Annotated in this window: 51 protein-coding genes, 1 tRNA gene and 1 pseudogene (1 of these 53 running past the window's edge); 26 read left to right on the top strand and 27 right to left on the bottom strand. The window is 50.6% G+C overall.

The window, feature by feature from the left end; all coding sequences use genetic code 11:
* Together CDH47_RS17815 and CDH47_RS14800 are read left to right on the top strand one after the other, a co-directional pair.
* Window positions 1–104, top strand: a 104-nt coding sequence (locus CDH47_RS17815) for a transposase domain-containing protein (protein ID WP_239985745.1), incomplete at its 5' end; no start/stop codon positions are given.
* Window positions 105–125: 21 nt separating this feature from the next.
* A pseudogene (locus CDH47_RS14800) lies at window positions 126–452 on the top strand (integrase core domain-containing protein); the annotation flags it as partial.
* A 169-nt stretch (window positions 453–621) separates the two neighbouring features.
* On the opposite strand, the gene CDH47_RS14795 reads toward CDH47_RS14800, so the two are convergent.
* From CDH47_RS14795 to CDH47_RS14775, 5 genes are all read right to left on the bottom strand, one after another.
* Window positions 622–1,719, bottom strand: coding sequence for a hypothetical protein (locus CDH47_RS14795; protein ID WP_153045485.1), 1,098 nt, complete (start codon window positions 1,717–1,719; stop codon window positions 622–624).
* 222 nt (window positions 1,720–1,941) lie between these two features.
* Window positions 1,942–2,505: a hypothetical protein gene (locus CDH47_RS14790; RefSeq protein WP_153045484.1), complete on the bottom strand. Its 564-nt coding sequence runs from the start codon at window positions 2,503–2,505 to the stop codon at window positions 1,942–1,944.
* Window positions 2,466–2,990, bottom strand: a complete 525-nt coding sequence (locus CDH47_RS14785) for a hypothetical protein (RefSeq protein WP_100640719.1) — start codon at window positions 2,988–2,990, stop codon at window positions 2,466–2,468. Before CDH47_RS14785 ends, CDH47_RS14790 begins: the two co-directional genes overlap by 40 nt.
* Before the next feature lie 262 nt (window positions 2,991–3,252).
* Window positions 3,253–3,660, bottom strand: coding sequence for a hypothetical protein (locus tag CDH47_RS14780; RefSeq protein WP_100640718.1), 408 nt, complete (start codon window positions 3,658–3,660; stop codon window positions 3,253–3,255).
* An 8-nt stretch (window positions 3,661–3,668) separates the two neighbouring features.
* Entirely contained in the window at window positions 3,669–4,556 is an 888-nt protein-coding gene (locus tag CDH47_RS14775) for a hypothetical protein (protein WP_100640717.1), read from the bottom strand.
* 308 nt (window positions 4,557–4,864) lie between these two features.
* On the opposite strand from CDH47_RS14775, the gene CDH47_RS17720 reads away from it, so the two are divergent.
* The 5 genes from CDH47_RS17720 to CDH47_RS14755 all read left to right on the top strand — a co-directional run bounded on the left by CDH47_RS17720 (window position 4,865) and on the right by CDH47_RS14755 (window position 10,633).
* On the top strand, window positions 4,865–5,212 hold the full coding sequence (locus CDH47_RS17720) for a hypothetical protein (protein WP_239985814.1): 348 nt from the start codon (window positions 4,865–4,867) through the stop codon (window positions 5,210–5,212).
* Window positions 5,182–5,322: a hypothetical protein gene (locus CDH47_RS17855; RefSeq protein WP_420843687.1), complete on the top strand. Its 141-nt coding sequence runs from the start codon at window positions 5,182–5,184 to the stop codon at window positions 5,320–5,322. The genes CDH47_RS17720 and CDH47_RS17855 overlap by 31 nt, the downstream gene beginning before the upstream one ends.
* A 101-nt stretch (window positions 5,323–5,423) precedes the next feature.
* Entirely contained in the window at window positions 5,424–8,948 is a 3,525-nt protein-coding gene (locus CDH47_RS14765; RefSeq protein ID WP_100640716.1) for a tetratricopeptide repeat protein, read from the top strand.
* A complete protein-coding gene (locus CDH47_RS14760; RefSeq protein WP_100640715.1) occupies window positions 8,926–9,396 on the top strand; it encodes a response regulator in 471 nt (156 codons plus the stop codon). The genes CDH47_RS14765 and CDH47_RS14760 overlap by 23 nt, the downstream gene beginning before the upstream one ends.
* 16 nt (window positions 9,397–9,412) lie before the next feature.
* Window positions 9,413–10,633, top strand: coding sequence for a phosphorylase family protein (locus CDH47_RS14755; protein WP_100640714.1), 1,221 nt, complete (start codon window positions 9,413–9,415; stop codon window positions 10,631–10,633).
* A gap of 601 nt (window positions 10,634–11,234) precedes the next feature.
* Here CDH47_RS14755 and CDH47_RS14750 read toward each other — a convergent pair.
* The 4 genes from CDH47_RS14750 to CDH47_RS14735 form a co-directional block, all read right to left on the bottom strand.
* Window positions 11,235–11,771 (bottom strand): porin family protein, encoded by a 537-nt coding sequence (locus tag CDH47_RS14750; protein ID WP_100640713.1) that lies wholly within the window; start codon window positions 11,769–11,771, stop codon window positions 11,235–11,237.
* Between the two features lie 163 nt (window positions 11,772–11,934).
* Window positions 11,935–12,861, bottom strand: a complete 927-nt coding sequence (locus tag CDH47_RS14745) for a pirin family protein (protein ID WP_100640711.1) — start codon at window positions 12,859–12,861, stop codon at window positions 11,935–11,937.
* A 49-nt stretch (window positions 12,862–12,910) separates the two neighbouring features.
* A complete protein-coding gene (locus CDH47_RS14740; RefSeq protein ID WP_100640709.1) occupies window positions 12,911–14,647 on the bottom strand; it encodes an isocitrate/isopropylmalate family dehydrogenase in 1,737 nt (578 codons plus the stop codon).
* 38 nt (window positions 14,648–14,685) lie between these two features.
* On the bottom strand, window positions 14,686–16,140 hold the full coding sequence (locus tag CDH47_RS14735; protein ID WP_100640707.1) for a malate:quinone oxidoreductase: 1,455 nt from the start codon (window positions 16,138–16,140) through the stop codon (window positions 14,686–14,688).
* A 376-nt stretch (window positions 16,141–16,516) separates the two neighbouring features.
* Here CDH47_RS14735 and CDH47_RS14730 point away from each other — a divergent pair, with 376 nt between their 5' ends.
* Both CDH47_RS14730 and CDH47_RS14725 read left to right on the top strand, forming a co-directional pair.
* A complete protein-coding gene (locus tag CDH47_RS14730) occupies window positions 16,517–17,824 on the top strand; it encodes an ATP-grasp domain-containing protein (RefSeq protein ID WP_100640705.1) in 1,308 nt (435 codons plus the stop codon).
* Window positions 17,825–17,939: 115 nt separating this feature from the next.
* Window positions 17,940–18,743: an alpha/beta fold hydrolase gene (locus tag CDH47_RS14725; protein WP_100640703.1), complete on the top strand. Its 804-nt coding sequence runs from the start codon at window positions 17,940–17,942 to the stop codon at window positions 18,741–18,743.
* A 68-nt stretch (window positions 18,744–18,811) separates the two neighbouring features.
* Here the strand turns inward: CDH47_RS14725 and CDH47_RS14720 are convergent, their stop codons facing one another.
* The 3 genes from CDH47_RS14720 to CDH47_RS14710 are packed head-to-tail and all read right to left on the bottom strand — an operon-like array spanning window position 18,812 to window position 20,993.
* Entirely contained in the window at window positions 18,812–19,261 is a 450-nt protein-coding gene (locus CDH47_RS14720; protein ID WP_205077595.1) for a helical membrane plugin domain-containing protein, read from the bottom strand.
* 14 nt (window positions 19,262–19,275) lie between these two features.
* Window positions 19,276–20,466 carry an NAD(P)/FAD-dependent oxidoreductase gene (locus tag CDH47_RS14715; protein ID WP_100640701.1) on the bottom strand — a complete coding sequence of 397 codons (1,191 nt, stop codon included), beginning with the start codon at window positions 20,464–20,466 and terminating at the stop codon, window positions 19,276–19,278.
* 44 nt (window positions 20,467–20,510) lie between these two features.
* Window positions 20,511–20,993, bottom strand: a complete 483-nt coding sequence (locus tag CDH47_RS14710; protein WP_100640699.1) for an iron-sulfur cluster assembly scaffold protein — start codon at window positions 20,991–20,993, stop codon at window positions 20,511–20,513.
* Window positions 20,994–21,203: 210 nt separating this feature from the next.
* Here CDH47_RS14710 and CDH47_RS14705 point away from each other — a divergent pair, with 210 nt between their 5' ends.
* Window positions 21,204–21,518, top strand: coding sequence for a high-potential iron-sulfur protein (locus CDH47_RS14705; RefSeq protein ID WP_100640697.1), 315 nt, complete (start codon window positions 21,204–21,206; stop codon window positions 21,516–21,518).
* Window positions 21,519–21,661: 143 nt separating this feature from the next.
* On the opposite strand, the gene CDH47_RS14700 is transcribed toward CDH47_RS14705, so the two are convergent.
* Window positions 21,662–22,288, bottom strand: coding sequence for an ATP-dependent zinc protease family protein (locus CDH47_RS14700; protein ID WP_100640695.1), 627 nt, complete (start codon window positions 22,286–22,288; stop codon window positions 21,662–21,664).
* Window positions 22,285–22,860, bottom strand: a complete 576-nt coding sequence (locus CDH47_RS14695) for an acyl carrier protein phosphodiesterase (RefSeq protein WP_100640694.1) — start codon at window positions 22,858–22,860, stop codon at window positions 22,285–22,287. The genes CDH47_RS14700 and CDH47_RS14695 overlap by 4 nt, the downstream gene beginning before the upstream one ends.
* Window positions 22,861–23,098: 238 nt before the next feature.
* Here CDH47_RS14695 and CDH47_RS14690 point away from each other — a divergent pair, with 238 nt between their 5' ends.
* A complete protein-coding gene (locus CDH47_RS14690; RefSeq protein WP_100640692.1) occupies window positions 23,099–24,511 on the top strand; it encodes a TrkH family potassium uptake protein in 1,413 nt (470 codons plus the stop codon).
* A gap of 11 nt (window positions 24,512–24,522) precedes the next feature.
* On the opposite strand, the gene CDH47_RS14685 is transcribed toward CDH47_RS14690, so the two are convergent.
* Both CDH47_RS14685 and CDH47_RS14680 read right to left on the bottom strand, forming a co-directional pair.
* Complete coding sequence (locus tag CDH47_RS14685; RefSeq protein ID WP_100640690.1) at window positions 24,523–25,182, bottom strand: alpha/beta hydrolase; 660 nt, start codon at window positions 25,180–25,182, stop codon at window positions 24,523–24,525.
* Window positions 25,183–25,222: 40 nt separating this feature from the next.
* On the bottom strand, window positions 25,223–26,416 hold the full coding sequence (locus CDH47_RS14680) for a 1-acyl-sn-glycerol-3-phosphate acyltransferase (RefSeq protein ID WP_100640688.1): 1,194 nt from the start codon (window positions 26,414–26,416) through the stop codon (window positions 25,223–25,225).
* A 189-nt stretch (window positions 26,417–26,605) separates the two neighbouring features.
* Here CDH47_RS14680 and recQ point away from each other — a divergent pair, with 189 nt between their 5' ends.
* Window positions 26,606–28,474: a DNA helicase RecQ gene (gene recQ / locus CDH47_RS14675; RefSeq protein WP_100640686.1), complete on the top strand. Its 1,869-nt coding sequence runs from the start codon at window positions 26,606–26,608 to the stop codon at window positions 28,472–28,474.
* 21 nt (window positions 28,475–28,495) lie between these two features.
* Here the strand turns inward: recQ and CDH47_RS14670 are convergent, their stop codons facing one another.
* Together CDH47_RS14670 and CDH47_RS14665 are read right to left on the bottom strand one after the other, a co-directional pair.
* Window positions 28,496–29,050 carry a DUF4442 domain-containing protein gene (locus CDH47_RS14670; protein WP_100640685.1) on the bottom strand — a complete coding sequence of 185 codons (555 nt, stop codon included), beginning with the start codon at window positions 29,048–29,050 and terminating at the stop codon, window positions 28,496–28,498.
* Window positions 29,051–29,130: 80 nt separating this feature from the next.
* Window positions 29,131–31,017 (bottom strand): methyl-accepting chemotaxis protein, encoded by a 1,887-nt coding sequence (locus tag CDH47_RS14665; protein WP_100640683.1) that lies wholly within the window; start codon window positions 31,015–31,017, stop codon window positions 29,131–29,133.
* A gap of 113 nt (window positions 31,018–31,130) precedes the next feature.
* Here CDH47_RS14665 and CDH47_RS14660 point away from each other — a divergent pair, with 113 nt between their 5' ends.
* The 4 genes from CDH47_RS14660 (at window position 31,131) to selD (ending at window position 36,116) form a co-directional block, all read left to right on the top strand.
* On the top strand, window positions 31,131–32,651 hold the full coding sequence (locus tag CDH47_RS14660; protein WP_100640681.1) for a GNAT family N-acetyltransferase: 1,521 nt from the start codon (window positions 31,131–31,133) through the stop codon (window positions 32,649–32,651).
* Window positions 32,652–32,767: 116 nt separating this feature from the next.
* Window positions 32,768–33,166, top strand: a complete 399-nt coding sequence (locus CDH47_RS14655; RefSeq protein WP_100640679.1) for a hypothetical protein — start codon at window positions 32,768–32,770, stop codon at window positions 33,164–33,166.
* 38 nt (window positions 33,167–33,204) lie between these two features.
* Window positions 33,205–33,840 (top strand): helix-hairpin-helix domain-containing protein, encoded by a 636-nt coding sequence (locus CDH47_RS14650; protein ID WP_100640678.1) that lies wholly within the window; start codon window positions 33,205–33,207, stop codon window positions 33,838–33,840.
* Entirely contained in the window at window positions 33,840–36,116 is a 2,277-nt protein-coding gene (gene selD / locus CDH47_RS14645) for a selenide, water dikinase SelD (protein WP_100640676.1), read from the top strand. Before CDH47_RS14650 ends, selD begins: the two co-directional genes overlap by 1 nt.
* A 2-nt stretch (window positions 36,117–36,118) precedes the next feature.
* Here selD and senB read toward each other — a convergent pair whose 3' ends face one another.
* Window positions 36,119–37,105 carry a selenoneine biosynthesis selenosugar synthase SenB gene (gene senB / locus CDH47_RS14640; protein ID WP_100640674.1) on the bottom strand — a complete coding sequence of 329 codons (987 nt, stop codon included), beginning with the start codon at window positions 37,103–37,105 and terminating at the stop codon, window positions 36,119–36,121.
* A gap of 201 nt (window positions 37,106–37,306) precedes the next feature.
* Between senB and CDH47_RS14635 the strand changes: the two genes are divergently transcribed.
* The 3 genes from CDH47_RS14635 to CDH47_RS14625 are packed head-to-tail and all read left to right on the top strand — an operon-like array spanning window position 37,307 to window position 40,315.
* A complete protein-coding gene (locus CDH47_RS14635; protein ID WP_193601664.1) occupies window positions 37,307–38,182 on the top strand; it encodes a putative selenate ABC transporter substrate-binding protein in 876 nt (291 codons plus the stop codon).
* The gene (locus CDH47_RS14630) at window positions 38,182–38,832 is read left to right on the top strand and encodes an ATP-binding cassette domain-containing protein (protein ID WP_100640672.1); all 651 of its coding nucleotides are present in this window, start codon (window positions 38,182–38,184) and stop codon (window positions 38,830–38,832) included. Before CDH47_RS14635 ends, CDH47_RS14630 begins: the two co-directional genes overlap by 1 nt.
* A gap of 16 nt (window positions 38,833–38,848) precedes the next feature.
* Entirely contained in the window at window positions 38,849–40,315 is a 1,467-nt protein-coding gene (locus CDH47_RS14625) for a PhnE/PtxC family ABC transporter permease (protein ID WP_100640670.1), read from the top strand.
* A gap of 27 nt (window positions 40,316–40,342) precedes the next feature.
* Here CDH47_RS14625 and CDH47_RS14620 read toward each other — a convergent pair whose 3' ends face one another.
* Both CDH47_RS14620 and cls read right to left on the bottom strand, forming a co-directional pair.
* A complete protein-coding gene (locus CDH47_RS14620) occupies window positions 40,343–41,752 on the bottom strand; it encodes a MipA/OmpV family protein (RefSeq protein ID WP_161494494.1) in 1,410 nt (469 codons plus the stop codon).
* Window positions 41,753–41,785: 33 nt separating this feature from the next.
* Window positions 41,786–43,216, bottom strand: coding sequence for a cardiolipin synthase (gene cls, locus CDH47_RS14615; RefSeq protein WP_100640666.1), 1,431 nt, complete (start codon window positions 43,214–43,216; stop codon window positions 41,786–41,788).
* Between the two features lie 184 nt (window positions 43,217–43,400).
* Here cls and CDH47_RS14610 point away from each other — a divergent pair, with 184 nt between their 5' ends.
* A complete protein-coding gene (locus CDH47_RS14610) occupies window positions 43,401–43,883 on the top strand; it encodes a hypothetical protein (protein ID WP_239985812.1) in 483 nt (160 codons plus the stop codon).
* 4 nt (window positions 43,884–43,887) lie between these two features.
* On the opposite strand, the gene CDH47_RS14605 is transcribed toward CDH47_RS14610, so the two are convergent.
* Together CDH47_RS14605 and CDH47_RS14600 are read right to left on the bottom strand one after the other, a co-directional pair.
* Window positions 43,888–44,190 (bottom strand): hypothetical protein, encoded by a 303-nt coding sequence (locus CDH47_RS14605; RefSeq protein ID WP_100640664.1) that lies wholly within the window; start codon window positions 44,188–44,190, stop codon window positions 43,888–43,890.
* A 99-nt stretch (window positions 44,191–44,289) separates the two neighbouring features.
* Window positions 44,290–44,754 (bottom strand): hypothetical protein, encoded by a 465-nt coding sequence (locus CDH47_RS14600; RefSeq protein ID WP_100640745.1) that lies wholly within the window; start codon window positions 44,752–44,754, stop codon window positions 44,290–44,292.
* Window positions 44,755–44,901: 147 nt separating this feature from the next.
* Between CDH47_RS14600 and CDH47_RS14595 the strand changes: the two genes are divergently transcribed.
* The 3 genes from CDH47_RS14595 to CDH47_RS14585 are packed head-to-tail and all read left to right on the top strand — an operon-like array spanning window position 44,902 to window position 47,101.
* A complete protein-coding gene (locus tag CDH47_RS14595) occupies window positions 44,902–45,834 on the top strand; it encodes an ABC transporter ATP-binding protein (RefSeq protein ID WP_100640662.1) in 933 nt (310 codons plus the stop codon).
* A gap of 11 nt (window positions 45,835–45,845) precedes the next feature.
* On the top strand, window positions 45,846–46,607 hold the full coding sequence (locus CDH47_RS14590) for an ABC transporter permease (protein ID WP_100640661.1): 762 nt from the start codon (window positions 45,846–45,848) through the stop codon (window positions 46,605–46,607).
* On the top strand, window positions 46,607–47,101 hold the full coding sequence (locus CDH47_RS14585; protein WP_239985811.1) for a DUF192 domain-containing protein: 495 nt from the start codon (window positions 46,607–46,609) through the stop codon (window positions 47,099–47,101). Before CDH47_RS14590 ends, CDH47_RS14585 begins: the two co-directional genes overlap by 1 nt.
* Here the strand turns inward: CDH47_RS14585 and CDH47_RS14580 are convergent.
* Window positions 47,098–47,880 carry an enoyl-CoA hydratase gene (locus CDH47_RS14580; protein WP_100640659.1) on the bottom strand — a complete coding sequence of 261 codons (783 nt, stop codon included), beginning with the start codon at window positions 47,878–47,880 and terminating at the stop codon, window positions 47,098–47,100. The genes CDH47_RS14585 and CDH47_RS14580 overlap by 4 nt on opposite strands.
* Before the next feature lie 175 nt (window positions 47,881–48,055).
* Between CDH47_RS14580 and CDH47_RS17795 the strand changes: the two genes are divergently transcribed.
* Window positions 48,056–48,190, top strand: a complete 135-nt coding sequence (locus CDH47_RS17795) for a hypothetical protein (RefSeq protein WP_275667857.1) — start codon at window positions 48,056–48,058, stop codon at window positions 48,188–48,190.
* A gap of 77 nt (window positions 48,191–48,267) precedes the next feature.
* On the opposite strand, the gene CDH47_RS14575 is transcribed toward CDH47_RS17795, so the two are convergent.
* From CDH47_RS14575 to CDH47_RS14565, 3 genes are all read right to left on the bottom strand, one after another.
* Window positions 48,268–49,647 (bottom strand): diguanylate cyclase, encoded by a 1,380-nt coding sequence (locus CDH47_RS14575; protein ID WP_161494493.1) that lies wholly within the window; start codon window positions 49,645–49,647, stop codon window positions 48,268–48,270.
* Between the two features lie 122 nt (window positions 49,648–49,769).
* A tRNA-Leu gene (locus tag CDH47_RS14570) sits at window positions 49,770–49,857 on the bottom strand.
* A gap of 72 nt (window positions 49,858–49,929) precedes the next feature.
* Complete coding sequence (locus CDH47_RS14565; protein WP_100640655.1) at window positions 49,930–50,568, bottom strand: class I SAM-dependent methyltransferase; 639 nt, start codon at window positions 50,566–50,568, stop codon at window positions 49,930–49,932.
* 184 nt (window positions 50,569–50,752) lie between these two features.
* Here CDH47_RS14565 and CDH47_RS14560 point away from each other — a divergent pair, with 184 nt between their 5' ends.
* A complete protein-coding gene (locus CDH47_RS14560; protein ID WP_100640654.1) occupies window positions 50,753–52,180 on the top strand; it encodes a cytochrome ubiquinol oxidase subunit I in 1,428 nt (475 codons plus the stop codon).
* Window positions 52,181–52,182: 2 nt separating this feature from the next.
* On the top strand, window positions 52,183–52,222 hold the beginning of the coding sequence (gene cydB, locus CDH47_RS14555) for a cytochrome d ubiquinol oxidase subunit II (protein WP_100640652.1). The gene runs 962 nt beyond the window's last position; the window shows 40 of its 1,002 coding nt (coding positions 1–40); the start codon lies at window positions 52,183–52,185; its stop codon lies beyond the right edge, outside the window.

Raw genomic sequence — 52,222 nt, 5'->3', positions numbered from 1 at the left:
CCTATCTGAAAGATATTCTGACGAAACTGCCAACGCAGAAAAACAACGCCATTGATGAACTGCTACCGCACAACTGGAAGCCTATGAGCATTAGCAAGGTGTGATGGGCGGACGCTTACCTCAGGCAGGCCATGGTTGATCGTTCACCGTCACCGGGGCTTTTGCTGCATACGGATCGCGGCACCGAGTTCAGAGCCCTGAAAATGCGTGACATGCTCACCCGTCATCAGGTTCGACACAGCATGAGTCGTCCGGGATATTGCACGGACAACGCCGGGGTGGAATGGTTCTTCAAAAGCCTGAAGGGAGAATTGCTGCACGCCACGAGCTACATCACGCTTCGCCAACTGAGACGTCATATAAAAGACTATATTGAGCGCTTCTATAATACCCAACGGCTCCACAGTAGCCTTGGTTACCGGACTCCGCTAGAGTTCGAGGGAGCTAACTAATGGGGCGTGTCCATTTTTTTGGGGAACACCATGCCGACTACCGTCAAAATGAATGTTACGGACAGTCCGGACCAATGAAAATGCTCTAGCGGTTGTGCAGTCTGACTCTGGCTAAGCAAAAATCGGTTTGGTTTGGTGGGAGCAGGTCAATCTTCGGATTCATCGTTTATTACTTTGATTCCACCCTTAAGGCTATTCTTAGAAAATAAATTACGGATTCTATTGCTAGCGTTATTCCCAAACCCATCAACAGTCCTGCAAATGACATGTATTGGTTGAGCCGATATCCAGCATTTGTATCGCTCCATTCATGTCCTTGAAAACCATCATCGAATTGCATTTCACGATACTCGTAATAGTCTTTTCCCGCCGTCAAAGCTCGGTGTTCGTAGCTTCCAATATTTAGCGAGCGCAATGGCACCAACCGGTATCCGCTATACTGGAGTTCCCGACCAAAGATGACCATCGTTTCATCAGAGTCCGTATGGGGGCTTTGAGTAAAATGACTTCTGAGGATGATGGCGAGATCGCCATCTGGTCTCGGATCACAGCTTTTGCATTCTATCGTATACCTAATGCCTATGGCTGGGAGAACACCTTTCTCAGGTATGTAATCGATTTGACCATGGGACCAATTGGCAGTAGGGATTCCGTGCTCGTCCTTCTGGCCTTTATAAACGAATTTGTCGAAGAAGTCCTTTGGCACAAAAGACTCTAGTGTTAAGTGCTCGCCCTCGTACATGTCCGCAATATCAGCACTCAATACAGAGCTTAGTTGAATGTTAACGCTGGCAGCATCTTTATCAGGGGCATCTGCATCCACCTTAAAGTAAGCTGAATGCCAAATACAGTTTGAATTTAGATTTTCAGATTTAAAACGGTACATTTTTTTTATAGTTTCCGGAGACATACGTATGTAATTTGCATCGTCTGTGATCCCGGATGCGTACTTTACGAATGAACCTGTGGGGCGACTTGAATCGTCACCAAAAAAACTGAACGTGTCGACAAATAGTGTAAGCCCTTTGTAACCGGATCGAGCAATGAAAATTTGAGGGTTTACTTTTGGACGGGAGGCGCAGGAGGTACTGCTCACGGGATTATAATTAAGCGTAAGTTCTATCACCGGCGGTAATTTCTGATTGCCCGAACCAAATAAACCTGCATGAGTGACGTAGCCAACCAAGAAAAAAAGAATACCGGAAAAACCAATCATTGACTGGAAAACAGTACTGGAACACATTGAATGTCCCTTGTTTTTTCTCATCGGCATTCCCCAAATTGTTGGCTTAAACGCTCGTTCACCAACGGCCTTGGTAGTTAGGTGAGCTAACCGTTCATCTAAAATTATCGGCCAACCAAACGGTCGGTCTGAGAGTTTGTAACCGACCGCCTAGTATGAAGATCATCTCAGAACCACAAACTTTATTGAAATCTGGCTCAAGAGGACTGGTAATCCCCTCATTTTTAGTGGGGTTCAAACTAGACCTCACGACATCGGGGCAATAAAGCTGATTTCGAACACGTTATCGAGGTAGGCCATGAGAAAAAAGAAAGTAATTATGAGGATGACCAGACCGATAAATGGCGTTCGAATCTCGACTCCTTCTTTAGAAATTTTCAGTGCACTTTGAAACAATTCTTTGGTGTCGACTGAGTGATCTTTCGATGAACTGCTTGCTTCAAACTGACGATGGATTATCCAAAGCGCAAAGATAGTTAAACAGATAACGAGAGAAAAAATAGCCCATGACACCCAATACTGAGATTCAAATGTGTCTCTGATGAATTCCAAACGCCATTGCTCATGCTCGAATAAAAGCCTTGCTGCCTCCGGCGATAGCGAGGAGAAGTCCTCAAGTGAGCCCGAAACAGAAGATTCTGAATTCGTTTCCGCCGAATTGATTAGCTTTTCAGTACTGGCCGCATACTGTTCGTCACTCATCACTTGTGCGCTTACTGAGTAAGAAAAAAATGGAAGTGTTAAATAAAAAAATATGATAAACAGTTTAATCACTGGATTTGATCCTTTATGGAGTGAAGTGTCATCCATACAGCAGTTTCTTTAACGCAATCAGGGAAGGCGCTATCTAGCGTTTCGTTGAGCTTAAAATGAGAGCGCAACCATTCCAGTCTTCCTTGTTCTTGTACTCTGGTGGTCTCAGGCAACATTTCAAGAAAGCCTTCTCCCCATTTTTTATACTGATCTCTAATTCGACATCCTTCTAAGATAGTTATCTGGTTTACCAAAAAACCTGAAGCGGCCCCTCCTGGAATTTGAGCTTTTGGAAAAGCACCTTGTGTTGGGCCGGGCAACTGATAACTTACGTTTTCCCCGATTACCATTATGGTTTGGCCGTCAATCTGCGAAGCTTCACTCGGATTAAATGGTTCTAGCTTGTAAAGTCCGGGTTGGATTTGATTGCCCATCGTTTTGGCTACCGTTGCAGTTTCTTGACTCAAAGCGAGACTGCTAATTGGTCCAAGTAGCATGATGATAAGTAACGCCCGATACCTTTTTGTAGTTGCGAGTGCCATAAAGACCTCCTACTGTAACCATCCCCTAAAATCGCTGCATGCGTAATTAGAGTTCTCCGGCCTACAATGAGGCAAACGGAGGACTGGATGAAAGAGTCACGATACAGCGAGTCACAGATCGTCAAGATGCTGAAAGAAGTTGAAGGCGGTCCCCCTCTGTCAGGGTAGTTGGGTCATGCCTTCGGATTATTTGCCATCGCCAGTTGTCGGCCAGCCTGGCATAGGCCGAAGAGTGTCGCCAAAAATGTCAGTCCTTATTGATTTATGACACTTCGTCAGCGGATTCGGCCAGCATCGACACAATGGCCGCTGTAATGGCAGGCCCTCCTCCGGCTGCCGCTGAGGCAATCATGGCGGCGGCCTGTAAAATTCGTCCGGAATAATAGACCAGATCGTCTACCTTCTTAATCTTGGCCAGCCGTTTGCTGGCTTTCGACATCTCAGACACCAGAGCTGCGGCATCCTTTTTCGCCAGCGTCAATGAAAGACTGGCCGATTGTGTGTTGTACTCCAGGGCCTTGTTGAATTGATTGATCGCCTGAATCATCAAGATGTCGTGCTCTGATTCTGTCTCGGCTTTCTTGGCCTTTGCCCTAAGGGAATCACCAGTGTCCTCGAGCGCCTTAGCCAACTTTTTTAGCTGTTCCCGAGTCAATGCGGTATCAGTCATAGTATCTCCTAGAAAGCCTCATGGACTTTTATGCCGGTTTTCAAGACGCCTTGTGCAAAATCAAGCAATCGCTTTTTTCGATTTTCTCGGGTGTCGTTCGACATCACTTCATCCTTGAATGTCCTGTGCGCGACTTTATGCTTCTCCAACTGGTTAATAAGTTCCATTAGAGCTTCCTTCTGTTCTTCGTTTTCATACGCTTTGAGGGTTTCATCAAGGATGTTGCATGCATCAGGTCCGGGAGAAGCCTTGCAGTGAAGCTCCTTATTACTCGTAACTACTTTAACAACGTCTTCATTTGCATCCTGAATGTCGGTGAGGTAATTGATTATGTTGTCCACCATTTGCAGGTAGATATCCGTCGTATTGGTTATGTATTGCGACAGAGCATCGTGGGTTTGGCCCTGCACATACGACGAAAAAATCTGTTCTGACGTTGATTGAAGAACCGTGAGCCTCGTCCCGCTAATCCACTCAAAAGCGCATTTCGAACCTTCTTTCACACACTCCGTTGCCACCGTCTTTCCGGCATTGGATATCCCTTTCTTTCCTCGAAAACCCTCACTTTCCGGCGAGTGCTTTTCAATCAGTTCGTGATACATCAGGCCAGCGTCAATAATCTGGGTGTAGTCGACTGTTTCCGTTGCAAACGTATCCAGGTCGCAACCCGCCGTGTTAGCCGTTGTTCCTAATTTTTTAATTGCTTTAACAGTCGGGCGATACGACTTGCAAAGTTCTGATCGGTAATCCGCAACACTTCTCGCCTGAACCAAAAGAGTCTCAGAGCTGTCAACATAGGTGTTCATGGATTCCTGATAAGGTAGCTTCGTGTTCCAGAAGCACCCGGATAGGCCGGTCAGAGCCAAAAGAAGAGGGAGTAACAACAGTTGTCGCATGCTGTGTCCTTACAGTGTGCCGACAACATTCTGGCGTTAAAAAAAAGAAATCATATTTACGCTAGTAGAGCGTCATTTTTATGTCAAGCTGGGCGCGGCCCGTCGTCTTCAATTAGGGAACCATCCAACGGGTCGAGATCGACTGGGATCGGCTCATCGCCAAACGTCCGATGCTCCTGGAGCGCCTGGACGTCATGCCCAAGTACCTGCTCAAACCCGAGATTCTGGGCCTGCTGGAAAGCGAGTCGCACCCCATGCACCGGCTGATCCTGGATCTGATGTGATGCACCGGGGCCCGGGTCTTCGAGGTGCTGGCGATCACCCCGGTCAGTTTCCACGACGACGGCAACGACATCGAGGTAGTTCTCAAGACGCTCAAGCAAGGGGCAGGGCGGCCGAGCAAACGCAGCCTGCAAGGCTCGCCCAAACGCTTCATCCCGACCCTCGACCGGGACTTTCAGACCCGGAGCCAGAGCTACCTATGGATGGGGAGGTTTCGGAAGGACGAGCGGATCTTTCCGATCACGCGCCAGGCGGTCAGCGCCAATATTGATCGGCTGATCGACCAGGTTGGGGGAGAGCCGCCTTTCAAAATTGGCTGTCACACGTTCGGCACAGCTTTGCGATGCACCTGCTCTTGCACGGGCGGCCGTTGAAGTTTCTGAGTCAGTTCGTCGGTCATCGAAGCGTGGAATCGATAGAGGTGTATACGAATGTGCTCATAGTCGATGAGACACATTTGTTGGAAGGCGTTGATTTTCATTGAAATAAAACTGATAGCCACTAGTATGGCAGTAGTATCAAACTAATCTTGGTGCGCTTTATGAAGGTCTGAACAGACAAACTACAAGGAAGGCGGCGAATACATTGGGAAGTAAAAACGCAAAAAAACAAGCATTCAGACGATGTCAAAACCTATTCCGCGGTCTTGTCTCAGCCTATCGTTCAAAAAAATTTGAGATGGGACGCCGGGTTCCAAAATCGCTCATCTTTCGAAACGGCCTGAAGGAACTCTATTTAGAGGCACAAGCTGTTCTCCACCCATCTCAGTACGATACATTTTTGAGCTGGTTGGAAGAGCAGCTAAAAAGCAATCTCAAGGATTTTCTGCGTTCAGAAATCGGCTATGAGGAGCTAAATGGGGTTGCTGATGTTGTTCCACTCGCGCCCATAGAGAATCAACTACTCTGGCTAGCTGCAAGATTTAATCGGCAACGGCTATCTTTGAATGAATTCTTACATCTTAAAGAGGACGTTGAACAGTCTGCGCTTAGGGGAGATTACAGCGGATCGCTCGAAACGCTTGAGAAAATCGACTCCAAGTTCGGAAACTCCATCTGGTCCGTACAGCTAAAAATTGCCCTTCTACAATTGCATGAAGGTCTTGAGGAGCAAAAGAAGCTTACCGCCGAGGTAAGAAAAGTCTACCGAAATGGTCTATTGGGTTTCGTTGCCTTCTTTACTAGTGTCAGAAACGAAGAGAAAACAACTTTTCAAAAGTTTATCTCTGAGGTCCATTCCCGAATCAGTAATCACAAACACTATTCTGTTCCAGTAAAAGATTTTTTGATTGTCCTTCTCGCAAAAGAATGGCCACATGATATTGAGAGAATGCTTGGGATTCTGCAAGTGTCTGAAAGCCATTCTTTTATTGACGTCTATGAAACGTTTATAGGTTTTTCGCAAGAAATTACAGAGCACCGATTATCTTCAGGTCGACACAAATCCGCCCAGAGAGCCGTTAAAAGGTCACTTAATAACATAAAGGGAATATCGGATCCTAGGATTGCAAAGCTTCAGCTTTCAAACGGAGAATCAATAGATTGGAGTAAACACCGCCCTAGGGACGAATCTCTTCTGAATAACCTTTTGTCCGGTAAAACCTATAGAGCATACTCCGAACTCTCTACTCGATCAGAGGAGCGAGCTCCCATTGATGCTTGGACATTGGTGTATCTAGCCTATCTAGATTGCCCCGAAGATCTCAGTGACCTCTATTCTTCTGAAACTCTCACTGGCCTGACGATTACCTCCATCGCCTCCATTTTGGCCGGGCAGGATAGGGTGGAATGGTCAGGTACAAGTTTAAAGCTAGGCGCAAATTTCTCGTCACTCCCTTCATTAAATGGGGTTCGAAAATATTTGGACGCCCTTCTCGGCAGGGCTCCTGATATACACGCAGCTCTTGCAAGCACCTCACTGAATAGTCATCTTCTGGGTTCAGAGGACCTCTTGATAGGGGCAGGTTCAGCCGGTGGATCCATATCATCTGAGGAGAGTCCATCTCAAAGCTTTTGGTGCGCGTTGCGATATGGCAAGACAGCAACTTTTACTCCAAATACGCCTCACGGTTGCATTGCTTTAGGTCTGTGGAATGTCCGAGAGGGTAACTACTCAGCCGCAATAGCTTTGCTTGAGAAAGCAGCTGAACTGGATGCCAGTGGTACTTTCGACCTTGTAATCTTTGACTCTTTGCTTACTTCTCATATCGAGCTAGGAAATCATCCTCAAGTCATTGAGTTGATAGCGGGCTTTGTGGCGCAATATCCCAATTCTTTCACCGTGCTGCCTAAATGCGAAATAATTGGCGAGTTAACGTGGGACGACTTTGGAAAAATAAGCTGGAGCTCCCTGAAGAAAGCCGTCGGGCTCCATATCTCATGGACAATATTTGAGCGAGAGATTGATGCAACTCGCTTGCGGTTTGTTACCGGGAATCTCGTGCGCACTCTGGGGGTTTCCCGACCATCAGACCTAGTTGAACAAAAAGATCTATTTAACATACATGACCTGGTCTATTTCCTGAAATACGTATGCATCCCCAGCATACTGGACGGCACACGACTATTCCGAAGTTCCCGCGAAGTGATGGAGGAGCGCCAAAGAGTGTGTGCAGTGCTCCGAGAGCTAGACCCAATCAGAGCAGACCAATACGAGGAAGAAATTGCTTCTATTAGCAACCAATTAACTCACCATGATGTCCAGCATATCGTTGATAGCACCCGAATCTATGTAGACACAGACTCTCTCAAACGTTGGGCGATCAGGGAGCTTTCTGAGGATATTGAAAGATACAAAGATCTCGCTAATGTCGATTTTGATGACCAAGTGAATTTCGATGACCTCTTCGCCGACTTATCGCAAACTGCTCAAAAAAAAGATGTAACATTTAAGCCTGAAACAGAGTCCGAGTTGTTACTTCTTAAAATCTTTGATCGTATTCGGGAAGAGTTTTTAAACAATCCAAGCTTCGGACTTGATTTTTATCTAAGCAAGCGTATCAGACATCAGAGCTTTATAGGATTCATTCGCGGCCCTCTCGAATTCTCCAAGTTAATAACTAATAAAGAAACAGAACACGCAAACTACAGTCCTAATGATGAATGGGTGGATAGGTTCCCCCTTTCTAACGCAGAATCTAAAGAATATCTCCTTTCCTCATTTGCCCGATTCTCGGAAAAACTTGACAGAATTCTCGAAAATGCCAAAAACAATAAATTTCAGATTCGCTCCCAGGACAAGCCTGACGGGTTGATCGTCCTTAATTTGAGCGCACATAGCATTAGAATTGTGCAGATAATTGTCAGACTGGACCTCTCTGTTGACGACTTTATTACCACTGCGATCGCAGTTTGCTGGGCGCAGTTAGAGCTTTCACTGTCGGCATCTCGAAGCTATATCACAACAATGCTAAAGTCCGATGTTGTCAAGGCATTCGATGAGTTGCGCGCATCAATCAAGAAGAAGATAGGTAACACGGAACGGGCTTTGGAGGCAGATATTGAGATCGGTCAAATATCGAACGAAGTTCAGAGGAAACTGGACGAGACAAAGAAATGGTTTTCACACAGTGATATTGAGAAGCACAAACGTACCTTCAAATTGGACCATATTGCCAACATCGCTATCGATTCCTCCCTGAAATGCCACAGAGCATTTGAACCGAAAATATCAAGGAACGTTGAAAACGGCGATATGGAATTGACAGCCGGAGCCTTGATATTCATTAACGACGCAATCTCGGCAGGAATTAGTAATTCAGAGAAACACTCTGGTTTAAGGCGCCCAAAAATCGATATAGAGATTATTCCAATGCCAGAAGAGCAGAGGCTTTTGGTACAAGTTGTCACAGACTCCAAGCCGTCGAACCAAGAATTCAATCAAAAAAGAGTTGAAGAAATTAGAAAACTAATTCAAGACGGAGACTTTCACCGACGCTCCAGAAAAGAGGGAGGAAGCGGGTTCATTAAACTAGCTGCTGTTGTCCAACAGTCTAATCGAGGAGGAATTGAATTCGGCTTTAGGGTGGATGGACGTTTTCATTTGACCGTTTATTACTCATTAGTTGTTGAGACAGCAGGACATGCAAATGAACCTAAATCCGCTTTCTAGAATTCTGATCGTTGAAGATGAAGACCCGAAGCTCGAGCACCTATCCGGCTTTATAAGATCGATTTCTGGGCATCTTAAGATCGAATCGGCTCGCTCTGTAGTATCTGCATTGGAAAATATTCAACCTATTCCACCTAGCCTGTTGCTACTAGATATGTCCTTGCCAACGTTTGATATTGGCGAAATGGAGTCGGGTGGAAGGCCACAGGGATACGGAGGGCTCGAGGTCTTAAGGCAAATGACAATGCTCGACATAGAGTGCCCAACGGTTGTGATTACGGGCTACGAGGCTTTCCCAGGAGAGGGAGGGGAGCCAGTAGACTTGAATGAGCTGGGGAGAAGGCTCAAAGAAGAGTTTCCGAATATGTTAAAAGAGGTTCTACATTACAACTCTACTAACGACGAATGGAAGACAAAACTCAAAAAAATATTTTTAGAGATTCTTTGACAACTAAGGCACTAACGTGAAGATACTAATCGTAGATGATGATGTTCGAAGATACCCAAAATTAGCCGAGTCATTAGGTGACCTTGGTATTGATCGCAAAGATATAAAGATTGTTCCTTGTTCCAACGATGCAATGCAGGAATTAATTAGCTCTACATACGATTTACTAATTCTTGACCTTCATGTATCACTATGGGCGGGGGAAGAGCCAGACCTTCAGCACTCTAGAGATTTGCTTTTTGAGATAACAGAAGGGCAAACGCTAAATAAACCCGGGCACATCATAGGAATTACCGGTGATCTTGAGTTTTCCAGGGACGTTATAAAAGATTTCGAAAACTACACGTGGAGGGTTATTGAATATTCGGAGTCTATTGATGACTGGATTTACCAAATTAGACTCTGCGTAGATTATCTGTCGTCAAAGGGCGATGGTGATGTGGAGTGCCCGCCGAAACACCAAATTGACGTTGCAATTGTCTGTGCACTTGAGTCTCCAGAATACGATCAAGTGATCGCGCTCGATTGGAACTGGAGCCCTCCAAGACCTCTGGATGATATTACTTTTGTTCAGGAAGGTTACTTTTTCTCCGGCTCAAAGAGAATCACAGTGTGCGCAACGCATACTAGCCGGATGGGAATGGTCTCAACAGCTTTAAAAACAGCATCATTGATCAACCTACTAAGGCCCAAAGTTGTCGGAATGTGTGGCATTTGCGCGGGTGTACGCAGTAAGACAGAAATGGGTGACATACTGTTTGCAGACCCAGCATGGGACTTTCAAAGCGGAAAAAGGGTCAAAGATTCTGAGAACACATCATTCTCGATTGCTCCCCATCAAATACAGGCAGATGCAAGCATTCGAAGCCATGTAGAACAACTACGAAGCCAGCGTTCGGAATTCACTCAAATGGCATCAGATTTCAAAGATTCTCCACGGATTCCTAAGCTTCATATCGGGCCAGTAGCCTCCGGTTCTGCTGTTCTCGCCGACGGTGAGGTGATCGAAGAAATCAAAAGACAACACCGCGATCTCATTGGCGTGGAGATGGAAATTTATGGCCTATTCGCAGCAGCTGTTAGTGCTTCAACTCCAAAACCCAAAATGTTCGCTTTCAAATCAGTTTGCGATTTTGCGGACCCGGATAAGGCCGACAATAATCAGGATTTCGCAGCGTACACCAGCGCGCAAACTATGCGGCTGTTACTCGAAAAATTTGGGAGCCGACTGGTATAAATCTTAACAAAAAACTTCAGATGGTCTGATTCACATGGCCAAAAATGGAGCGTCGACCACGCGCAAAGTCTGTGTTGTATATGTCGCGGCTGGGAATATCTAATAGTGCCTGTGAGATAAGTTGCGCTATCTGATCACCGGGTTAACCAATATATTGGTACCCAGCGTTCAGCAGCGCTTCGTCGAGCGAATCCTCGGGGGCTCATCGTAAATGAGTGTCGAAGAGGGCGAAATCTAGAATTTCGGAGTTCGGTCAGAGCTGACGCTATTTCATAATCGAAATTAACCGCCAGAATCCTAGGCATTGATCGCCCTAAAGACATCATTCGAGAAAAAACCGAAAAACGTTGACTATCATGTAGATAGAAAGATTGGCGACGAATTTAGTACTTCCTGTGGCTATTCTTTAGCACTTTGTGTGGAGAAATTTACTACTTTGCGTGGACGTCTATCTATCAAGCGGGCGCGGGCGGGGGCCGGAAGCTATGCACAACTGCGCATAATGTATATTATGTTAAATCTCGTGTAGTTCTCATAAAGCATAAGACTCAAAATAATGCCCGCGGCTTTTTGAGCACACGGGCTTTATTCGGCGGCCGGTTCAAAAGTTGAACTGAACACCTAAGCCTATACCGTCTACGGTAACGTCGCTGTCATCGTAGTAGCGCATGTATTCGAGGTTGCCCGACAGATTCTGGGCCATCTTGAAGTTTACGCCGGCACCGTAAGAGAAATCTGACTCATCGTCCGAATAGTTACCAACCTCAAGTTCAACTCGAGTGAAGCCGAGAACTGCATAAGGCGTAAACGGGCTTTCATTAACCATGTTGAAGGTAGCGTAGCCGCCAAAGAAATTGTCGAGCTTTACATCCATTCCGGCAATTTTATCGTCGTCCACACCAAAGCCGGCACGAGCTTCCAAACCAATATACTCATTCGCCATTACGCCGACTTTGCCAGACAGAGTTCCAACGTCTGCGTCAGCGCTTTGCCCGTCAATGTTTACAAAGGTGTAGTTCAACCCTGCGTATAGCGCGCCAACGCCAGACTTGTAAATATCTGCGGCCGATGCTGTGCCTGCCGTAGCGATACCAGCGGTAGCAATAGATGCGATCAGCAAGTTTTTTCTAATAGTCATCAGCACTTCTCCTCAAAGTAAACAGCGTTCGTTCTCCCCTCCTTATAATCTGACCCATCAAATGAACGATAGCCATATATGAAAGCCAAATTTACGGCGTTTTAACTTTCCGTTAACCTTGCCTTGAGCCCTCTCTTTGCTTACGGAAGCTCGGTACCCAACACTATTCCGGCATTGGAATAAACTCATCCTCGTCGCCAACCACCTTAGGGAAGGTTTGGGCTTTCCATTCGGCTTTGGCCTGCTCGATGCGCTCACGGCGGCTGGATACGAAGTTCCACTCCATATACCGTTTGCCCAGGTTCTCACCACCAACGATGGCAATACGGGAGTCCCGTTCCGCTGTCAGTTCAATATCTGGCTTGTCAGATAGCACAGCCAGGGCATATTCGGGGATCTGGGTGTCGCCCGCATTTAATTCGCCTTCCGCCACATAAACTGCACGTTCATTGGCATTCGGCACCCGGATTCGTTGCCCTGCCTGCAGGTGCGCCTCAACGTAAAGTGTGTCCGCATACACTTTAATGGGCGAAGTTACACCATAGGCGCTGCCCATAATCACCCGGATCGGAACACTATCGATTTCTACATGGGGAATGTCGTCACTGGGATAGTGGTAAAATGCCGGGTCGATCTCTTCATCGGCTTCCGGCAGCGCCAGCCACAGTTGCAGGCCGTGGAGGCGGTGCGCGACTTCCGTCACTTCCGGCCGCTCTCGCTCGGAATGGGTAATCCCCTTCCCCGCAACCATAAGATTCACATCACCGGGGCGGATGGGCTGGAGACTGCCTAGTGAATCCCGATGCAGTATCTCACCCTCAAACAAGTAAGTGACCGTGGCCAGGTTAATATGCGGATGTGGTCGCACATTGATGCCTTCACCAGCGGGAAACTCAGCCGGCCCCATATGGTCGAAAAAAATCCACGGCCCAACCATGCGCCGTTGTCTGGTGGGTAGAACGCGCCGAACCGAGAAGCCTCCGATATCTCTGTCACGGGGCTCGATCAATAGCTCGACCGCTTTACACCCGCTCGGTGTTACGCAGTCTTGCTCGAACGCTTCTTCCGGGTTTTGTGTAAGCGTGCTCATTACATGTCTCCTGCCTGCAGTTATTGCGCTCAATGAGTGTTATCCAGAATTACTGAAGCGCCTTCTCTACCGCATCCAGAAAACCTGCCATATCCACTACTTGTTCAGAATCCGGGTTAACGGTTTTGCCCTTGAGGTCTGCGGTGACGATGCCGCTGTCCACTGTGTTGGTCAATGCTGACTTAAGTTTGATGGCATATTCCGTCAGGGGCTTGTTTTCCTCGCGATCTCCCAAGGTCTCCAAGGCGTTAGCGAGGGCAAAAATCAAGGCGGAGGGGTTAAAATGGGCTTCGCGGCCGTCACTCTCCAGGTATTTCAGATAGAGGTCGTGGGCGGTGCCGTGAGGCGCTTCGAAGAGCATGGTGCCGTCTTTACTCTCGATAATAGAGCTTGCAGTAGCCAGGCTCCCGCCGAGAGCCGCAGAGATGTCGGAAAAGATGTCGCCGTCCAGATTCTGGGAGGGATAGAGGGCATTTCTTGGGGGATCGGTGATCATTTTTATAAGCTGGCTCGAGGGCCGCATAATCATGAAGGACGGTGGAGGCGTGTGATCCCGGGCCAGCTCCCGACGGACTTCAGTGATAACATCGCTGAAGACCTCATCGTAGTCCATATATTCACGCTTTAGGCCAAAGTAGACCTCTTTGTCTTTGTGGGAAGCGTCACGGAACACCTGGGCCACCCAGTCTTTGATGGCCTCATGGTCGTTAGACATGAGCAGCATGGGGTCGCCTTTTTTGACGCTGCGAGCGTGTTTTTCTTTGCCGTCAACGATCACTTTGAGGAGACCGTCTTCCTGCGCCGGCATGTTGAAACTGCCGTACTGGTCCCCGCCGCCGGCGCTCATGCGGGAGATAGAAACGTGAGCACTGCGGCTGGGAATACCGAATTTACGGAGTTGGTTTACCAGTTTGAAAAGCTTGCGCCCGGTGGTGTTATCGGGCACACCCCACAGCGCACGTTCTGGTGGATTCGAGACGATGCGCGCAGCCTGGGCATCGATGAGTTCATAATGGTAGCTCAGCCCCATATCCTTGATTTTCTGGCTGTAGTCATTGTGGTAGATGTCTTCAATTGCTGTGCGCATGACACCGTCGTAGCCGGGGATAACGGTATCTTTCAAGCCAAGATAAACATCCCGTTTCTCGTCAATGGCGCGCTGGAAAAAACGATGTGCCCAGGCTTTGACGTCTTCCATGTCGTTGGTGGCCAATAGCCAGGGATCTCCCTTGCGAATGTCTCTCCGGTGCAGTTCCACCGGGTCGCCGCTGCTGCCGACAAACATCAGCTTGACCACACCCGAAGCCTGGGACAGCTGGTTAAAGCTGCTTTTGATACCGCCGAACTCCATGGTGTCTACTTCGATGTCGCGACCAACCCAGTCAGGTCTGCTGATCTTGAGGTTGCGAAACTGGATATCCTCGCGGGTGATGTTGCCGCTGATACCTTTGCGGATGGCGCCGTTAGGGGATTTAATTGCCAGAGAATGGAGGTTGTCGGAGTCCACATCGGGGTGCTTGCGGAGCAGTTCCTCCAATTGTTGGCGGTTGACGGTCATTCCGGCGTTCTTGACCCCTACCCCATGGCGCTGAAGGGCCTCGATAGCATCAACCACCGCTTGGCCATTCGTAAGCAAACGGTGTTCTGCGGACAGGTCTATCTCTTCAAGCTGTATATCAAGGCGCGAGGTTACGAATTTCTCAAGAATCTGTTCGAACGCAACCTGAGCCATTTCGTCACCATGGAGGATGACCAGAGGTGAAGTTACATTAATCCTGCTTTCCATCGATTACACTCCCCAGTATTGACAGCTTAGGTTGGATCTCATTGGCGGGTTATTCCCAACTGTTTGTTGACCGCATCGCGGATCTCGCGATAACGATCCGGATCATTGATTAAGGTATTCAGGTCATCCTCGGGGAAAATCCGTTTCATCTTTATCCTGGCTTCTTCGTTGGTAAAAACGGTCGGTAACATTTGCTCCAGGCAGCGTAACATCACCTCGGGAGAAACTGACGCCCCAGGCGATGCCCCTAATAAGGTGCCATAAGTTTTGTCTTTGGACACAAGGATTTCGGTACCCATCTGCAAATCCCGATCTTTAATGATTTGCACCCGTTGGCCAGCTTCAATCGGTTTCCAATCGAACCGCTTGCTCATACCTGGAGCAAACCTCTCAAGCTCCTCAAACATGCTCTTTTCACCTTTGAAGGTTTCTGAAATCAGATACCTGACAAGGTGGGAATGCCTTAAGGCAACATTCAGCAAGCCTGGGATATCATGCAGGCGCATTGAACCAAGATAATCCAGAAACCCCCTGCCTTTTTCGAGAAGGGGTTTAAATGACGCGAAAGGGCCAAATAACAAGTAATATTTACCGTCCACTGCTCGCAAATCAAGATGTGGAACAGACATGGGAGGTGCGCCTACTTCCGCTTTTCCGTAGGTTTTGGCCTTGTATTGCCGGGCCTGTTCCTCACTGATGGGTGCCTGTAAAAATCGCCCACCCACGGGAAAGCCAGCATATCGGTTCCGAAACGGAAGGTGGCTTTTTTTCAACAAGGGAAATGCACCCCCACCGGCACCTACAAAGAGCACATCCGCCCTGTATTCAACCGCGGTCCCATTCCTATCAGCGCTGATAACCCACCGTCCGGTGGGGCTTCGGTGTGCACGTTTGACATGCGTGCCGTATTCGATATTAACACCCAGGTTTTGCACTGCATGTTCAGCCATTTGCTGTGTTAGAGCGCCAAAATTGACATCTGTGCCTGTTTCAATGGCGGTAGCTGCCATTTTTTCATAGTGAGGGCGCCCTTCCATGGTGAAGGGTATCCAGCTTTTGATTTCATCAAAATCTTCGGAGTAGCGCATGTGCTCAAAAAAATGATGGGCCGACATCTCTTCGAATCGCAGTTTCAGTTCTTCGATCGCCGATTCGGAAACCAGGGTGCAGTGCTTGGTCTGGTTAATAAACGTTGTTGGCTCCTTGATCGCACCCTGTTCCACCAGATAAGCCCAAAACTGCTTGGCAACATTGAACTGGGCATGGATTTTCAGGGCTTTCTCAACCGAGATGACCTCTCCATCCACTGGCGTGTAGTTAAGCTCGCAGTTCGCTTCGTGTCCCGTTCCGGCGTTATTGAATGCCCATGAATTACCCGCTCCGGCGTTATCCAGACGTTCTAATATCATGATGTCCAAATTCGGGGCCAGCTCTTTTGCCAAGGTGGCAAAAGTAGTTCCCATAATTCCTGCGCCAATAATAATTATGCTCATAAGACTTATTCACCAGTGTCAGTATTTCTGATGCTAACCAGCAGAGCCGTCATCACAAATTGCCGCCCAACTGGCGCGGCCCCGTTCCGTTGCGCGTTCAACATCTGTTTCGGGAACCGCAGACAAACCTCCCACTTCTCATGAATCATAATGGAAGACGCACAAACGTGATGCAAATTTGGCGAGCGATAGTCACAATTTCGGACGGCCCAACGAAGCGCTCAAGTGGTTTTCAAGGCGAACTATTCCGGTGGATTCGTTTTCAATTACAACTAATCAGACTATATTGAGACTCAGAGCACGACTATTTCGCTCAGTTGCTTGGTGCGTTTCATCGTATGCGCCTTGTCTGGGTTATCAGCAAGGAGATCAGTGAATGTCGATAGCATCGGAAAAACAATTACCCACAGAGGTACAGGCTTGGCTCGATCCGGAGCTGGACTCGGTTAAAGGAACCGAGACGCCCAAGGATCCGAACAAAGGTTACATCGCGCTGCTCGGCTGGAGTGTCAATGCGATTAAGGCGGCGCAAAAGTTCGATCGTCGTTACATCGTGGTTGCGCCGGAGTGGGCTGCGGACTTCTGTACCGCAAACAAAATACCCTTCATCCCCTGGGATTTTCTCCGTTTGAATGATCGGTCTTACGAGATCGCACAACGGCTGAAGGAGGAAGGTGTGGATGTCGCCATTCCTCTATTCGAGGAGACCGTCGAGTGGTCAGGGGCGATCAACTCCGTACTCCTCGATAGCCCTCGCATGTTCGGCCAGTCCATTCTGTTCCGCGACAAGGCGTTAATGAAACGCCGTGCCCAGCTTGGCGGTATTCGTGTCGGCATTTTTGAGGAGGCCCACGAGAAAGATGACATCGTCCGCTTCATGAAACGGGTCAACCAGACACTGCTCAAGCTTGACGGCGACCCGGACGACCCGATTCACGTCAAAGCGTTCGACAAAGCTGGTTGCCTCGGGCATCGAATGATCCGCAAGGTCGAAGAAATCGACTCCATTCCGGCTGAAGATTATCCCCTGCTTATGGAAAGCCATCTGGATGGCTGGGAGTTTGCGGTCGAGGCCTGGATCCACGATGGCAAAATCAAGTTCCTTAATATTTCCGAATACGTAACCCTGGGCTACTCAGTATTCGTACCCGCTACCGATCAGCTTGAGAGCTGGCGCAATGCCATCACCAAGCAAATCGAACTGCTAATCAAGACCTTCGAGATAAAATTCGGTTTGATTCATCCGGAGTACTTTGTCACGGCGGATGGCGAGATGTACTTTGGCGAAGTTGCTTACCGCCCGCCAGGTTTCAAGGCTTTCGAGCTTATCGAGAGAGCATACGGATTCAGTGCGTACCAGGCCTCAATGCTAGTGTTTGATCCAAAAAGCACCAAGGAGGAAGTGGATGCCTTCTTCCCACGGGAGGTGGTTGACGCCAAGGGCTACGCAGGTTGCTTCGGTGTCTATCCAAGGCGCCGCGTAGTCAGCAAACTGGAAATGCCCAAGGAAACCATTGAGCACCCCTACTTCGAGTCGCACGAGCTAGTGGCCCCGGTCGAAGAGACGGTTCCTGACCGGTCGGCCTTCGGAACCCATTGGGGGCTGGTCTTCTTCTTTGGTGACGACCCGATCAAGATGCGGGACCTGCTGAAAGCCCAGGAAGATCTGGACTTCTACGTTTAGGCATTCGGCTCAGAGCGTCTGGTTAGTGGTACACTAACCAGACGCTCGCAATACCCATTCTCCAACACTCTAAAACTACCGGAAAACCAGTAGGATCAACCGGAATCATAGACCAATGCCTTTGCTATCTACCCACCAACGCTTCGTTTCTACCCCAGCTGGCGACATCTATACAAAGAGCTGGACGCCGGCTAAAAGCTCCTATGCTTCAACTTCAGCGCCTGTTGTACTTTTTCATGACTCGCTCGGAAGCGTCGAGCTGTGGCGTGATTTCCCTGAAAAGCTGGCGCTATCTCTTGGTCGCCAGGTTATAGCGTACGATCGACCAGGCTTTGGGCGCTCGTACACCCGAACGGATAAACTGGAATCCGATTTCATTATTAACGAAGCAAGTGGGCCATTTGCGGCAATACGTGCAGAGCTTGGCATTACAGATTTTATTGCCCTTGGCCACAGCGTCGGTGGTGCCATGGCGGCGGTATGCGCAGTTTCCTTCCCTGACCACTGCGTTGCGCTCATTACGGAAGCGGCCCAGGCATTTGTTGAGGACCGGACGGTGGACAGCGTTCGGGCTGCAGAGCAGGTTTTTTTGCAAGATGGCCAAATAAACCGGCTCAGGAAGTATCACGGCCATAAGGCCGAGTGGGTTCTCGGGGCATGGACGGGTATCTGGCTCTCTAAGGACTTTCAACACTGGACATTGAAAGATACCCTGAAAAAGGTTCGCTGCCCTGTTCTTGCTATTCACGGCGAAGACGACGAGTTTGGATCAGGTGCTCAGCCTCAATCGTATACCTCTTTGCCAGCAGGCCCCTGTGTTATGGAACTTCTGCCGGATTGCGGGCATGTTCCTCACAGGGACAAGCTGGATGTTGTAACTGCCGTAATTGCAGATTTTTGCGCGCAGTATGTAAGCTGAAAACACCATAAAACATCCGGACGGCGGCAAGTTGGCCTTCGCGACCCACCCGCCCGGGCCCCTTCAATTTAATCCTCAGGTATCGGTCCGTTAGCGGCTTTGGATTGTCTCCCGAGCTCTGCGGCCAGGTTGATAGCCATACTAAGGCCGCGCCGGGCATCCTCATCTTTACTTAAGCGACGCAAGCTTTGCCAGACTGTCGGCGGAGTTTCGTCACGAGCGGCCTGGGCCGCTGCGTATCTCATAGCGTTGCTTATAGCCCAAGCGCCACCAATACCTTCTTCGTAAAGTGCCATCAGCTTTTGGACCATGGCATCATCAGCCATCTCGATTACGTCAGATGTCGCTGCGAGCAAGTCAATTATGTTATGGAGCCGCCTGCCCTGTATCAGCGGGGCAGCTTTGGTGATCAGATCTGAAAGACCGTCCAGTGTTGCTTGATCCTGAAGCTCCGGTGCGGTTTCCAGTAATTGTTCAAGCGACTGGAGTTCTGTGATTGCAGTGGACTCATTACTCATTTTTATTCTCCTTGTCAGACTAAACCACGGGCGACCGACCAGTAAACACCTCGGTTAAATCCCTTGCGCATCAACCCACCAATCTTGGTGGGTGGTGTGGGTATGACATCCACATCGTAGTCGTACCAGAGCGGCATGCCCACTTCCATGCCCATTTGCGCAATCGCCTGCACTCTTCCATCGTATTCGGCGGGGGTTTCACCAAAACGCATCAGGCCTGCAATATTGTTGCAGATTACAGGTGACTGGTTATGACAGCTTCCACCTGCCTTACTGATAGGAAGATCCACCGTATCGCCCATTACGAATACGTTTTCATAGCCTTCCAGTTGCAATGATTGGCGATCTGTCGGCAGCCAGCCTTCGTTGTTCGGCGCCTCGGAGACACCTGAATTCAGAACCGCATCCACGGCTCGAATGGGCGGGGTTTGCATCAGAATATCGAAATCCTCTTCCTCTCCTTCCTCAGAAATGGCCACCTTGCGCTCGGGGTCAACACTCGCAAGCGTAAAACCACGCTTGTACTTGATATCCTTCGATTCAAAAATGGACGGTAGAACCTCACCGGTATCTTTCTGTAAGAACAGGCAGTTACGGACAAGCTGTGAGATGGTGGGATAGGTATAAACAATTTCTATCTGGTCTCTTACACCTCGTTGACGCAGAAAATCATCAAGCATCAGGGTGGTTTCCATTGGCGCGATGCCACACTGGTGTGGAACGTTTGGCGTTGTCGGGAAGGTTACGCCGATGAATACCCGCCCCTTTTCGATGGTCGAGATTTTCTTGTAAAGTTCCCGTGCGGGGTCGTGCTGATAGAAATGATTACCGGCCTCTTTAAGGCCTTCTATACGCTCTGGTGAGGGGATGCAGCCGGTTGATACGACAAGATAATCGTAATCATGAACCTTTCCTGATGACATCCGCAGGCGGCTTTTCTTGAATTCAAATCCTTCGACCTCGTCAAGAATGAAATCAATTTCCGGGCGTAATAATGAGGCTTGGGGGCGCCGCAGCTCGTTCTTATAAAACGCGCCAAACGCGACGTACATGAAGGCAGGTTTGTAATAGTGCCATGGACTATTGGAAATCAGGGTAACTCGTGCTTTGCCCCTGATTATCTCCGGGTAGAGCTTTGCGACCAGGTTATTTGCGGTCATTGTGCCGCCAATACCTCCGCCAACCACAATGATATTTTGAACCATGATATATCTCCTTCTGGGATATAAATGCTTCTTGTTTGTTATTTTCAGAGTTTGCCGTTCCCCCCTCCTTCTTGTTGCGCAAAAAGTTCCTGTAGGGCCCGAAAGGGCAATAATGCGGAATCGTGGCGCGACGGCATGGATGCCGCGTGTTGAAAAATCGCTAATTCGGGCCAGATTAACGTGTCTTTGGAGGGAAGATGGTTATTGAGGATCTGTTCGAGCTGTGACTGGACAACCTGAACGTCTCCAGCATTCAGGCCCTGGGCGCGCTGATACACTATTGCCGTTGTCGCCTGCCCGAGCGAGCACGCCCTGACCCTGAAGCCCAGTTCCTTAACCCTGCCTGCTTCAATTACCGCATCAAGTGTGAGCCGGCTTCCACACAGCTGCCGGCTGTGCACAGTAGTTGTGCGAACGTTTTCTCCTGACAGCCTGCGGTCACGCCGCACCTTGGTAATGTAGCGCTTCAGGCTGAGCACGAAGTCTTCCGCGCTGAGCGTGCTTCCCACACTCTGCACACCACTCAAGGTTTCACCTCACACATCTGATAGCTGCATATAACCAACATATTAGATCGATGAACAAAAAGCGAGCAACCTCAGCCCAAGTTTGCGTCAGCTTGGTATTTGAAGTTCGAAGTGTTACGACCTAATATCAAAGTTATTGATATAAAGCGCTACAAGTGTTAGATAATAATCAGTAGTGTTAACTGGCACACAGACAAATGAGGAGAGATCATGACTGATCAAAGTCGTCGCAAGTTCATCCGTCATAGTTTACTCGGTATAGCTGCATTACCTTTGGGCGCAAGCGTGCTGTCTCAGCGCGTGCTGGCACAAGATCTCCCGCCACTTGAAACTTCTAACGCACAGGCCAAGGCTCTGAATTATGTCCTGAAAGCCGAGGAAGCCAGCGGTCACGCGGCTTATGAACCGGGCGAAACCTGTGCGAACTGCATGTTCTTCCAGGAAGCCAACAACGGTTGTACTCTGTTCCCGCAAAACAGTGTTGAGCCAGAGGGTTGGTGCTCGGGGTGGGTCAAGAAGGCCTGATTATCGCAGCCATTTATTCTCACTGACAGAAGTTCGGGGCGGGTTGTGTTGCAGGATTATACTGCAACCTGCCCCGATAGAGATTTCTTTCACTCCTGTTTTGGCTGGGGTGCTGCGCGTAAATATTGAGCCCTGTCTAACAATCAGGTTCGCGTGTCAGCCTTTATGATTTTTGCCTGGTGCCGTTCCACGAGTTCTTCCAAGCCCATGTATTCACAGTCCTTTTTGGCGATAAAACTGTTTGCAGAATCGATCAGTATATTGTCGTCACTCATAAACCGACGGCCGAGCAAAACCGGGTAGGAAAAGTTGCCCCTGTCTGTCAATGAAAACTGGGTTGTGTGGTTGGTTCCCGCAATGCAAAAATCCATCATAACCACGTAACGCCTTTGGGATGGCGCTCCTTTTCGCTTGATCAGCACCGTGCGCTCTATCGGTCGCACCAATTCCAGAATGACCTCTTCGTGATCAATACTACCTTCATCTTCTACAGGGTGATCCTTATGGTCGGCCAAGGGGATTTCGAATTTCACCCATTTCTGATTGTCTTGCTTGAACTCTTCTACATTCACCGCGTGCAGCGATGACGTTTTGGCACCGGTATCCAGCCGGGCTTTGAGCCTTAAACCAGTGTCGTTCATAACAACCCACTCAACAAACCCCAGGGCCTCAGGAGCCGGGGAGTCAGCAATATCAGGCGTTGTTTCTGCCAAGGGTACCGCTGGAATAACAAGTGCCGTAGCAAGTGAGAGCGATTTAATAAACCTCATGAGATTCTTCCTGCAAATTCTTGTAAATCAGGGAAAAATGATAAGAAGTGACCTTCAAGTTCTGTGTGTAGCGGCCGTATTTCGTTAATGATTCCGGCGAACGAGTTCTGGAAGCGGATACGCGCGGCGACTCTGTCGAGGGCAAAACCGATGTTATCGAGATCGCGATAAGAACCGAACCAGTCGTGGGCAACCAAATGCCGGGTTGTTCGTGCCATGTCGGGTGACATGAGACTTTCGTTGCTCTGAAGTTCGGCATATACGGTATTGATAAAGGTGCTTTGGTCGGTGTCGGTAAACTGGCTCCAGTGCTGCAAAAGGAAGTGGTCATACAAAATATCCAGGGCGACACCTGCAAATCTACGGCGCTGGGCGGAAAAAAGTCGTTTACTGGCCAAGACATCCGGGTGCTTGTCGGTAAAGCTGTCCACTGCCAGGTGGTGGCGAATACCTAGCCGCACAGAATCGGGGAGTGCTGCCAAATCCACACCCCTTGTAAAATCCCCCAGCACACTCCCCACCCGCGCTTCGGGCGAGTCTGGTGCAAGAAAAAGGTGGGCGAGATGGTTCAATGGTGGCTTCCTGATTCGGTTCAATGGCTGTGTGCTAATGAGGTTGCATCAATCCGCACTGTTTTTCCACATCCAGTATTGCTATAAACCACTTACTGACTGTCTTTTAATGCCCGGGTAATCCGGGAGTTATCTTGCGAACAGGCTCTCCCACAGGTATTCTGACGCCCTCTCTAGGTTCAGCTGGTTCGGGCATCCATTGAGAAACCTATACCCTGTTATTTTCATAGTTAGTCTCATGTTTGTGCTGCTAAGCATATTCATGACGCTGCCGGTGTTTTTGCTGCTCGGCTCGGATGCGCCGAATGCGAACTCGTTTGTTGAATCTGCTGCTATTGTTTTCGGCATTGGCATGCTGGGCATTGTCACGACTTACCGTCAGCCCCGGGATTTGAAACCCCGGTACATGTTTATTCTTACCGTGTCATCCTGGTTCATCATTGCCCTGCTTTCTTCTCTTCCTTTTTATCTCAGCGATGACGGCATTTCTGCCGCAGACGCTTTTTTTGAGGGTGCTTCCGGTATTACAACCACTGGTGCTACGGTGTTCAGTGGTCTGGACACGATGGATAGAGATCTGCTTCTCTGGCGCTCGATTCTTCAGTGGATAGGCGGGATAGGGATAATCGGAATGTTCGTAGCCGTGCTCCCCTTCCTGCGCGTTGGTGGAATGCGCCTGTTTGCCACGGAGTCTTCAGAGTGGACAGACAAGGCTCTTCCCAGAATGAAAACCCTGAGTCGCGGCCTGCTCTTTGTCTACATAACCTTTTCTACAGTCGCAGTACTCACCTACTGGCTATCGGGTATGACTCCGTTCGATGCCTTTAACCACGGTTTAACCAGTATTGCCACTGGCGGTTTCTCCACATCGGATTTGAGTATGGGCAAATTCAACGATTTGATTCTCGTAGAAGCCTCATTTTTCATGATGATTGGCAGCCTGCCATTTTTCCTCTTTGTCAGAGAGCTTCACGGTCAGCGTGGTGTGTTGTTCAGGGATCAGCAGGTCAGGCTGTTTCTAACCATATTGCTGGTTGTGCCGGCGCTACTCACACTTTACCGGTGGGCCGTATCACCCGTGCCTTTTGATCCGGTTCACAATTATATAGCTACTTTGTTTAACGTTACCTCTGTGGTGACTACAACGGGTTATGCGTCGGAAGACTATTCGGCTTGGGGCCCGTTGGCGTTTGTGCTTTTTTTCTTCCTGATGTTTATCGGCGGATGCTCCGGATCGACATCAGGAGGTATGAAAATTTTCCGCTTCCAGCTCTCTCTTATCATTCTTCGAGAGCAACTTATTCGCTTGCTGCACCCAAGGGCGGTGCTGACTCGTAACTACAATGGCCGGGCAGTCAGTGACGATATCATTGCCTCGATGATTGCCTATACGTTTATCTTCCTGCTCTGCCTGTTACTGATAACAGTCGCTTTGGCTGCAATGCAGCTCGATTTCATAACGTCGCTGTCTGGAGCGCTAACCGCTCTCACCAACGTAGGCCCGGGGCTGGGTGACATCATAGGTCCAGCGGGAAACTTCGGCCCCCTGCCCGATCCCGCCAAGTGGATTCTGGCGGTGGGCATGCTGATGGGGCGCCTGGAGATACTCAGTGTGGTCATAGTGCTTTCACCAGCATTCTGGCGTAGCTAATAGCTGATTTTTCAGAGAGCGTGCTTGCGAATAAAGCGCCCAATCTCCTGAACCTCCTCAAGGCACACGCTGTGTTCCATGGGAAAGGTCATATAGTTTGGCTCGTAGCCCATTTCTTTGAGTGTTTCCACACTGCGAACACCAAGTGCTTCCGGAACCATCGGGTCAAAGGTGCCGTGATAAATGTTGATCGGAATGCCTGCGTTTGCTTCGGAAGGCTTTACGGTTGTCGCGGTGGCGAAGTAGGTGGAGAGTGCCAGAATACCTGCCAGACGTTTCGGATATGTCAGGCCCAGTTCGTAAGCAACCGCCCCACCCTGAGAAAAGCCGGCAATAATGATGTTCTCTGAAGGAATGCCGCGCTCGATTTCCCGGTCGATCAGCTTGCCCACTGCGCGGGCCGAATCCATTAACTGCCCTGTATCTACAACGCGGTCAATATCCATTGCCTTGATGTCATACCAGGCCGGCATGGTCATTCCACCATTGATGGTAACCGGCAAGTTGGGTGCATGGGGGAAGATAAAGCGCACCGCTGCATCGTCTGGCAAGCCCAACTCCGGAACAACGGGTTCAAAATCATGTCCGCTTGCACCAAGGCCATGCAGCCAGATAACAGCAGCTGTGGGGTTGGCTCGGGTTTCCAGTTCAATATATTGAAGATCCTGCACGCAGTACCTCGTTAATCTGAAGGGGGAATGGTTGTCCGGATTACTCCGGTGCATTTAACTTGGCGTTTGCATCCAGTGCGCTTTGAACCGGATTAGCATACATGTCCAATAGATAGGGTCGAATTGCCGGATCACAAGCGGCCAATCTACTTTCCATTTGCTCGCGAGCGGTCTGAATGTCGGCTTCTGACCAGTTACTGGCGGTTACCACTGACTCCCGAACAACATCCAGGCTGTTGCCACCATTAGTGCCCTGATCACGCATCTCGTAGGCGATCAAGTTAGAAGCGTGCAGGCGATAATTGGCGTGAACCTCCGTGTCGATCACCGCGGCAAGTTCTTTGGCGGTCTCCGGCGCATCAAGAATCGGGGCGCCAAAATGCACGTGCACATGGCCTTTGAACTGGGTCAGCCCTTTCATGATCTGTTCTGTATCTTCGCCTTCTGCTTTCTTATAGCTGCCGGAGCGGGCCTTGGTTTCCAGTTCTCGAGCTTTGTCAGCATCACAGGGGTCATATTCATAGGAAATGGAAACGGGAACAATGCGGAGCTTGTTCATGGCTTCAGCAAAGCTCAGCCCGCTTTTTTTGCAGCTCATGTAGAACATTTTTATGATCGCCGCATCGGTAAAATCTCGGCCGTCTTTGGCGCGCCCTTCCCGCTGAGCGATCCAGATGTTCTCGTTATTGGCAACGCTGTGATTGATAAAGCCAGAGAGCGTAAGGTAGGCGTCACGCATTTCCCGGGGGCTTGTCATGTCACGGCGAACAATAAAGCTTTTGTTCAGCCGCATCATTTCGGCAAATACACGGTTGGCAAGCAGGTTGTCGCCAATGGCTATGCGGGTTGTTCGCAGGTCGTTATGGAACAAAAGATAGTTCACCACCATAGGATCAAACACAATATCCCGATGGTTGGATATGAACAGGTAGGCGCCCTGTTTGCTCAGCCTTTTCAGGCCGCTGGTGGTTACACGGGCGGTTGTGCCTTCAATCAGCTCACCGATATAGCCAGAAAGCCCAGCTTGCAGATCGTCTACCTGGGCAAAGTGGCCGAAGCGGCTAGACAGCCAACGTCGCGTAAAGAATCGCAAAGGTGCTGGAGCCCAGCGAGCCAATAATGGCGACTTGAACCGCCCGACCATATCCAGAAACTCCGGGTCGTTAACCAACCGTTGAATTGCCGGGCCGGTTTCTTCGTCCGAATAGGGACGGATGGCGTCAAATTCCTGCATGGGTGCCCTGTTGTTGTGTGTAACTGTTGCGTTAGTGAGCCATTAACCTGTGCTTAAAACCGCGATATTGTAGCGGTTTCCCCTTGGATTTGCTTCCCAAAACACGGCTTGTCCGGCCATTCCTTGTGGTGAATCTGATATGATCCGCTACCTGACTACACCCCAGATTCGCGATTGACCGGTTATTCTATGTATCCCGACCAGGATTTTGAACAGCTTTCTGCCGTGAGACCCACCACATCAGGCAGAAGCCCCGAGCAGGTTTTACATGAGGTGTTCGGATATGAGTCCTTCCGGCCACTGCAGGGGGATATTATTCATGAGCTGATTTCCGGTGGTGATGCCTTGGTGCTCATGCCTACGGGCGGCGGTAAGTCTCTCTGTTATCAGGTGCCTGCGCTGGTTCGTTCCGGTACTGCCGTCGTTATCTCGCCACTGATTGCCTTGATGCAGGATCAGGTAGCGGCATTGCGCGAGTTGGGTGTAAAGGCAGCCTTTCTCAATTCCACGATGGATTTTGAGCAGGCCCGCGCCACCGAGTATGCACTCAGTACGGGTGAGCTGGATCTTCTTTATTGTGCGCCGGAGAGGCTTATACAGCCCCGCACACTTCAGCTCCTGCACGATGCTTCCATTTCTTTGTTTGCCATTGACGAAGCCCATTGTGTGTCTCAGTGGGGGCACGACTTTCGCTCTGACTATCTGCAGTTGGCAGTGTTGGCAGATGAATTCCCGGCGATTCCCCGGATTGCGCTAACCGCAACAGCAGACGAGCGCACCCGCAAGGAAATCGCTGAGCGACTGTCCCTCACAGAAGCGCGGCATTTCATCAGCGGATTTGACCGCCCGAATATTCAGTATCGTATTGCGCCAAAAACCAACGCGAACAAGCAGTTGCTGGATTTCATTAAAGCAGAGCATGAAAGTGATTGCGGTATCGTATACTGCCTGTCTCGTAACAAAGTGGATGCCACAGCAAAAATGTTGGCGGAAAAGGGCTACACTGCACTGCCCTATCATGCAGGCCTACCGGCTAATGACCGGGCACGCAATCAGGAACGCTTTCTGCGTGAAGAAGGTGTGATTATTGTTGCCACCATCGCCTTCGGCATGGGTATCGATAAACCCGATGTGCGTTTTGTGGCCCACCTTGATCTACCCAAAAGCCTGGAAGCCTATTATCAGGAAACGGGCCGCGCCGGGCGTGATGGCAAACCTTCCACCGCCTGGATGGTTTATGGCCTGCAGGACGTAATCAAGCTTCGACAAATGCTGGAAGCTTCCCAGGGTAATGACCACTTCAAACGTATTGAACGGCAGAAGCTCGATGCCATGCTCGGCCTTTGCGAAGTAACCAAATGCCGTCGGCAAGTGCTGCTGAACTACTTCGGGGATAACCTTGATGCGCCCTGTGGCAATTGCGACACCTGTCTCACACCGCCTGAAACCTGGGATGGCACTGTGGCGGTGCAAAAAGCTTTGTCCTGTGTTTTCCGCACTGGCCAGCGCTTTGGTGTTACCTACCTGATAGATGTCTTGCGCGGCTCCGAAAATGAGCGGGTTATGCAGTTTGGTCACCATCAGGTATCAACTTACGGAATTGGAACAGAACTTTCTGTTAATGAATGGAAGTCGGTATACCGCCAACTGGTGGCTAACGGCTACCTGCGGGCAGATCCCGAAGGCTATGGCGCATTGCAGCTGACCGAACAGTGCCGGCCACTGTTGAAAGGCGAGCAGAAGGTTGAGCTGCGCAAGGATCCGATTGTAAAAAAGGCCGTCGGACGATCTTCCGGAAACAGAACTGGCAGTACGGTGAAAGACCAGATAACCGATCACGTGGGATGGGAGGCGCTTCGGGCCTGTCGCAAGGAGCTTGCGGAAAAACAGGGAGTGCCACCCTACGTTATCTTCCACGATACAACTCTGTTCGACATGCTTGAACGCAAGCCTAAAACCCTTGATGAGCTTGCCAGTGTAAGCGGCGTCGGGGCAGCAAAACTGGAAAAATACGGCGAGATATTCCTCGCCGCTATTGCCGGGCTTGATCCAGCCTGAGGAAATTTCTCAGGCTGTGTTTTATGCAGCGGGCTTGAAGCCCTTCTTGCGAACCCGATACTGAGCGATGGATGTGGCTACGTGGTTGCCCTCCATATCGCGCAGTTCACCGGTGAGGCTGAACTTTGCCCGCCCAGTGGCATCGGCATCCGCGAGAATCCCTGCAACTTCCTCCGGTGATAGCTCGAACTCTACGGTAACATCCGAATTGGCAGGCAGCAGAAACTCCAGAGTCATTTCTTTCAGGATCGGTGTATAGGCTGGGCCAAGATCAAACAGTGTCAGCACACCTCCTGGGATTTCCGCCACAAGAAAGTAAGCTCCGGCGTACAGGCTGCCAAAGTGGTTCTTGTTACCCTTCAGCTGGATACGCGCTCGCACGTATCCCGGGCGAACCTCTTCAACACTGAACCGGTTCCGGGGCGCAAACGGGATCGAAAGTCCTATAAGGCGATTAACGGCTGCGTAGCCTCCGGTTTTCTTCAGCCACTCAACCGGTTGGGCCAGAGTTGCTTTGGGGTCCGTGGTGGAAATCCATTGTCCCGTTACCCCGATAATACTGTCTATTATGGCCACTACTGTGCTCCTGTGATTTGGTTGTGGCAGATGATTGCAATGCCCGGCGCGCATCGAGTTGCTGAGCGAAAAAGCTTGGGTCATACCCTGAAACGGGATACGTTTCCATCAAGAACCTGGCCTATCTGTTCGATATGCCCGCTATAAACGTCGTTCTCGCTGGCTGCTGCCGCCGCCTCCTGACCCTGATCAGCGATACGCGTAATCGAAGAGTTCAACTCTTCAGTTACCGAGGTTTGCTCTTCCGAAGCGGTCGCAATCTGTGATGTCATCTGGCTTATCGCTGTAATAGCCTCGGCGATCCGGTTCAGAGAATCCATGGCGTCCTGAGCTTTTTCCATGCTGACGTTAGACACCGCCGTCGAAGCCTTCATTACCTCTACCGCATCATCGGCGCCTTTTTGCAGGCGCTCAATCATGCTGTTGATTTCTTCTGTGCTGGATTGGGTGCGTCGGGCAAGGTTTCTCACTTCATCTGCAACCACTGCAAAACCACGGCCTGCGTCCCCTGCTCGCGCAGCTTCAATAGCAGCGTTCAGAGCCAGCAAGTTGGTTTGCTCCGCGATACCCTGAATAACCTCCAGCACGGTTGTAATGGAAGCAACATCCTGACCCAGCGCATCAATGACTTCTGCAGCTGAGCTTACCTCGTCAGAAAGCTGACGGACAGCGTCCCGCGAGGCAGACACAGTTTCGAGCGAAGCGCGGCTGTCGTCATCTGCGGTATTGGCTGCATCGGCTGTTTGCTGGGCATTTTGTGCTATCTCATTGGCAGCGGCAGACATCTCGTTAATTGCCGCGGCAACCATATCTACTTCCGCTTGCTGCCCCTCAACACTGCTGCGGCTGGCCTTGGCGGTATTCCTTAGGGCCGTTACATTCGTGGCCAACTCGCTGCTGCCCTGCTGCACTTCTCGAACTACGTTCTGGATCTTCTCTACAAACTGGTTAAAGCTCGCGGCCAGTTGGCCGAACTCATCCCGGCTACTGTCGTCCAGGCGTTGAGTAAGGTCCGCATCGTTTGAACCTATGTCGGCCATGGCAGCATTCAGCCTGCGAACCGGAGTCATAAGTATGCGGATGCCGAAATGCAGAATAAGCAGAGACACCAGAAGCCCAATAGCAGCAATAATCACACTGGTGATGATTGCACCACGAACCGGAGCTGTTATTTTGTCTTCATTCACAAAGGTGCCCAAATACCAGTCAACGCCACGGGCCTTGCTGATTGAGTGGAAGCTGGCGCTCCAGAGCGTGTCGTCCTGCTCATAGCGGTTCGTGCCTCCTGCCAGTTTTGGGGCTTCACCGAGGAGCGAGCTGATATTCTTACCAATAAAGCTGCGGTCCGGATGGTACAACACAGTCCCTTCGCGGCTGATAAGCGCGGCATAACCCGTACCTGCCAGGTTAATGACAGACAGCATTTGATCGATAGCATTCAGTGTAATATCGGCACCTGCAACGCCTTGATACGCCCCCCGCTGTATGGGGGCAAATGTTGAGATGACCATCTCGCCGGTTGCTGCATCGAGATACGGTGAAGTAAAGGATGAGCGGCCAAGTTCCATGGCTTTTTTATACCAGGGACGCGGGCGAGGATCATAGCCTGCGGGCAGCGTCTCGCTGTCGGCCTGGGTTTTCATCAACATGTATCCGTCGGTACGACCCGCGTATACATCCTTGAAATTGCCACCGGTTGCAATTGCCAGGAGCAACGTACGGGCCTGATTGTCGTCGGCGGCTGTTTCCAGCGCCTTGGCCGTTGCCTCAGTCATCACAAGGCGGGTATTGAGCCATTCAGCAATGCTGGACGTATTTTGTTCCGCTGTATTTTCAATCAATGAATCCACATAGGTTTGCGACGTTTTCTGCAACCGGATATTGCCGGAGATCGTAAAAGCCGCCATCACCAATATGAGCAGAATACTGAAGGGAACCAACAGTTTTTGACCAAATGTAAGATGCACTATGCGCTCCTGAGTTTGTTTCCAAGATTAACGGCTGCCTGTGCGAACTCTTTAATACCTTCTGATAAACTTGCAGGCATATAAATCCCATCGCACGACTGGAGTTCCACTGAATGGCTCATGAAGAACTGCACCTAAACCTCCGTAACTTGAAGCTTGATGACTACGAACAACTTCAGGTGCTTATGGATCGCGTTTATCACGACATTGGCGGTGCGTGGCCAAGAGACACCATCAAAGCATTGGTGGAACAATTTCCCGATGGGCAAATCTGTATAGAGGACAATGGCCAACTGGTTGCCGTTGCTCTAACGGTTTCTGTGAAGTACGAACGTTTCAGTAACCCTCACACTTATGATGATCTGATTCTGAGCAATGAGCAGATCCGGCATAATCCAAAGGGCGACTCGCTGTACGGGCTGGATGTATTCATACATCCTGAATATCGCGGTTACCGGCTTGGCCGCCGGCTGTACGAAGCTCGTAAAGAACTCTGCCGTTCAATAAATCTGCGTGCCATTCTGGCTGGTGGGCGCATACCCGGCTACCACAAGTATTCAGAGCAGTATTCACCAGCTGAGTACATTGATCGCGTTGACCGTAAAGATATCTACGACCCCATTCTGAGTTTTCAGCTATCCAACGATTTTCAGGTTACCCGGTTGATGCATAAATACCTGCCGGAGGATGAAAAATCCCTGGGGTATGCAACCTTGCTGGAGTGGCGGAACATTCTTTATACCCCGCCCTCCTCTGTATTGAACGAAAAGAAAACCCAGGTTCGTATGGGTGCCGTTCAGTGGCAGATGCGTGAGTTTGCATCCGTTGAGGAAGTGCTGGAGCAGGTTGAGTACTTCGTGGATGCACTTTCTGATTACAAAAGCGACTTTGCGCTCTTCCCGGAGTTTTTCAACGCCCCCCTGATGGGGCTTACTGACCAGGTGGATCAAACCCGGGCCATACGCTTTCTTGCGGGCTTCACGGAGCAGTTCCGGGATCGAATGTCGGATATGGCGGTGAGCTATAACATCAACATCATCACGGGTTCCATGCCTTTGCTCGAGAACGACCGGGTCTACAACGTGTCTTACCTTTGCCATAGGGATGGCCGTGTAGACGAGCAACGTAAAATTCACATTACGCCACACGAGCGACGTGACTGGGTTGTAGAGGGAGGCAACCAGTTTGAGGTGTTTGACACTGATTCAGGGCGTGTCGCAATCCTTATCTGTTACGACATAGAGTTTCCGGAACTGGGGCGTATTGCTGCGAGCAAGGAAGTAGACATAATCTGCGTGCCCTTCTGGACAGATACAAAGAACGGCTATTTGCGGGTTCGTCATTGTGCCCAGGCCAGGGCAATTGAAAACGAATGCTATGTGGTGATCACCGGTAGTGTCGGCAACCTGCCAAAAGTTGAAAACCTCGATGTTCAATACGCTCAGTCATCGGTTTTTTCACCCTCAGACTTTGCCTTCCCCCACGACGCCGTGATGGCAGAAACAACGCCAAATACCGAGATGATCATGTTCTCGGACATGGATCTGGAAAAGCTTACGCTGGTGCGTAATGAGGGGTCTGTTACCAATCTTAAAGACCGCAGAATTGACATGTATGAAATTATCACACGGTAGATGTTGAAGAACTGCCTCAAAGGTTTATCGTATGACACTGATGGCGTTGCAAAGCCTGTTGTCAGTGTCTATTGTTTAATCAATACCAAGTCAGCCTCTGCAGAGACTCTGTGTTCATGAATGAAGCGTTGCCCGATCTTGTTGCCCAGTTCACTATTCGGCACGGCCTGTTCCGCAGGGAGCGGGTTGAGGCTGAGCTTTATGAATTGGACTCTTATGGCTGCGTTATGAAAACAGACAAGGTGTTCAACCCCGGCGACACTGTTACGCTGGAACTGATTATGGACATGCCGTTTGATAAAATTCGAGCGGAGAATGTGCAAGGTTTAATTACCGAGCGCCGGAAGCACTGCAGTAACTTTTTTTACTCAATTGATTTTGCCGATCTGAAGTCTGGCGGTGACACCACTCTTGATGAAAAAATGCGTCGTATCAGAGAGGTGCTTTCCAAAAAGCAGTCGTTGAAATCACGACGATCCTCAGGTTCCGTGCCCGGCATGCGGCATATGGCCTGATTATTATCCGTTCTACCCGTCTGCAAGGAGACAGCATCATGGCAAAAAATGCCAAATCGAGCGTTGATAAAATCGTAAAGAAGGTCAACAAGGAATTTGAGAAAACGTCTACCCAGATCGAATCCCTGATCAACGATGCAATGAGCCATTTTGATAGCCTGCAACATCAGGTACAGGACCCGGTGCGAAAACTGCTGAAAGAAGTTGATGAGCTTCGCGAGCGCGAAATGAGGCGGATTACTGACGAATTTGAACGCCGTTTGGACGAATTCAACGAATTGCAATCCAGCATACTTGAGCGTTTAGGCGTCGCCTCTAAAGAAGACATTCGCAAAGCCGAGAAAGAAAGCAAAAAGCAGCTTAAACAAAAACCCGCAGCCAGCACGCCTGCCAAGAAATCGACGACCAAAGCAGCTGAACCAAAAAAAGCCGTAGCTAAAAAGCCCGCTGTCAAGAAAGCGGCTGCGCCCAAAGTAAAAAAACCAGCGGACAGAAATGATCTGACCCTGATTAAAGGTATAGGGCCTGCTACAGCCAAGAAGATGAAAGACGCCGGTATTACGTCGATCGATCAGATTGCGAACCCATCGCCAGATGATCAGGAAAAATTGAAAGCCTTCTCCAGTATCAAGGGTTTTGATCAACTTACGGCTGAAGCCAAGAAAATCAACTGATGCATTCGCCTGACCAGCCTGTATTACGGGACATAGTCCTGATTGGCGGTGGGCATAGCCACGTCGGTGTACTGAAACGGTTTGCAATGAAACCCGTTCCCGGCGTGCGCTTAACCCTTATCTGCCGCGACACACACACGCCCTACTCCGGAATGTTGCCAGGCTACGTGGCGGGGCATTACAGCTACGACGATGTGCACATCGACCTTAGCCGCCTGGCGGAATTTTCTGGCGCTCGCTTCTATCGCTCTGAGGCTATCGGCATTGATCGCAAAAACAAACGGGTGATCTGCAAAGGTCGGCCAGATGTACCTTATGATATTTTGTCGATTAACATAGGTTCATCCCCCAGGGTAAATGAGGTTGAGGGCGCGGCTGAATTTTCAGTGCCGGTAAAGCCTATCACAGGCTTTAACAATCGCTGGCTCACACTGCTTTCGCGCATTGAAAACCACGAAGGCCCGCTCACGATTGGTGTTGTTGGGGCGGGCGCGGGCGGTGTAGAGCTGACGCTGGCAATGCAGTACCGTTTGAAAAACGAACTGGAAAAACGCGGCCGCGATTCCGGACAACTGCACTTCCATTTGTTTGATTCCTCCGCCCGGATTCTACCCACCCACAACGCAAAGGTTCGGGAAATTTTCCGAAAAACCTTATCTGATCGTGGGATAAAGGTTCACCTTGGGTCTCCTGTAGAAAAAGTGAGCGAAGGGCTTTTGCAGACAGCCTCCGGAGAAACCTTGCAGGCGGATGAAGTCCTTTGGGTAACGAGAGCTGGCGGCCCTGCATGGTTGCAGGACACTGGTCTTGCACTGGACGATGGGTTATTCCTGCGAGTACGGGATACCTTGCAGGTTGAGAATGACGATAGCATTTTTGCTGCAGGTGATATCGCTAACGTGCTTAATCATCCTCGCGAAAAGGCGGGGGTGTTCGCTGTCCGTCAAGGCCCGCCATTAGCAGACAATCTCAAACGCATGGCACTGGGCAAAGCCCCTAAAGATTTCCATCCACAGAAGAAATGGCTTGCACTGATTAGTACCGGCGATAAATATGCCGTTGCCTCCAGGGGCGACATGCAGTTTGACGGGCCACTGGTTTGGCGCTGGAAAGACTGGATAGACCGCCGGTTTATGGCAAAGTTTACGAATCTTCCTCCCATGGAAGACTCAGCCGCTCTGCCCGATACAGCCGCTGCGCAAAACCCGGAGGAAGCATCCCAGGCAATTTCTGCAGTGGCCATGCGCTGCGGTGGTTGTGGAGCCAAGGTGGGAAGCACGGTGCTTTCACGGGCGCTTGGTGAACTCCGCCCAATAGATCGGGACGATATTATTATTGGGCTGCATGCGCCTGATGACGCTGCAGTACTAAAGGTTCCCCCGGGAAAAGCTGTAGTACATACCGTCGATTTTTTCCGTGCCTTTATTGATGACCCTTACACGTTTGGCCGCGTTGCTGCCAACCATGCATTGGGTGACGTGTTTGCCATGGGGGCTGAAGCCCAGAGTGCGACCGCAGTGGCTACGGTACCTTACGGTATCGAACCTAAAGTAGAAGACGTGGTTTTCCAGATGATGTCTGGTGCAGTGGACGTGCTGAATGAAGCCGGCTGTGCGCTGGTTGGTGGTCATACCGGTGAAGGTCGTGAACTTGCTCTGGGCTTTGCAGTAAATGGCCTGATCGATCCGGATGAGGTGATGAGCAAAGGCGGTTTGCGCGCAGGTGATGTCCTTATCATCACGAAACCGATTGGAACGGGAACCTTGTTCGCGGCGCACGCCCGACTGGCAGCCAAAGGCCGCTGGATAGATGCTGCCCTTGAATCCATGGTGCAATCGAACAAAGCTGCCGCAGACTGCCTACGACGCTTCGGTTCTAAAGCCTGTACCGATGTGACGGGGTTCGGTTTGCTCGGCCATCTGGTTGAAATGACTCGACCATCCGGAGTTGACGCGGAGCTGGATCTTTCCACCATACCTATTCTGCCAGGTGCAGAAGAAACCGCGGCGGCGGGAATACTTAGCTCCCTTCAGCCGGCAAATATACGTTTGCGCCGTGGTATTCGCGATCAGGAAAAGTGGGTCAACCACCCTCGCTATCCTTTGATCTTTGACCCACAGACCGCCGGTGGCTTGCTGGCAAGTATTGCGGCAGATCAAGCAGAAGAGTGTATCCGGGAGCTCAAAGCCCTTGGTTACCCGCACACTGCAATCATCGGCCGGGTTACGCCCCAAAATGAGACCGGGCCAATCGAGCCCATCACTCTGAGAGAATGAACTTAAGGGGTGTTCCCGTGGCAGCGCTGCACTGCAAGTGACAGCGCTTTCTCCAGGGATTCCAGTTCTTTTTCGGGTGTGAATTGACTGGCTAATTGGCTCACCTGCATGCGTAATTGCTCAACGAACCTGGAATCATTTTCTGCCCGCTTAAGCGTGTCTGCCAGAGCTTGGGCATCGCCCACCGGGTAGTAACCTGCATAATCCCTCCCAAGCAACCCGATATTGCCGGAAATGTTCGATGCAATCACGGGCAAGCCAGCTCGGCAGGCTTCCGACACCACGTTTGCCCCACCCTCCATAACAGAGCTCAATACCATTAGTTGACTGCTGGCCATCAGGTTTTTGATGTCGGCCTTATCCAGCTCGCCCAGCCATCGGAATCTTGTGTTTTCCAAGGCCTCTTTGTTGGCCAGCTTTTCCCAATGAGCATCGTAGGCCTTGCCGGCGCAGGAAACTCTGATACGGGAGTCTGCAGGCAACAATTTTGCAGCCATCGCCGCCCGCAAAGAATCCTTTTCATCCCTTAGGTGCCCGATAACGCATACATCAAAAAAAGCGGACTTTGACGCCAGTCCCGTCACTTGTTCGCCTGGTTTATCCGCAGACTGAAAAAGCGTAACCAGTTTGTCTCGAAAAACCTCCGGAATATCATTACCCACAAGCGCGTGCAGGCCAATCAGCACATCGGCTACCTGCATGGAATAGAGCGTTTGGTTGGGGTATTCGTACTGGTGCTGGTAGATATCGGTTCCTGTTAAAGCCACCACCAAAGGTTTATCGGGCCAGGTGCTTCGGAATAAACGGACAGCCTCATAACTGCGCCAGGCATGCAGCGCAAGAAAAAGATCACAGGGCTCGCCATGATAAACAGTAACGACTGACACATTGTGCCCTGCATTATCCAGTAATGCCTGCCAACGCTCTGCGGTCGCCCTGTTGCCAGCTTTCGAGCCAGGGGCTGCCGGCGTGATTATGATTATATTCATAGATATCTTTGGTATAGCCTGATCGTTTCAGGGCCCGAGTGAAATTTTGGTAGTATTGCTTGGCGCATGCCAAGACCAAGAATAGTGCCCTTATACTTGACCTATTTAAACCCGTAATTCGTATAGCTGTTCAGGAGTAGCGGCAATCAGGGTATTCTGCATTTTTGCCATATCAATCACATAACCAATCAAGGATTTCAAATGGCTTTGAATCTTATACGGAAGTTGATGGTTTCCAGCTTGTTTTGCGTCACAGCTGCTACAGCGTCGGCGGAGACATTTGTATTTACAGCAATCCCGGATGAAGACGAAACCAAACTGGTTGAGCGGTTTCGCGGTGTGGCAGATTACCTCTCTGAACAGCTCGACGTTGAAGTGCGCTACATCCCGGTGAAATCCTACGCTGCTGCGGTGTCCGCGTTCCGTAATAATCAGGTGCAGCTGGCGTGGTTCGGTGGCCTTTCCGGTGTGCAGGCCCGCAGGCTGGTGCCAGGTTCTGAAGCCATCGCTCAAGGTGTCGAAGACGAAGCGTTCGAGACGTATTTTATTGCAAATACCAACACTGCCATCAAACCAGCTGACAAACTTAGCGATCTGGAAGCACCTTTGAAAGGCAAAACCTTCACCTTCGGTTCCAAGGGTTCAACGTCTGGTCGCCTCATGCCAGAGTTTTATGTGCGCGATACATTCAATTCCAAACCTGAAGATTTCTTCTCTCGGGTTGGTTTCAGCGGCAACCACACACGTACCCTTCGCTTGGTTGAGGCCGGTACTTACGATGTAGGCGCACTCAACTTCCAGGTTTGGGAGAAAGAGCTGGGTGACGGAAACATTGATACCGATGCCGTTCAGGTAATCTGGAAAACACCTGCCTACCCTGACTACCAATGGACCATTCGTGGTGATGTAAACGACCGGTTTGGTGAAGGCTTCAAGCAGCGGGTTACCGAAGCACTGTTGAACCTGGACAACCCGGAGCTGCTGGAAAGCTTCCCGCGTTCAGGCTTTATCCCTGCCAACAATGACGACTATGAGCCGATTCGCAAAACAGCCGAAGAGATTGGAATCCTCGATTAATGTCAGGCTTCGACCTCTCTGGCCTTACGGCTTCATTCAGTGGCAAGCGGGTTATAGGCCCGCTGTCGCTGCAGGTTAACCCCAGCGAAAAAATTGCGCTCGTGGGTAAAAGCGGTGCGGGCAAATCTACCCTCATTCGGCTTATCCATGAACGGGTTAACCGGGATTCTTCACTTATCCCGCAAGAGCTGGGTTTGGTGAGTGCCCTGTCTGTGTTCCATAACGTATATATGGGGCAGTTGGATAAGCATGCCACCTGGTACAACACAGTTACCCTCGCACGCCCCTTCGCTAAAGACCGCACTGAAGTAAACAGCTTGCTGCAGTCACTTGGCATGACCGAAAAATTCTGGACCCCCACAGCGTCTCTGTCGGGCGGTCAGCGCCAGCGAGTTGCCATTGCCAGGGCGCTGTATCGTAATGCACCGATGCTGCTGGCAGATGAACCGGTTTCGGCGCTGGATGGGCCTATGGCGCATTCGGTAATGGCACTGTTGCGAGATGGCTTTTCAACCAGCATTATTGCGCTGCACGATGTGGAACTGGCGCTGAAATACTGCACCAGAATTGTTGGCATACAGGATGGTCAAATCGCCCTGGACGATACTGCCGAACGCCTTGCGGCTTCAGACATCATGTCTCTTTACTAGGTAAACCGGCCGTTTCATGCTCTCTTCCCCAACGGTTCGTACCAGCCTTGTTTTTCTCGCCATTGCCTTGGTGGGACTCCTGTTTGCCGATATTGCCATCACGGCATCCAACCCCTGGCGAGACCTGGGCAACTTCTTTCTGGGAATCCTGACCCCCAATTTTTTCAGCAGCGAAGGGCTGTTGACCGCTCTGTTAAGAACGGTTGCTTTCGCGTTTGTTGGTGTGGCGCTCGGTAGTATTGCCGGGTTCCTACTGGCTCTGGTTTACCGGTTCTTGCCGGTGCGCATGTTCTGTGCCTTTGTGCGTGCCATTCACGAACTGTTCTGGGCGCTGATTTTTCTGCAGTTCTTTGGGTTTCATCCACTCACAGGCGTGCTGGCTATTGCTATCCCCTACGCGGGCATTTTCGCCAAGGTGTATTCGGAAATTCTGGAAGAAGCCGACCCGGAACCGGGTCGGGCATTACCACCAGGCACCGGCAACATCTCCGCGTTTCTCTACACTCGCATCCCCGATTGCTGGGTGAAAATGCGCACCTATACTGCTTATCGCCTTGAGTGCGGTTTACGCTCCAGCGCGATTCTTGGTTTTGTGGGCTTGCCAACACTCGGCTTCTACCTGGAAGCGTCCTTCTCCCAAGGCCTGTATTCCGATGCTGGCGCCATGCTGATTCTGTTTTACGTGCTGATTGCCACCATGCCACTCTGGGTGCGGCCAAAGCTTCTCCCCGTATACATTCTTGGCGCGCCCTTCTTTCTTGGCGAGGGCTTACCCATTGTCTGGGGCAACGTGCAGCGTTTCTTTACCGAAGACATAGTGCCTGCACCGTTGCGCAATGGAGAGGGCCTGGCGGGTCTTACGCCCTGGCTGAATGATTTGATGATTAACGAGGCCATGCCCGGCATCTGGAACACCATTGTGCTCACCCAGATCGCCCTTGTGGCGACCGGGATACTATCGCTGCTGGCATTCCCGTTGATTTCCAATCACTTTGGCGGGCCCATCAGGCGCAACGCTGGCCATGTTGCATTGGTCATTGCGCGCTCTACACCGGAGTACATCCTGGCCTATATTCTGTTGCAGCTCTGGGGGCCATCCATGTTGCCGGCAGTTGTAGCTTTGGCTTTACACAACGGCGGCATTATCGGGCACCTGATAGGTCGGCAAACCAACTCGATCAAGCTTCGCCCAGACGCAGCAAGCGGGCTTAACCGATATGGCTGGGAGCTTGTGCCACGGGTTTATCGTTCATTTTTAGCGTTCTTGTTTTATCGATGGGAAATCATCATGCGGGAAACCGCTATTCTGGGGATTCTCGGCATTTACACTTTGGGCTTCTATGTCGACAGCGCCATACAGAACATCCGGTTTGACCGTGCCATGGTACTGATATTGGTCACCGCCTTACTCAACATAGGTGTTGATACCCTCGGGCGGTATATTCGCCGCAAGCTTGCGCTACAAACCATGCCGACCTGCTAGTGCAAAGCCACGTACACAGGCAAGCTTTTAGCGCTTGCACTCTATATGGCCAGTCACCATATCCGACCCGCCTGAAACACTGCCCAGAATGTCCGATTTAGCAAAGATTCCCGAGCGGTGCAGTAATGAAATGCCTACGTAGCAGTTACTTACGGTCTTGTTTTCAGTAAACAGGCGAAGAGGCACATCAAGCTGGCCCTCGAGGTAATTTAGAAAACGTGAGGTATTGCGCTCCCGCTTTGCCTGTTTAACCTGCTCTACATACGGAACTTCCGTGGCATAAGAAAAGCCAAAACCAATACCAAACCGGAACCACTCCTTCGATGACCAAGGCGGGTTCGCCGGGGTCATGGCCATCACATAGGCGTTGTATTCACCGAAATCATCCTGGTATCCATTTTCGAAACGCCGGTTAAGCGACAGCCTGCCCCAGTAGTCAATATACTTGCCATCAGAAATCAGCTTTCCCAGCGTTAAGCCGGCCATATAAGCATGAATATCTTCGCTGCGTTTGAGCGTGCCTGTTAACGTGCGCGTGAATGGCCCCTCTGCCTGATAGCCGGAATTCAGGCGCCAGGACCACTCGCCTGAGCGCTCCTCCCGATTTCGCTTGGTTGAGTCATCCAAAGCGTTACCGAACAGATAGGCAAAACCGAATGTCGCAGAAACAAGCTGCGACTCGTCCACGAGTGGGCTGTTGTAAATTTCACTATCCACGTGTTGGGATGCAACGTTGGTAAACAGCAATAAGCGGTTGGTTGCCTGGTAGGTGGAGTTAACACCGGCACGCCAGAAAACCGCCGAATCTGGCTGATAGACAGGCCTGTCAGCCCTGGCCTCATTGGCATCAACGCCATAGTAATAATCGGTAAGATCGCTGTCCTGATACACATAGCTGACAAACGGCGTGAAAGACCAGCTGCCAAGCTCCCAACCGTACGAGTAAGTAAAGTCCCATTCATAACCGTTGTGAACACCAAGAACGTCATTTGCCCAAGTTGAGGAAAATGAGCCCCAGTCGGTAAGGATGGTGGCGGAAAAACCCATATCGACCGTCTGCTCCCTATCGCTGATGCCGTTGAAATAGGGTGTGGCATCCGATTCAAGCCGATTAAAGCGGTACTTGGCGAGCGCGTCGATATTTAACCAATCCGATTTAACAAGGTGTGCTCCCGCTGACGTTCCATGGGCAAATAGCCATTTGCCTTCGTAGAGATAGAGCGGGATAAGGTCTGTTTTATTATCGTTGAGCACCCCAGATATATTATCCACGCCCGCATAAGGGCTGGTGCCTCGGCGCAGAGCCGCTCCAAGGCCAACGGTGCCTTCTGGTACTTTGTGAACGATTGTTCGGGTATCCGGTAGGCTGGCGTAACCATCACCCGCGGCAAAACAAAGGCTCAGGCAGACACTGAGTCTGGTCAATCTATGCTGCATTTTGTGTATCCAGAATGTCGCTGGTGCCATTCGTTATAAAACGGGGCCAATGGTTGCGATAACGTTGTGCCAAATCCGTTCGTGATAGTGCCAGGCAAGAACCTCTGGCAAAGTGACCACTTCGGACTGGCTGATGTAGGTATGCTGACGCTCCGTGATGGCCTGTGTTATGGCTTCATCTTGCAGAAGAATGTTGTTTTCGTAGTTCAGATCGAAACTGCGCAAATCGAGATTTGACGATCCAATCAGGCTGATTTTGCCGTCAATGGTGAGGGTTTTTGCATGAAGCAACCCCCCTTTGAACTCATGAATAACACAGCCGGCATCGAGCAGCCGGTGATAATAACTGCGACTGGCCGCCGCGACAATCCAGCTGTCATTAATTTTAGGGAAGATCAGAGCTACCTTTACCCCTCTGTAGGCAGCCGCGCACAAGGCGTCGAGAACCGTAGCGTCAGGAACAAAGTAAGGCGTAGAAAGGATCAATTCACTTTGGGCGCAAGCAAACAGGTTAGCAAAGAGATGCGGCGTGGCACCGTGACGTTCGGTTGGACCAACGCCCATAACCTGCGCTGGAAAACCTTCTTGACCACGCCCTGAGGATAAAGGAATGCCATCCAGTGATTCGTTGGTGGCCTGCATCCAGTCACTGGCAAACAGCAATTGATTTTGAACCACCACTGGGCCAGTAAATCTGAGCATGATATCCACCCAGGGGGCATATTTGGCTTTTACCAGAAACTCCGGATCTGCGGAGTTTCGGCTGCCGCAATAGGTGATGCGTGCATCAATCACCGTGATCTTTCGGTGGTTTCGAAGATCCAGACGGCTGGTCAGAATGGTGCGAATGGGATGTTTCAACGACAGTGCCACAGCCATGTGAACTCCCGCCTCTTTCATGCGCTGCCAGAGAGCGGAATTGATGATCGCGCGGGAACCAAGCCCATCTGCCATGGCACGACATACAACCCCCCTGTGGGCGGCACGAATCAAGGCCTCGGCAATCGCGTGACCGGTGTTGTCCTCAAGCCAGATGTAGTAAAGCACGTGCACGTGGTCTGTGGCCTCATCAATATCGGCCACCATCCTCGCAAGAGTTTCTTCTCCATCACTCATCAACTCAGCGTTATTGCCCGTTGATGGGTGGAAGCCGTTGATCGAACCCGCATAGCGAAATGCGGGCCGGTAAACCGGTTCAATCAGCGTCTCCGTGTTATCAGCATCGCCCATAAACCAGGAGGCTTTGGCCCTTATTTCTTGGAAGACCTCTTTATGCCGCTTGCTTGCGCGGTTGCCAATATCTGTTTCGCCGAACAGAAAATAAATGGCGCTGCCGAAGTAAGGCAAGAGGTTGAGAACAATAAACCAGGCCAGCCGCCCGGGAGGCGAGAGATCATCGCGGAGCAAAATCCGGATGGTAAAAGTAAGAACCAAAAGAGTATGCAGAACCAGAATAACCGTCATCAGGCTGCCTTTGGGGGTATTGAATCCATAGTTCTTTCGTTAACCACTGGGAACCTTGTCACAATTTCTATAGCCGGCGCGGCTTTAAGGGCAATTAGGTCCATGGGGGCGCGACGACTTGGCCGATACAATTCGTTACACTAAGCCAGCAATTTGCAATATTAAATTCAGGGTAGCACCACACATGATCCACGGACTTGTTGCACTTACTCGGGCTGGCCTAATTCCCAGAACCACCGAAACACCGATCCTGCGGAAACAGATACGCTCAGCCACCACAGATCGTACAGAGTTGCTCACTCATCTGCACATCCTTGCAGGGCTTCAGGAAAGGGACTGCCGGATCAGCGAGCTTCAACTCAGTGAGGCCCCTGCGGCGGTTCGTGCCTACGCTGTTGCCTGGTTATACGGTGCGGGTTGTGCACTGTGCGACCAGCCAGAGCGGCACAGCGAGGCACTCGCAAGCCTGGTAGCGCAGATCGCTAGTCGGAAAATTGGTATCCGACAGTCCGAGGCGATACAGGCTATTTCCACCCTCACCTCCTGTGGCGTGCTGCTGGCTTGTTTCCGAGCGGGGCTTGAGGGCGCGGAATTCTGGCAGAGCCACCAGTACGTTCAGCCTGAAAGCAGCCTTTACTCCGCAATTACTGCAAATGCGTTGATTTGATTCCTCAAACCTTGGTGTTCTGATCCAGAACCCAGTCTGTGCCCAGCTGAACAGGCATTTCCTGGCTCGGCTTGTTTGCGGGAACGCCGGCGACAGAGGGGCGTGTAAGGCCGCCGTCCTCTGTCGATACCATAGACTCCACGTCGACAGAGAGCACCAGATAGACAGTGCCACCAGACACTACCCTTGCCCGGTGCGTGAGGCCGAATACAAAGCGGCAGTAGTCCAGCTTCAATTGCATCAGATCTTGCTCTGCCTTGCGGATCTTCCGCAGCAATACCTTGTGTACGCTTTCCCCGTATTCCATCACGTTTTCTCTGAAGTTGGCCTGAATTTTGGCACGATTTTACACTTTCCTGCACTTTTGTCAGCCTGGATACTCAACCATAAACCGGGTTTGAAGGTCTCACTGAACTCTGGCCTGAAATACCAACTTTAGTGGAGCCGGTTCGGGGAGGCGCTGCTGGCCTTCTTGCAAGTCGATTCGCCAGATCATCTGATCTCCCGTCGTGCATAGAGGGGCCGTAAACTGCGCTGTGTACTGGTTGCCCTCGCCCTGCCGCATTGGCACCGGGTACTCACCCATATACATGGATTCACCCCGCAATACGGCCAGGAACCGTTCCTGTGGTGCAGGTGTGTCAACGATTAACTGGTACTCTGTGCCCTGCCCCTTGTCGCCCATAACATGCAGGCTGATCTTCCAGCTACCTGTTTTCGTAGACCACTCACATGGGCCCGACAATAAGTCACAGGCAGCCTGACTATCGGCCGTACCTCTATATTCTGAGGTTTGTAGCCAGCGAGCGCCGAACACGATCACTGCCATCAGGCCTGAAATGACCCCGAGAAAAAAAATCGCTCTTAACATATCGACACCTGGCTCAAGCCCGTATTGAAAACAGCACGCCATTATGGACACTAACGGCATCAAGGCAAAGGTTTCTAAACCGTCGCCATACATGAGAAAATGCTTCGCTTGCATCTCTGTCTCACTTTCAGCAACAGGAATACGCCCGTGCAACCGGATATTTCCGTTAAGAACCTAAACAAGGTTTATGAGGGCGGTTTTCAGGCCCTGAAAAACATTAACCTGGACATTAATCGAGGCGAAATCTTTGCCCTGCTCGGCCCAAATGGCGCCGGCAAAACCACAATGATCAGTATCATATGCGGCATTACCAACATGTCCTCCGGGGAAGTCCGGGCCGCAGGACATGACATCGTCAAGGAGTACCGAAAGGCACGCTCAACAATTGGCCTTGTCCCGCAGGAGCTGAATACGGACTCTTTTGAAACCGTATGGGCTGCTGTGTCGTTCAGCCGAGGCCTGTTCGGGAAGCCGCCCAACCCCGCCCACATAGAAAAAGTGCTGAAGGATCTGTCACTGTGGGATAAGCGTAACAACCGGATTATGACACTCTCTGGGGGAATGAAGCGCCGGTTGATGATCGCAAAAGCGCTTTCCCATGAGCCAAGAATACTGTTTCTGGATGAGCCCACAGCGGGCGTCGATGTAGAGCTGCGCCGTGATATGTGGGAAATGGTTCGCAAGCTCCGGGAAGACGGAGTCACCATTATTCTCACCACTCACTACATCGAGGAAGCCGAAGAAATGGCCGATCGAATCGGTGTGATCAGGCAGGGTGAAATTATTCTTGTGGAAGAAAAAAGCCGTTTGATGAGCAAGCTGGGCAAGAAAGAACTGCGCCTGCAACTCCAAAGCAAGCTGGATGAAATTCCCGAAGAACTATCACAAGAACCGGTGGAGTTGTCGGAAGATGGCTATGAGTTGATATACACCTTTGATTCCCAGCAGGAACAAGCCGGTGTGGCGCGATTATTAAGAACCCTTGGTGACATCGGGGTTGATTACCGCGACCTTCGTACCCGGGAAAGTTCCCTGGAGGATATTTTTGTCGGCCTTGTGCATGAGCAAGCCAAAGGCTAACTGGAGAAAGCATGAATTTTTACGGTGTTAAAGCCATCTACTATTTCGAAATGTCGCGCATGCGCCGCACTCTGATGCAAAGCGTGCTCTCGCCGGTGATATCCACCTGTCTTTACTTTGTGGTTTTCGGCTCTGCCATTGGCTCCCGCATGGGCGATATAGACAACATAGCCTACGGTGCTTACATCATTCCCGGGCTGGTGATGCTGTCGCTGCTTATGCAGAGCATCTCAAACGCTTCGTTCGGTATTTACATGCCGAAGTTCTCGGGCACAATCTACGAGGTGCTCTCCGCTCCTGTGTCCTACGTGGAAGTGGTGTTGGGTTACGTGGGTGCGGCGGCTACCAAGTCCGTCATTCTTGGTTTGATTATTCTTGTGACCGCCCGGCTATTTGTGGACTACAGCATATTGCACCCCTTCTGGATGCTCTCCTTTCTCATACTGACTGCGGTAACCTTCAGTCTGTTTGGCTTTATCATTGGCATATGGGCAGACGGTTTTGAAAAGCTTCAGATTGTTCCCATGATGATCGTCACACCACTGACCTTTCTTGGGGGCACTTTTTACTCCATCGATATGCTCCCGGAGGTCTGGCAAACCATCAGCTTTTTCAATCCGGTGGTTTACCTCATAAGTGGCTTTCGATGGGCATTTTATGGCGTTTCTGATGTGCACATAGGTATCAGTGTTGCCATGACGCTGCTTTTTCTGACAGCGTGTTTGGCAGGCATATGGTGGATCTTTAAAACCGGCTACCGGTTGCGCTCCTGATGAAAAGCCATGTGGCTTTGGTGGGTGCGGCAGCCATGCTGGTTGGCTGCTGGGGGGCAGGTTCGGCTGCCCCCTCAGCAGCACTGCCGGTTATCAACGCATGCTTCGAAACGGATTCCGGCACAGTCCATGTAAGCCTGGAGTTGGCACAGGCACCTGAAGAGCGCCGCAAAGGCTTGATGGGCAGAGAGTTCCTGCCCGCCAGTTCCGGAATGTTATTTGTGTATCAGAAGCCGCAGAGCCCGGACCACGGGTTCTGGATGTATCAGACTCTTATCCCGCTGGATATCGCTTACCTGAATGGGCAAGGCGTGATTGGCAACATAAAGCAAATGGAGCCCTGCGATTCATCCAGCGGTGCGCGGTGTCCCAGTTATCCCGCCGAGGTTGAATTCACTTCTGCGGTAGAAATGAATGCCGGCTTCTTTGAGGCGAATGGCATTGAGATCGGGAACCGCCTCAAGGTTGGAGAGCATAACTGCAGTAGCCGTTAGCTGTCTTTCCACTCTGGCTTGCGCTTATCCAGAAATGCACAGATGCCTTCATGAGCATCATCTGCAAGCAGATTTTCTGCCATAACCTTGGCCGTATAGTCATAGGCTTTATCCAGTGGCATCTCCAGCTGTTTGTAGAATGCCCCCTTACCTATCTTCAACGTGTGCCCCGATTTCTCAGCAATGGTGCGGGCCATTGTATATACCGTTTCATCCAGCAAGGATTCATCAACCACCCGGTTTACCAGCCCAAGCTGTTCGGCCCGGTCTGCACTGATCATCTCACCCGTGAGAAGCATTTCCATTGCATGCTTGCGAGACACATTGCGCGACAGCGCCACCATCGGCGTTGAACAAAACAGACCAATGTTTACCCCTGGTGTAGCAAAGTGCGCCGAGTCGGCTGCCACAGCCAAGTCACAGCTTGCCACCAATTGGCACCCTGCGGCGGTTGCAACGCCGGCCACACGCGCAATCACTGGCTTTGGAAGGTTTACCACCTGCTGCATTACCTCACTGCACCGCTTGAACAAGGCCAACTGGAACTCGTAGCTATCCAGTTGATCCCGAATTTCCTTGAGGTCGTGTCCGGCGCAGAACACCTTGCCGGCTGCCGCAATAACCACCACCCGCGTAGCTTCATCCTTCGCAATACTCGCTAACGCCTCAGCTAAGGCATCCAGCATGCCCATGGAAAGGCTGTTGCGCCGGTCGGGCTGATTCAGTGTGATCGTGGTAATGCCGTTATCGTCGGTATGTTGTGCTAGCAGGTTTGTCATAGTTATCTACCTTGTCTTACTGGAAACCGGGCTATCAGATTTGAGCTCAGTATCGGGTAGTATGCTCTGGCTGTCGAAGCGACCTTTGTAGAACGTTCAGCGGCGGGTTGTTATAACGGGCCTGAGCCCATAGGCTCTGCACAAGAACCAACGAATCCGGAAACAGGAGGTTCCAATGCTTAACTCCAACCTGATCAAAGCGCTCATAGCCATCGCGATAATTGCCGGCGGAATTTACGTGATTATTAAAGATGAGCCTGCGGTGCCCACCGGGGACATCAATCGTATTCAAGCGCTGCCTGAGCAGTAACAAGCGAAATTGAATATCTTAGGCCAAGTAAACCATTTTGGACCCTGGGGTTTCTCGCTCACCTGCTTTTTCGCAAGTCAGGCTATCACTACACGGTTGCGCCCAGAGCTTTTTGCCTTGTAAAGAGCATCATCGGCTTTACGGAGTAACCTTTGATAATCGGGGTGGCCATCAAAACAGCTTACGCCTGCACTGACGGTTACATTGATCGCGTGGCCGTTAGGCAGCAGGAGTTTTTCGCGCTCCACTCTCCCGCGAAGCTTTTCTGCAAGCCGTTCAATCTGGCTACCGTCCATATCTACTGCAATGAGCAAAAACTCTTCACCGCCCAGCCGGAAAAGGTAATCACCAGATCGACTGTTGTTAAGGAGAATAAGTGCAAGTTGTTGCAAAACACTATCGCCTGCTTGGTGCCCGTAGGTGTCATTAACTTGCTTGAAATGATCAATATCCAGGGTTACCACGGCGAAAGAGGTGTTCTGCTTTGTTGCTTGTTCAATCTGTCTGGTAAGAACGACTGGCATGAACTTTCTGTTTAGCAGGCGTGTGAGAACATCTCGACCAGATTCCAGTTCATTGTTCTGCTCGAAAAGACTGTCCAGGTTAAACAGTATGCTTCTTACTTTATCCCGCACGTCATGCAGTAAGGAAATGCGCTCAACTTGGGCCTCAGAACCCTCAATCTGCGCTCCAAACAGCGGTAAAAGAACATTGTCAATTTGCTCCATTGACTCAAGAATTGCAGTCGATTCCGATGAGCCCTCAAAGGCATGTGCACCTTTATGTCGAAACCAAAGCCCAAAATCGGAAGCCTGAATACGAGATAACTCAGAACCTTTTTTGCCAACTACCTGACTGAACATCATCTGGTTCTCCCAGTGAAGCACAGCTGCACGTTGCTGGTCCTTCTCTTTGGATATGTTCTGGGTGATTGCAAACAGTCGATAGGATTCCTCAGCGCGAGAGTTTCGGTCATGGGATATCGCATATGCCTGGCCCATAATCTCCATCGCAAGATCAATGGTATCTGACACCAAACGAATTGCCTGTACACGCTGATCGCCGGATAGCGCATATTTTTCAACAAGCGTGCTGAAGCTCTCTTTCAAGCAACGGGCTCCCCGCAGAACGATATGAAGCGGGAGATCAATTCGTGCATGCACCTCGCCGACTTTTTGTTGCTCGGCAATAAGTCTTTTGACCGACTCCTCGTCTGATGAGGCAAACAATCCTGATAGCCAGCGTTGCATCGAAGCTCCAAGCCGCTGCTGGACGTCATCATTAGATAAAAACCTGGACGCTCCCGGGTCGGCTAACATTGCTTCATAGAATTGATCTGAGAGCGTTTTCGCTTTGTCCTGGAAAAACCCCAATACAAACTGCTGCGTGTGCGGTGGAAATTTTCTATTTAGCGAAAACCATTCGGCTGACAGGTGTTCCAGTGAAAGTTGCGGCATGGGGTGCATTCTGATTGAGTGAAGTGTTAGACGACGTTATCAGGCTATCAAAAGCGAGCAGTATAAAGAAGCACAACCCTGAGTGCCGGATTGCCATGAGGTATATGTGACTGTTTTTTTATTGGTGCTCCGGGCCGGAATCGAACCGGCACGATCCTACGGATCGAGAGATTTTAAGTCTCTTGTGTCTACCTATTTCACCACCGGAGCATTCGGGGAGAGGTTTTGAGGAGCCGAATTGTATAAGGCCATGGGCGATAACGCAATTCAAAACACGTCCTGTTAGCGATTCCCTCCGGCTTCTGGTTTCCGCGCCATCCCCTTGTAGATATAGCCAGCTATTTTTGGTGAGTTGGGAATGTAGAGGTTTTCCAGTTCCTCGAGCTCAAAACCAGCATGACGGATAAGGTCTGCAATGTGACGGTTCAGGTGGCAGCCGCCTGCCAATTTTTTCCAGCCTGGATTGATGCGGTTTTGCCATTTACGGGTGCTGTCATCAGGTGACTCGCCATGCTCAAGAAAAAGGAGTTCTCCACCGGGCTTTAACACACGCTTCATCTGCAGCAGCGCGGTATTCCAGTCAGGAATGGTGCACAGGGTGAATGTAAGCAGAACGGTATCTACACTGTTATCCGGCAGAGGAATTTGCTCACCCGGCAGTCCCAGCCATTCCACATGGACAGGTGCGCGTTTCAAGTTTGGCAGTGCTTTGCGGCGCATACCCTCGGAGGGTTCCAGGCCGTAGACCATGTCAACAGTGCCCGGGTTGTAGAATTCCAGGTTAATGCCTGAGCCCATGCCTACCTCCAGCACACGCCCTTTGGCTCGCGGCACAAGCTGGCTGCGAAGTTTCATTACTTGGCCTAAGGAGCAGGCTTTGTCGATAATATGTGGCAGGATGCGTTCTTGGTAAAAGCTCATGCGGGTCACCGTACTTGTTTTTAATCAATGGGTGCGACAATCTGCCCTATCGGTTTTGCTACTATATCCAGTAGCATGATCACTATCTGCTGGTAATAACAATATAACAATTAAAGCTAAGGCAGCGGCTGAGCGAGTGCGCAGTGCTCGTTTATTGTGACGTTAAACATTACCGGGGGTTCCTATGGAACTAGATCCTCTTATCCTATCGCGAATCCAGTTCGCGTTTGTCGTGTCATTTCACGCCATTTTTCCGGTGTTCACCATCGGTCTTGCTTCTTACATCGCCGTGCTTGAAGGGCTTTCGTACAAAACGAAAAATCCGGTGTGGATGAAGCTGTCTTCCTTCTGGACCACTGTATTTGCCGTGGTATTCGGGATGGGTGTGGTTTCCGGCATTGTGATGTCGTTCCAATTTGGCACCAACTGGAGTAATTTCTCCCAGGCTTCTGCCAACTTCCTCGGCCCCATGCTCAGTTATGAAGTTATCACGGCCTTTTTCCTCGAAGCGGCGTTTCTTGGGGTGTTGCTCTTCGGGCGTGATCGCGTCCCCCCTGGTGCGCATCTGTTTGCGGCAATTATGGTCGCGACCGGTACTTTCCTTTCAGCCTTCTGGATTCTTTCTGCCAACAGCTGGATGCAGACCCCCTCTGGCGCAGAACTGCGCGACGGTGTGTTTCATGTAACGTCCTGGAGTGAGGCGATCTTTAACCCGTCTTTTCAGCTCCGTTTTTTCCATAAAGTGACAGCCTCCTTCCTTACTGGTGGCTTCGTGGTAGCCGGAGTCAGTGCCTGGTATCTGCTCAAGGGACGGGAAGTAGAAGCCAACCGCAAGGCACTGTCCATGTGCCTGTGGCTGTTGCTGATAATTGCTCCTGCGCAGTTGGTGATTGGTGATTTTCACGGGCTCAATACACTTGAGCATCAGCCAACAAAAGTAGCTGCAATGGAAGGTAACTGGGAAACCTCCCGCAACGTGCCGTTGCTGCTGTTCGCCATTCCCGACCAGGAAAACCAAACCAACCATTTCGAAATTGGTGTGCCCGGGCTTGCCAGCCTGATCCTGACCCATGAGTGGGACGGCGAACTGCCTGGCCTGAAGGAAGTCGCAATAGAAGAGCAGCCGCCCGTCGCCATTGTGTTCTGGTCCTTCCGGATTATGGTTGGGTTGGGGCTGCTGATGATTCTTTTCGCTATCACGGGGCTCGTACTGCGCTCTGGTGATCGCTACTGGCGTTCCGGCTGGTTCCTGCAGGGTATGCGCTTCATGAGCGTTACTCCCTTTATTGCGGTACTGACTGGCTGGTTTGTAACCGAATTTGGCCGTGCCCCTTGGCTGGTTTACGGAATGATGACTCAAGCCGAATCGGTTACCCCATCTCTTACAGGCGGTATGGCGCTGTTCACATTGATTGGCTACATAGTGGTTTACTCACTGGTGTTCTCTGCGGGCGTGTATTACCTCATGCGGGTGTTGTATGAAGGCATGGAAAGAGCGGACAAAGAGCCAGACACCCAGTCTGAGCGCCCGAAGCGGCCAATGTCCGCAGCCCATACCTCCTTTGAACTCCATGATTCCAATGAACAGCCAACCAAACAGGGAGGACACTGATTATGGAACTGCTTGATCTTGCGTTGGTCTGGGCCTTTATCA

It is taken from the genome of Marinobacter salexigens, from assembly GCF_002806945.1.
Taxonomy (GTDB): domain Bacteria; phylum Pseudomonadota; class Gammaproteobacteria; order Pseudomonadales; family Oleiphilaceae; genus Marinobacter; species Marinobacter salexigens.
The sequence above is the reverse complement of the archived record's forward strand: the minus strand, read 5'-3'. Positions and strand labels throughout refer to the sequence as shown.

Coding starts and splice junctions, on each gene's coding strand:
- CDH47_RS14715 (WP_100640701.1), bottom strand. CDS start 20,466: ATGGTTCAAAATATCATTGTGGTTGGCGGAGGTATTGGCGGCACAATG.
- CDH47_RS14585 (WP_239985811.1), top strand. CDS start 46,607: ATGAAAAGCCATGTGGCTTTGGTGGGTGCGGCAGCCATGCTGGTTGGC.
- CDH47_RS14735 (WP_100640707.1), bottom strand. CDS start 16,140: ATGAGCATAATTATTATTGGCGCAGGAATTATGGGAACTACTTTTGCC.
- CDH47_RS14775 (WP_100640717.1), bottom strand. CDS start 4,556: ATGCGACAACTGTTGTTACTCCCTCTTCTTTTGGCTCTGACCGGCCTA.
- cls (WP_100640666.1), bottom strand. CDS start 43,216: ATGACGGTTATTCTGGTTCTGCATACTCTTTTGGTTCTTACTTTTACC.
- CDH47_RS14560 (WP_100640654.1), top strand. CDS start 50,753: ATGGAACTAGATCCTCTTATCCTATCGCGAATCCAGTTCGCGTTTGTC.
- CDH47_RS14660 (WP_100640681.1), top strand. CDS start 31,131: ATGGCTCATGAAGAACTGCACCTAAACCTCCGTAACTTGAAGCTTGAT.
- CDH47_RS14790 (WP_153045484.1), bottom strand. CDS start 2,505: ATGGATGACACTTCACTCCATAAAGGATCAAATCCAGTGATTAAACTG.
- CDH47_RS17855 (WP_420843687.1), top strand. CDS start 5,182: ATGCACCTGCTCTTGCACGGGCGGCCGTTGAAGTTTCTGAGTCAGTTC.
- CDH47_RS14610 (WP_239985812.1), top strand. CDS start 43,401: ATGATCCACGGACTTGTTGCACTTACTCGGGCTGGCCTAATTCCCAGA.
- CDH47_RS14785 (WP_100640719.1), bottom strand. CDS start 2,990: ATGGCACTCGCAACTACAAAAAGGTATCGGGCGTTACTTATCATCATG.
- CDH47_RS14565 (WP_100640655.1), bottom strand. CDS start 50,568: ATGAGCTTTTACCAAGAACGCATCCTGCCACATATTATCGACAAAGCC.
- CDH47_RS14630 (WP_100640672.1), top strand. CDS start 38,182: ATGTCAGGCTTCGACCTCTCTGGCCTTACGGCTTCATTCAGTGGCAAG.
- CDH47_RS14655 (WP_100640679.1), top strand. CDS start 32,768: ATGAATGAAGCGTTGCCCGATCTTGTTGCCCAGTTCACTATTCGGCAC.
- CDH47_RS14780 (WP_100640718.1), bottom strand. CDS start 3,660: ATGACTGATACCGCATTGACTCGGGAACAGCTAAAAAAGTTGGCTAAG.
- selD (WP_100640676.1), top strand. CDS start 33,840: ATGCATTCGCCTGACCAGCCTGTATTACGGGACATAGTCCTGATTGGC.
- CDH47_RS14705 (WP_100640697.1), top strand. CDS start 21,204: ATGACTGATCAAAGTCGTCGCAAGTTCATCCGTCATAGTTTACTCGGT.
- CDH47_RS14740 (WP_100640709.1), bottom strand. CDS start 14,647: ATGGAAAGCAGGATTAATGTAACTTCACCTCTGGTCATCCTCCATGGT.
- senB (WP_100640674.1), bottom strand. CDS start 37,105: ATGAATATAATCATAATCACGCCGGCAGCCCCTGGCTCGAAAGCTGGC.
- CDH47_RS14590 (WP_100640661.1), top strand. CDS start 45,846: ATGAATTTTTACGGTGTTAAAGCCATCTACTATTTCGAAATGTCGCGC.
- CDH47_RS14635 (WP_193601664.1), top strand. CDS start 37,307: ATGGCTTTGAATCTTATACGGAAGTTGATGGTTTCCAGCTTGTTTTGC.
- CDH47_RS14580 (WP_100640659.1), bottom strand. CDS start 47,880: ATGACAAACCTGCTAGCACAACATACCGACGATAACGGCATTACCACG.
- CDH47_RS14725 (WP_100640703.1), top strand. CDS start 17,940: ATGCCTTTGCTATCTACCCACCAACGCTTCGTTTCTACCCCAGCTGGC.
- CDH47_RS14700 (WP_100640695.1), bottom strand. CDS start 22,288: ATGAGGTTTATTAAATCGCTCTCACTTGCTACGGCACTTGTTATTCCA.
- CDH47_RS14575 (WP_161494493.1), bottom strand. CDS start 49,647: ATGCCGCAACTTTCACTGGAACACCTGTCAGCCGAATGGTTTTCGCTA.
- CDH47_RS14620 (WP_161494494.1), bottom strand. CDS start 41,752: ATGCAGCATAGATTGACCAGACTCAGTGTCTGCCTGAGCCTTTGTTTT.
- CDH47_RS14745 (WP_100640711.1), bottom strand. CDS start 12,861: ATGAGCACGCTTACACAAAACCCGGAAGAAGCGTTCGAGCAAGACTGC.
- CDH47_RS14600 (WP_100640745.1), bottom strand. CDS start 44,754: ATGTTAAGAGCGATTTTTTTTCTCGGGGTCATTTCAGGCCTGATGGCA.
- CDH47_RS14750 (WP_100640713.1), bottom strand. CDS start 11,771: ATGACTATTAGAAAAAACTTGCTGATCGCATCTATTGCTACCGCTGGT.
- CDH47_RS17795 (WP_275667857.1), top strand. CDS start 48,056: ATGCTTAACTCCAACCTGATCAAAGCGCTCATAGCCATCGCGATAATT.
- CDH47_RS14690 (WP_100640692.1), top strand. CDS start 23,099: ATGTTTGTGCTGCTAAGCATATTCATGACGCTGCCGGTGTTTTTGCTG.
- CDH47_RS14795 (WP_153045485.1), bottom strand. CDS start 1,719: ATGAGAAAAAACAAGGGACATTCAATGTGTTCCAGTACTGTTTTCCAG.
- recQ (WP_100640686.1), top strand. CDS start 26,606: ATGTATCCCGACCAGGATTTTGAACAGCTTTCTGCCGTGAGACCCACC.
- CDH47_RS14605 (WP_100640664.1), bottom strand. CDS start 44,190: ATGGAATACGGGGAAAGCGTACACAAGGTATTGCTGCGGAAGATCCGC.
- CDH47_RS14625 (WP_100640670.1), top strand. CDS start 38,849: ATGCTCTCTTCCCCAACGGTTCGTACCAGCCTTGTTTTTCTCGCCATT.
- CDH47_RS14730 (WP_100640705.1), top strand. CDS start 16,517: ATGTCGATAGCATCGGAAAAACAATTACCCACAGAGGTACAGGCTTGG.
- CDH47_RS14650 (WP_100640678.1), top strand. CDS start 33,205: ATGGCAAAAAATGCCAAATCGAGCGTTGATAAAATCGTAAAGAAGGTC.
- CDH47_RS14760 (WP_100640715.1), top strand. CDS start 8,926: ATGAACCTAAATCCGCTTTCTAGAATTCTGATCGTTGAAGATGAAGAC.
- CDH47_RS14720 (WP_205077595.1), bottom strand. CDS start 19,261: ATGAGTAATGAGTCCACTGCAATCACAGAACTCCAGTCGCTTGAACAA.
- CDH47_RS14680 (WP_100640688.1), bottom strand. CDS start 26,416: ATGCAGGAATTTGACGCCATCCGTCCCTATTCGGACGAAGAAACCGGC.